44 protein-coding genes, 1 tRNA gene and 1 other RNA gene (1 of these 46 running past the window's edge) are annotated in these 57,671 nt (G+C 59.0%); 23 read left to right on the forward strand and 23 right to left on the reverse strand.

Annotation, left to right across the window (positions count from 1 at the left end):
• Positions 1–160: 160 nt before the first annotated feature.
• The 6 genes from ABD112_RS05465 to aceE all read right to left on the reverse strand — a co-directional run bounded on the left by ABD112_RS05465 (position 161) and on the right by aceE (position 7,772).
• A complete protein-coding gene (locus ABD112_RS05465; RefSeq protein ID WP_343923909.1) occupies positions 161–1,396 on the reverse strand; it encodes a beta-ketoacyl-[acyl-carrier-protein] synthase family protein in 1,236 nt (411 codons plus the stop codon).
• A 116-nt stretch (positions 1,397–1,512) separates the two neighbouring features.
• A complete protein-coding gene (locus tag ABD112_RS05470) occupies positions 1,513–1,761 on the reverse strand; it encodes an acyl carrier protein (RefSeq protein ID WP_343923913.1) in 249 nt (82 codons plus the stop codon).
• A 68-nt stretch (positions 1,762–1,829) separates the two neighbouring features.
• Positions 1,830–2,834, reverse strand: a complete 1,005-nt coding sequence (locus tag ABD112_RS05475) for a beta-ketoacyl-ACP synthase III (protein WP_343923915.1) — start codon at positions 2,832–2,834, stop codon at positions 1,830–1,832.
• Entirely contained in the window at positions 2,831–3,751 is a 921-nt protein-coding gene (locus tag ABD112_RS05480; protein WP_343923917.1) for an ACP S-malonyltransferase, read from the reverse strand. Before ABD112_RS05480 ends, ABD112_RS05475 begins: the two co-directional genes overlap by 4 nt.
• Positions 3,752–3,845: 94 nt before the next feature.
• A complete protein-coding gene (locus tag ABD112_RS05485) occupies positions 3,846–4,994 on the reverse strand; it encodes a PucR family transcriptional regulator (RefSeq protein WP_343923919.1) in 1,149 nt (382 codons plus the stop codon).
• A 51-nt stretch (positions 4,995–5,045) separates the two neighbouring features.
• On the reverse strand, positions 5,046–7,772 hold the full coding sequence (gene aceE / locus ABD112_RS05490) for a pyruvate dehydrogenase (acetyl-transferring), homodimeric type (RefSeq protein WP_343923921.1): 2,727 nt from the start codon (positions 7,770–7,772) through the stop codon (positions 5,046–5,048).
• A gap of 178 nt (positions 7,773–7,950) precedes the next feature.
• Between aceE and ABD112_RS05495 the strand changes: the two genes are divergently transcribed.
• The 7 genes from ABD112_RS05495 (at position 7,951) to rnpB (ending at position 16,981) form a co-directional block, all read left to right on the forward strand.
• Positions 7,951–8,427 carry a redoxin domain-containing protein gene (locus ABD112_RS05495; protein ID WP_343923923.1) on the forward strand — a complete coding sequence of 159 codons (477 nt, stop codon included), beginning with the start codon at positions 7,951–7,953 and terminating at the stop codon, positions 8,425–8,427.
• A 74-nt stretch (positions 8,428–8,501) separates the two neighbouring features.
• Positions 8,502–8,574 (forward strand) — tRNA-Val (locus ABD112_RS05500).
• A 127-nt stretch (positions 8,575–8,701) separates the two neighbouring features.
• Positions 8,702–10,096, forward strand: coding sequence for a pyridoxal phosphate-dependent decarboxylase family protein (locus ABD112_RS05505; protein WP_343923925.1), 1,395 nt, complete (start codon positions 8,702–8,704; stop codon positions 10,094–10,096).
• A 180-nt stretch (positions 10,097–10,276) separates the two neighbouring features.
• The gene (locus ABD112_RS05510; protein ID WP_343923927.1) at positions 10,277–14,953 is read left to right on the forward strand and encodes a cytosine permease; all 4,677 of its coding nucleotides are present in this window, start codon (positions 10,277–10,279) and stop codon (positions 14,951–14,953) included.
• A gap of 9 nt (positions 14,954–14,962) precedes the next feature.
• Positions 14,963–15,781 (forward strand): Nif3-like dinuclear metal center hexameric protein, encoded by an 819-nt coding sequence (locus ABD112_RS05515; protein ID WP_343923929.1) that lies wholly within the window; start codon positions 14,963–14,965, stop codon positions 15,779–15,781.
• Between the two features lie 29 nt (positions 15,782–15,810).
• The gene (locus ABD112_RS05520; RefSeq protein ID WP_343923931.1) at positions 15,811–16,551 is read left to right on the forward strand and encodes a zinc ribbon domain-containing protein; all 741 of its coding nucleotides are present in this window, start codon (positions 15,811–15,813) and stop codon (positions 16,549–16,551) included.
• A gap of 59 nt (positions 16,552–16,610) precedes the next feature.
• Positions 16,611–16,981: RNase P RNA component class A (gene rnpB, locus ABD112_RS05525), an RNA gene on the forward strand.
• A gap of 9 nt (positions 16,982–16,990) precedes the next feature.
• Here the strand turns inward: rnpB and ABD112_RS05530 are convergent.
• The 3 genes from ABD112_RS05530 to map are packed head-to-tail and all read right to left on the reverse strand — an operon-like array spanning position 16,991 to position 19,357.
• A complete protein-coding gene (locus ABD112_RS05530; RefSeq protein WP_343923933.1) occupies positions 16,991–17,701 on the reverse strand; it encodes a VIT1/CCC1 transporter family protein in 711 nt (236 codons plus the stop codon).
• Positions 17,702–17,704: 3 nt separating this feature from the next.
• Positions 17,705–18,451 (reverse strand): polyphosphate--glucose phosphotransferase, encoded by a 747-nt coding sequence (ppgK, locus tag ABD112_RS05535; RefSeq protein ID WP_343923935.1) that lies wholly within the window; start codon positions 18,449–18,451, stop codon positions 17,705–17,707.
• Positions 18,452–18,490: 39 nt separating this feature from the next.
• Entirely contained in the window at positions 18,491–19,357 is an 867-nt protein-coding gene (gene map, locus ABD112_RS05540; protein ID WP_343923937.1) for a type I methionyl aminopeptidase, read from the reverse strand.
• 47 nt (positions 19,358–19,404) lie between these two features.
• Here map and ABD112_RS05545 point away from each other — a divergent pair, with 47 nt between their 5' ends.
• Positions 19,405–19,638: a methionine aminopeptidase gene (locus tag ABD112_RS05545; RefSeq protein WP_343923939.1), complete on the forward strand. Its 234-nt coding sequence runs from the start codon at positions 19,405–19,407 to the stop codon at positions 19,636–19,638.
• Here the strand turns inward: ABD112_RS05545 and gdhA are convergent.
• Positions 19,631–20,980, reverse strand: a complete 1,350-nt coding sequence (gdhA, locus tag ABD112_RS05550) for an NADP-specific glutamate dehydrogenase (RefSeq protein ID WP_343923941.1) — start codon at positions 20,978–20,980, stop codon at positions 19,631–19,633. The genes ABD112_RS05545 and gdhA overlap by 8 nt on opposite strands.
• A gap of 41 nt (positions 20,981–21,021) precedes the next feature.
• Complete coding sequence (panB, locus tag ABD112_RS05555) at positions 21,022–21,858, reverse strand: 3-methyl-2-oxobutanoate hydroxymethyltransferase (RefSeq protein WP_343923943.1); 837 nt, start codon at positions 21,856–21,858, stop codon at positions 21,022–21,024.
• A 151-nt stretch (positions 21,859–22,009) separates the two neighbouring features.
• Here panB and ABD112_RS05560 point away from each other — a divergent pair, with 151 nt between their 5' ends.
• The gene (locus ABD112_RS05560; RefSeq protein WP_343924015.1) at positions 22,010–23,347 is read left to right on the forward strand and encodes a glutamine synthetase family protein; all 1,338 of its coding nucleotides are present in this window, start codon (positions 22,010–22,012) and stop codon (positions 23,345–23,347) included.
• 16 nt (positions 23,348–23,363) lie between these two features.
• Entirely contained in the window at positions 23,364–26,294 is a 2,931-nt protein-coding gene (locus ABD112_RS05565) for a bifunctional [glutamine synthetase] adenylyltransferase/[glutamine synthetase]-adenylyl-L-tyrosine phosphorylase (protein WP_343923945.1), read from the forward strand.
• Positions 26,295–26,419: 125 nt separating this feature from the next.
• On the opposite strand, the gene glnA is transcribed toward ABD112_RS05565, so the two are convergent.
• A complete protein-coding gene (gene glnA / locus ABD112_RS05570) occupies positions 26,420–27,856 on the reverse strand; it encodes a type I glutamate--ammonia ligase (RefSeq protein WP_343923947.1) in 1,437 nt (478 codons plus the stop codon).
• Positions 27,857–27,992: 136 nt separating this feature from the next.
• Here glnA and ABD112_RS05575 point away from each other — a divergent pair, with 136 nt between their 5' ends.
• Positions 27,993–28,397 (forward strand): RDD family protein, encoded by a 405-nt coding sequence (locus ABD112_RS05575; RefSeq protein WP_343923949.1) that lies wholly within the window; start codon positions 27,993–27,995, stop codon positions 28,395–28,397.
• 48 nt (positions 28,398–28,445) lie between these two features.
• Here ABD112_RS05575 and ABD112_RS05580 read toward each other — a convergent pair whose 3' ends face one another.
• Entirely contained in the window at positions 28,446–29,162 is a 717-nt protein-coding gene (locus tag ABD112_RS05580; protein WP_343923951.1) for a DUF4191 domain-containing protein, read from the reverse strand.
• A 180-nt stretch (positions 29,163–29,342) separates the two neighbouring features.
• On the opposite strand from ABD112_RS05580, the gene ABD112_RS05585 reads away from it, so the two are divergent.
• Positions 29,343–30,824 carry a serine/threonine-protein kinase gene (locus ABD112_RS05585; RefSeq protein ID WP_343923953.1) on the forward strand — a complete coding sequence of 494 codons (1,482 nt, stop codon included), beginning with the start codon at positions 29,343–29,345 and terminating at the stop codon, positions 30,822–30,824.
• Positions 30,825–30,835: 11 nt separating this feature from the next.
• Here ABD112_RS05585 and ABD112_RS05590 read toward each other — a convergent pair whose 3' ends face one another.
• From ABD112_RS05590 to ABD112_RS05600, 3 genes are all read right to left on the reverse strand, one after another.
• Positions 30,836–32,401 carry a 2-oxo acid dehydrogenase subunit E2 gene (locus ABD112_RS05590; protein ID WP_343923955.1) on the reverse strand — a complete coding sequence of 522 codons (1,566 nt, stop codon included), beginning with the start codon at positions 32,399–32,401 and terminating at the stop codon, positions 30,836–30,838.
• Positions 32,402–32,461: 60 nt separating this feature from the next.
• On the reverse strand, positions 32,462–33,835 hold the full coding sequence (gene lpdA / locus ABD112_RS05595; protein WP_343923957.1) for a dihydrolipoyl dehydrogenase: 1,374 nt from the start codon (positions 33,833–33,835) through the stop codon (positions 32,462–32,464).
• Positions 33,836–33,932: 97 nt separating this feature from the next.
• A complete protein-coding gene (locus ABD112_RS05600) occupies positions 33,933–35,420 on the reverse strand; it encodes a leucyl aminopeptidase (protein ID WP_343923959.1) in 1,488 nt (495 codons plus the stop codon).
• 101 nt (positions 35,421–35,521) lie between these two features.
• Here ABD112_RS05600 and ABD112_RS05605 point away from each other — a divergent pair, with 101 nt between their 5' ends.
• The 3 genes from ABD112_RS05605 to ABD112_RS05615 all read left to right on the forward strand — a co-directional run bounded on the left by ABD112_RS05605 (position 35,522) and on the right by ABD112_RS05615 (position 38,684).
• Entirely contained in the window at positions 35,522–36,457 is a 936-nt protein-coding gene (locus tag ABD112_RS05605) for a proteasome assembly chaperone family protein (protein WP_343923961.1), read from the forward strand.
• A 141-nt stretch (positions 36,458–36,598) separates the two neighbouring features.
• A complete protein-coding gene (locus ABD112_RS05610; protein WP_425563803.1) occupies positions 36,599–37,972 on the forward strand; it encodes an RNA polymerase sigma factor in 1,374 nt (457 codons plus the stop codon).
• 7 nt (positions 37,973–37,979) lie between these two features.
• Positions 37,980–38,684: a coenzyme F420-0:L-glutamate ligase gene (locus tag ABD112_RS05615; RefSeq protein ID WP_343923964.1), complete on the forward strand. Its 705-nt coding sequence runs from the start codon at positions 37,980–37,982 to the stop codon at positions 38,682–38,684.
• Positions 38,685–38,773: 89 nt separating this feature from the next.
• Here ABD112_RS05615 and ABD112_RS05620 read toward each other — a convergent pair whose 3' ends face one another.
• Together ABD112_RS05620 and ABD112_RS05625 are read right to left on the reverse strand one after the other, a co-directional pair.
• Entirely contained in the window at positions 38,774–39,775 is a 1,002-nt protein-coding gene (locus tag ABD112_RS05620) for a sugar-transfer associated ATP-grasp domain-containing protein (RefSeq protein WP_343923966.1), read from the reverse strand.
• Between the two features lie 61 nt (positions 39,776–39,836).
• Positions 39,837–40,067 (reverse strand): DUF7455 domain-containing protein, encoded by a 231-nt coding sequence (locus tag ABD112_RS05625; RefSeq protein ID WP_343923968.1) that lies wholly within the window; start codon positions 40,065–40,067, stop codon positions 39,837–39,839.
• Between the two features lie 215 nt (positions 40,068–40,282).
• On the opposite strand from ABD112_RS05625, the gene ABD112_RS05630 reads away from it, so the two are divergent.
• A complete protein-coding gene (locus ABD112_RS05630) occupies positions 40,283–42,361 on the forward strand; it encodes a DNA gyrase/topoisomerase IV subunit B (protein ID WP_343923970.1) in 2,079 nt (692 codons plus the stop codon).
• Positions 42,362–42,461: 100 nt separating this feature from the next.
• On the opposite strand, the gene ABD112_RS05635 is transcribed toward ABD112_RS05630, so the two are convergent.
• Positions 42,462–44,921: a DNA gyrase/topoisomerase IV subunit A gene (locus ABD112_RS05635; protein WP_343923972.1), complete on the reverse strand. Its 2,460-nt coding sequence runs from the start codon at positions 44,919–44,921 to the stop codon at positions 42,462–42,464.
• Between the two features lie 12 nt (positions 44,922–44,933).
• Here ABD112_RS05635 and ABD112_RS05640 point away from each other — a divergent pair, with 12 nt between their 5' ends.
• Positions 44,934–46,073 carry an alkaline phosphatase family protein gene (locus tag ABD112_RS05640; RefSeq protein WP_343923974.1) on the forward strand — a complete coding sequence of 380 codons (1,140 nt, stop codon included), beginning with the start codon at positions 44,934–44,936 and terminating at the stop codon, positions 46,071–46,073.
• 45 nt (positions 46,074–46,118) lie between these two features.
• On the opposite strand, the gene sepH is transcribed toward ABD112_RS05640, so the two are convergent.
• Positions 46,119–47,129: a septation protein SepH gene (gene sepH / locus ABD112_RS05645; RefSeq protein ID WP_343923976.1), complete on the reverse strand. Its 1,011-nt coding sequence runs from the start codon at positions 47,127–47,129 to the stop codon at positions 46,119–46,121.
• Positions 47,130–47,329: 200 nt separating this feature from the next.
• Between sepH and ABD112_RS05650 the strand changes: the two genes are divergently transcribed.
• Positions 47,330–47,623, forward strand: a complete 294-nt coding sequence (locus tag ABD112_RS05650; RefSeq protein WP_040800223.1) for a DUF4193 family protein — start codon at positions 47,330–47,332, stop codon at positions 47,621–47,623.
• Here the strand turns inward: ABD112_RS05650 and ABD112_RS05655 are convergent.
• Positions 47,598–48,053 (reverse strand): DUF3093 domain-containing protein, encoded by a 456-nt coding sequence (locus ABD112_RS05655; RefSeq protein ID WP_343923979.1) that lies wholly within the window; start codon positions 48,051–48,053, stop codon positions 47,598–47,600. The genes ABD112_RS05650 and ABD112_RS05655 overlap by 26 nt on opposite strands.
• Before the next feature lie 69 nt (positions 48,054–48,122).
• On the opposite strand from ABD112_RS05655, the gene dut reads away from it, so the two are divergent.
• The 5 genes from dut (at position 48,123) to dxs (ending at position 55,010) form a co-directional block, all read left to right on the forward strand.
• Positions 48,123–48,587 carry a dUTP diphosphatase gene (gene dut, locus ABD112_RS05660; protein ID WP_343923981.1) on the forward strand — a complete coding sequence of 155 codons (465 nt, stop codon included), beginning with the start codon at positions 48,123–48,125 and terminating at the stop codon, positions 48,585–48,587.
• Entirely contained in the window at positions 48,584–49,195 is a 612-nt protein-coding gene (locus tag ABD112_RS05665; protein WP_343923983.1) for a DUF3710 domain-containing protein, read from the forward strand. Before dut ends, ABD112_RS05665 begins: the two co-directional genes overlap by 4 nt.
• The gene (locus ABD112_RS05670; RefSeq protein ID WP_343923985.1) at positions 49,192–49,923 is read left to right on the forward strand and encodes a DUF3159 domain-containing protein; all 732 of its coding nucleotides are present in this window, start codon (positions 49,192–49,194) and stop codon (positions 49,921–49,923) included. The genes ABD112_RS05665 and ABD112_RS05670 overlap by 4 nt, the downstream gene beginning before the upstream one ends.
• Positions 49,924–50,104: 181 nt before the next feature.
• A complete protein-coding gene (gene acnA / locus ABD112_RS05675) occupies positions 50,105–52,921 on the forward strand; it encodes an aconitate hydratase AcnA (RefSeq protein ID WP_343923987.1) in 2,817 nt (938 codons plus the stop codon).
• Between the two features lie 142 nt (positions 52,922–53,063).
• Positions 53,064–55,010, forward strand: a complete 1,947-nt coding sequence (dxs, locus tag ABD112_RS05680) for a 1-deoxy-D-xylulose-5-phosphate synthase (protein ID WP_343923988.1) — start codon at positions 53,064–53,066, stop codon at positions 55,008–55,010.
• A gap of 102 nt (positions 55,011–55,112) precedes the next feature.
• Here dxs and ABD112_RS05685 read toward each other — a convergent pair whose 3' ends face one another.
• The gene (locus ABD112_RS05685; protein WP_343923989.1) at positions 55,113–57,236 is read right to left on the reverse strand and encodes a 3-hydroxyacyl-CoA dehydrogenase NAD-binding domain-containing protein; all 2,124 of its coding nucleotides are present in this window, start codon (positions 57,234–57,236) and stop codon (positions 55,113–55,115) included.
• 2 nt (positions 57,237–57,238) lie between these two features.
• Positions 57,239–57,671: the final stretch of a thiolase family protein gene (locus ABD112_RS05690; RefSeq protein WP_343923990.1), read on the reverse strand. It continues 764 nt past the right edge of the window; the window shows 433 of its 1,197 coding nt (coding positions 765–1,197); the start codon falls outside the window, past its right edge; it ends in the stop codon at positions 57,239–57,241.

The raw sequence follows: 57,671 nt of genomic DNA on the forward strand, positions 1-57,671 counted from the left end.
ATCATCAAATGTCGGTATTGTGCGGTCAAGGAAGTGCAACCCTTCTCGGAGTGATCTCAATAACCACAACTTAGAAGGTGTTGCACTTCCGCTTAGAACCCGGGGCGGGCGATAGTCATTTAGCGCCTAAACTCACTCCGCGGTCGAGGAACGTGTCTGACTAAACCGAACGGAAAGCCGCAACAGCGTTGTGTCCACCGAAGCCGAACGAGTTGCTGATTGCGAGCTGCGGGCCTGAGCCGAGGTCGCGGGGCGACGTGACGACATCCAGCGGGATCGCGGGATCCTGTTCGGTGAGGTTGATCGTCGGGGGAGCTGTGCGATGGTGGAGAGCCAGCACCGTAAAGATCGCCTCGAGTGCGCCCGTGCCGCCCAGCAGGTGGCCTGTAGCGCCCTTTGTGGCCGAGACGGGAATGTTCGGCAGGTGATCGCCAAAAGTGCGCAAGAGCGCCTTGTACTCGGCGATATCGCCAACGGGCGTGCTCGTGGCGTGAGCATTGATGTGGGTGACCTGGTCAGGAGTTGCCCCCGCGACCTCAAGAGCGTCGAGAACGGCACGAGCCGCGCCGGTTCCCTCTGGGTCGGGTGCAGTGAGGTGGAACGAGTCACTCGTTACAGCGCCACCGGCCAGCTCAGCGTAGATACGTGCGCCGCGGGCAAGAGCGTGCTCCTCAGTCTCGAGGATGAGCGTTGCGGCACCTTCACCGAGCACGAAGCCGTCGCGAGAAATGTCATAGGGGCGAGAAGCGGATGCCGGATCGTCGTTGCGCTTCGACAGCGCCTGCATTGACGCGAAGGCAGCGATCGGAAGCGGGTGGACCACAGCTTCAGTACCACCGGCGATGACGACATCCGCGAGTCCTGCTTGCAAGTGGGCGTAGGCGTTGGCGAGTGCTTCGGTGCTGGATGCGCACGCGGAAACATCGGTGCGAGCGTAGGCACGCGACGGGATAGCCATGCTGATTGCGGCAGCGGCAGCGTTCGGCATGAGCATGGGGATCGTCATCGGCAAAACGCGACGCGGCCCCTTTTCACGCAGGGTGTCCCAGGCGTCGAGCAGAGTCCAGAGGCCACCGATACCAGTGGAGTAGTCAACACCAATGCGCTCGGGGTCGATGTCGGGCGAACCCGCATCAGCCCAAGCTTCACGGGCGGAAATCAGTGCGAATTGGCTTGAGGGGTCGAGTCGCTTGTACTCAACACGCTCCAAAACCTCTTCGGGGCGAACCTTTGCCTGTGCGGCAAAGGTCACGGGGAGAGAGTGCTCGGCAACCCAGTCTTGTTCAAGCGATCGAGCACCAGATTCGCCGGCAAGGAGGGCGTTCCACGACTCAGTCGCGGTTCCGCCGAGCGGCGTGGTGGCACCGATGCCAGTTACTACGATCTTCTTGGTCATTTCACGTTCCTTTTGAATACACGGCTAACGGAGTCCACGTGGTGATGCGCATCAACGTGGTGCTGCGCGGAGGGCAGCCGCTGTGGTGGCGGCTGGCCGTCCGCGTGTAGCTAGTACTAGCCCTGAGCGTTGGTGATGAAGCTCACAGCGTCACCGACGGTCTTGAGGTTCTTTACCTCTTCGTCGGGGATTTTTACGTCGAACTTCTCTTCGGCGTTAACGACAATCGTCATCATCGAAATCGAGTCGATGTCGAGGTCGTCGGTGAACGACTTGCCCATCTCAACAGTGTCGGTCGCAATGCCGGTCTCGTCGTTGATGAGCTCAGCCAGTCCGGCCATTACTTCTTCGGTGGACAGTGCCATATTTTTCTCCTTGGGATGTGAATTGACCGTTAGCCAGTGTAGGCCAGCGGCCACGTTTCGCGGTGGTACTAAGGCAGAACGATTACTTGCGCGCCGAATACGAGACCAGCGCCGAAGCCAATCTGCAGTGCGAGGCCGCCGCTAAGCTCGGGGTTTTCTTCGAGCAAACGGTGAGTTGCCAGTGGGATCGACGCGGCCGACGTGTTGCCGGTGTCGGCAATGTCGCGCGCAATAACGACTGACTCGGGGAGCTTCAGTTGCTTAGCGAATTCGTCGATAATGCGCATGTTGGCCTGGTGGGGGATGAAGGCGGCGAGGTCCTCTGCGGTGATGCCTGCGACATCCAAGGCTTCTTTCGCAACCTTTGCCATGTCCCAGACAGCCCAACGAAACACTGTCTGGCCCTCTTGACGCAAGGTGGGCCAGGCGGCGTCACCCTCGCGGAAATCAACGAGAGTCGCGTTCATCTTGATCGCGTCAGCTTTGGAACCATCTGAGCCCCATACCGGTGCCGAAATACCGGGAGTATCGCTTGGACCAATGATTACCGCACCGGCGCCATCGCCAAGCAGGAATGAAATGCTGCGATCCGTGGGGTCGACGACGTCGGAAAGCTTTTCGGCACCGATCACGAGCGCGTACTTTGCTGCACCGCTGCGGATGAGGGCGTCAGCCTGAGTAACGGCGTAGCTGAATCCGGCGCAGGCAGCGTTCATGTCATAAGCGGCAGCGGGGTTCGCGCCAACGCGGTCAGCGACGACCGCAGAAATTGAGGGCGACTGCTGCACGTTGCTAATGGTCGCAACGATGACGACGCCGATCTCAGCCGGGTCGATGCCCGCCTTTTCGATGGCTTCGCGGGCAGCATCAGTTGCCAGGTCGAGCGCGAGGATGCCCGGCGATGCGCGACGGCGAGTGATCATGCCGGTGCGCTGCTGAATCCACTCATCGCTCGAGTCGATTGCTTCGACGAGCTGATTATTGTCAACGATCAAGTCGCCGCGAGCCGCCCCGTAGCTGTAAATCTTGGTGAACTGTGACCCGACAGACTGGGTGAGGGTGGGTGCGGTCATGCGTTGGCCTCCATCAGGTCAAATGCTGCTGATAAGTCTTCTGGTGTCTTGACCGCGACCGCCGGGATGCCCCGGAGTCCACGCTTCGCGAGACCAACTAACGCGCCTGCAGGCGCAAGTTCAATAATTCCAGTGACGCCGGCATCCGCCAAGGAATTCATGGTGCGATCCCAGCGAACCGGCGACGACACTTGGCCGACGAGGAGGTCAACGAAGTGTGATCCGCTTTCAATCAACGAACCGTCGCGGTTTGTGTAAATAGGCAGCGTTGGATCGTTCGTTGTGAGGCCGGCAGCAACAGTTTCGAGGTGCGCAACAGCGGGCTGCATGTAGCGGGTGTGGAATGCGCCAGCGACCTGCAACGGAATGACGCGAGTGCCCTTGAGCGGCTCTTCTGAGAGCTTTGCGAGCGCGTCTAGAGCTCCAGCGACCACAATTTGTCCGCCGCCGTTGAAGTTTGCTGGCTGCAAACCGAGTTCTGCGAGCCGTTCGAGCAGCGCGACCTCATCGCCACCGATGACTGCGGACATGCCTGTCGACTCCAACGCAGCCGCAGAAGCCATTGCGGAGCCACGCTCAACCACAAAACGCATCGCGTCGCTCTCCGAGAGGATCCCGGATGCTGCGGCAGCAGTGATCTCTCCGACAGAGTGGCCGGCGACCGCACCGATGTGCTTGCGTCGGTCACCCGCAGTAAGCGCACTCAACGTGAGCAGACCCGCGGCGACAATCAATGGTTGGGCCACTGCGGTGTCGCGAATCGTGTCAGCGTCCGACGTCGTGCCGTGGGCGATCAGGTCGATGCCTGCCGCCTCAGAAATCGCACCGAGCTGATCGCGCAGTGCAGGGTCCTCAAGCCATGGCTCGAGAAATCCGGGGGTCTGCGAGCCCTGACCGGGCGCTACTACAACAATCACTTAGCTAGTCTGCCAATCTTTTATCGGAACCGCTTGGATGACCCCGCCAAACTTTCGGGGGATCGTTGTGTGCCTTCGCCAAAAGTGGGGAATCCTAAGCGGAGCGGCCGGACTCTGGATCAGCAATTGAGCCGACGATGAGAGCAGCTTGCAAGATAAGCGCCTCGCGAGCGCCAGTGGCATCCCATCCGATGACCTCGCTGACACGCTTCAAGCGATACCGCACCGTGTTCGGGTGCACGAAAAGCTCACGAGCAGTCGCCTCGAGCGAACGCCCATTGTCGAGGTAGCACCAGAGCGTGGTCAGAAGATCGGTGGAATGGGCTTGCAACGGCTTATAGATTTTGTTGATGAGAGTTGAGCGTGCAAGCGGGTCGCCCGCGAAGGCGCGCTCCGGCAGCAGATCGTTGGCCATCGTTGGTCGTGGTGCATTGCGCCACGAGCGCGCAACAGCGAATCCCGCTAGCGCAGCCTTGGCGCTCTTCGACGCATCAACCAAACTAGGCACCTCTGGCCCCAGCACAAGATGACCGCTGCCAAACCCCGGCTCAAGCTGTTCCGCGATCGTAATGAACGGGAGAGGCTCAGACCCTTCAGCTTTCTCAGAACGGGGAGCTGCACGACCGATTACCAAAACAAGGCGACTGCCCTGCACGCCAATGAGCACGTCGGCGTCGAGGTGACGGGCAGTACGCCGTAATTGGTCGACATCGAGCTGCCGTGGGGCAGTGCCCACCAACACACAGACCTCACCATGGCCGTTCCAGCCGAGGGCCGCAATGCGACTGGGGAGTTCGTTGTCGTACTCGCCGCTCAGAATCGAGTCGACCACGAGAGCTTCCAGACGGGCATCCCACAGTCCGCGAGCCTCAGCGGCGCGAGCGTACACATCTGCTGAAGCAAAGGCGATTTCGCGTGAGTACAACAGAATTGCTTCTCGCAAGACATCGTCGTCGGCTTTAACGCGAGCCTCAACCACTTCAACAGTGATTCGAATTAGTTGAAGGGTTTGCTGCAGCGAGACGGATCGCAGCAACTCGCGGGGAGCTGCGCCAAACACATCCGCAGCAATCCACGGTGTAGTCGTGGGGTCCTCGAACCAGCTAATGAAGCTCGTGATTCCAGCCTGAGCCACCAGGCCCACTGCGGAACGCCGCCCTGGTGGCATTTCGCCATACCAGGGCAGCGTGTCCTCAAGCTGTTTCAGGGTTGCTGTCGCAAGTTCGCCCGTAATGACACGCAACCAAGCGAGCGTCTGTGCCTTGGTTTTCTGTACCGGGGGAATGGTTGCGCCCTAGCTTTCGCCGCCGGCAGAACCGGTGGTGCCTTCATTGACGTCATGGAGGCTGTACTTCTCAATTGCCTGAGCAGGAACAGCTGGATCCATTTCGCCGCGCTTGACGAGCGACTCCAAAGTGCGAACGACGAGCGAGTGGCTGTCGATCTTGAAGAAGCGGCGAGCTGCGGCGCGGGTGTCTGAGAAGCCGAAATCGTCGGCCCCGAGCGTTGCGAAGTCGCCGGGGACAAACGCACGGATCTGATCCGGAACTGCGTGCATGAAGTCGGTGAGCGCAACAAACGGGCCCTTAGCGTCCGCAAGCTTCGCAGTGACGTATGGCACACGGGCTTCCTCGTTGGGGTTGAGGAAGTTGTACTCCTCAGCAGCGAGTCCGTCGCGGCGCAACTCGGTCCACGATGTTACCGACCAAACATCAGCCGCGACACCCCAATCTGAAGCCAGCAACCGCTGGGCTTCCAGAGTCCACGGAACTGCGACACCGGATGCCAACAACTGCGCCTTAGGGCCAGTGATGGTCGGAGCAGACAAGTGGTAAATACCCTTGAGTGCACCCTCAACATCGAAGTTTTCGGGCTCAGCGGGCTGAACAAGAGGCTCGTTGTACAACGTCAGGTAGTACATAACGTTGGGGTCTTCGTGCTTGCCGCCGTACATGCGCTCGATACCCGCGCGAACGATGTGGCCAAGCTCGTAGCCATACGCCGCGTCGTAGCTGACCACGGCAGGGTTCGTGGATGCCAACAGCAGCGAGTGGCCGTCAGCGTGCTGCAGACCTTCACCGGTTAGCGTCGTGCGACCCGCGGTGGCGCCCATGATGAAGCCGCGCGCCATCTGGTCACCGGCAGCCCACATGGCATCACCGGTGCGCTGGAACCCGAACATCGAGTAGAAGACGTAGACCGGAATCAACGGTTCGCCGTTGGTCGCATACGAGGTGCCGACAGCGGTGAACGCAGCAAACGCTCCTGCTTCGTTGATGCCGACGTGCACGATCTGACCCTGAGGGCTTTCCTTGTAGGCCAGCAATTGCTCGCGGTCTACCGAGGTGTACTGCTGCCCTGCGGGGTTGTAGATCTTGGCGGTCGGGAAGTAGGCGTCCATTCCGAAGGTTCGCGCCTCATCCGGGATGATCGGCACAATGCGGTTACCGATCGACTTGTCGCGCAGCAGATCTTTGAGCAGTCGTGCGAAGGCCATCGTCGTGGCGATCTCCTGCTTGCCCGAACCCTTTTTGACAATGTCGTAGGTCTTGGCTTCAGGAAGGTCGATATGCGTGTGCTTGGTGCGACGCTCGGGCACGTAGCCGCCCAGTTCGCGACGACGCTCCTGCATGTACTGAATTGCCTCGTCATCTTCACCGGGGTGATAGAACGGGGGCTGGTATGGATCTGCTTCGAGTGCGGCATCCGTAATCGGGATGTGCATTTCGTCACGGAACTTCTTGAGGTTGTCGAGGGTGAGCTTCTTCATCTGGTGGGTCGCGTTGCGGCCCTCGAAGCTCGGGCCGAGGCCGTAGCCCTTGACAGTCTTCGCGAGGATGACGGTCGGCTGGCCCTTGTGCTCGCTGGCAGCCTTGAACGCCGCGTACACCTTGCGGTAGTCGTGGCCACCGCGTTTGAGATTCCACACTTGATCGTCTGAGAGGTGTTCGACCATCTTGAGCGTGCGGGGGTCGCGACCAAAGAAGTTCTCACGAACGTAAGCGCCAGACTCTGCCTTGTAGGTCTGGTAGTCACCATCAGGCGTGCGGTTCATGAGGTCGCGCAGGGCACCCTCATGATCGTTGGCGAGCAGGTCATCCCACTCGCGGCCCCAAATGACCTTGATGACGTTCCAGCCGGCACCGCGGAAGAAGCTCTCGAGCTCTTGAATGATCTTGCCGTTGCCGCGAACCGGACCGTCGAGGCGCTGGAGGTTGCAGTTGATGACGAAGTTGAGGTTGTCGAGCTTCTCATTCGTGGCCCACTGAAGGGCTCCACGGCTCTCGACCTCATCCATTTCGCCGTCACCGAGGAACGCCCAGACTTGCTTCTCTGAGACGTCGCGGATGCCGCGGTTGGTGAGGTATTTGTTGTTCTGTGCCTGGTAGATGGCGTTGATCGGGCCGAGCCCCATCGACACGGTGGGGAATTGCCAGAACTCGGGCATAAGGCGCGGGTGCGGGTAGCTCGAAATACCGTTGGGTGCCTGTGACTTCTCCTGGCGGAATCCCTTGAGCTGGTCTTCGCTCATGCGGCCTTCGAGGAAGGCGCGAGCATACATGCCGGGGGAGGCGTGACCCTGGTAGAAGATCTGATCTCCACCAGATTCGTGGTCTGCACCACGGAAGAAGTGGTTGTGCCCTACTTCGTAGAGAGCAGCGGATGATGCGTAAGTTGCGATGTGACCGCCGACGCCAATACCGGGGCGCTGTGCGCGGTGCACGGTAATTGCGGCGTTCCACCGGATCCAAGCACGGTAGCGACGCTCGAGTTCCTCATTGCCAGGGAAGTCGGGTTCGTCCTCTTTAGCGATGGTGTTGATGTAGTCGGTGGTGGGAACCATCGGCACACCAAGGTGCAAATCTTTAGAACGCTTGAGAAGGCTGAGCATGATCTCGCGACCGCGCTCGTGTCCTTGTGCTGCAACGAGGGAGTCGAGTGATTCGTTCCACTCGGCGGTCTCCTCCGGGTCCTTATCGGTGTTGGTTACCGAGTATGGGTCCTGGTCGTTTACCGTCACCGTTGACCTCTTTCGTGTAGAGAACAGAGTCGTGCGAGTCGAGTCACAACCGGGTTGCAGGTGTGATGGGATCGACTACGCCCAACGATTCTAGTTGTCGGATGCGGCAACATTCGAACTGAGCGCGAATGCGACCGCAACTTCGGGTCGTGCATCCGCAAATGAAAGGTCTGTAGTCATGGCGATTGCCGCAGGGGATCACGCACCGGGTTTCGAGTTGAAGAATCAGCACGGACAGAGCGTGCAGTTGAGCGGGTTACTCGAGCGCGAACCCGTAATGGTGGTCTTTCTCCCGCTCGCTTTCTCTGCGAACTGCACCAGTGAGATTGAGGTTCTGCAGCACGAACGACAGCGTTTCATTGACGCAGGCCTCACTGTTGTGGTGATGTCAGTTGACTCCACAGCGACGTTGCGAGCTTGGGCGGATGCCGGGAGCTACGACTTTTCGTTTCTTTCAGACTTCTGGCCGCACGGCGGTGTCGCGCGCAGTTTCGGGGTGCTTCGTGAAGACCGAGGGTTCGCCGAACGTGCAAGTTTTCTGATCGATCGATCGGGAATTGTCCGCTGTGTCATTGAGGCTCCCCTCGATGGCATCCGTGAGTTTTCTCAGTACGAAGACGCCATTTCTTTGATGGAAATCGCCGAGTGGTCGTGAGCCAGAACGCGGTGTTCAACGCCGTGCAAAAAACCTGTAACATTATCTCGCGCTGCTTCGCATTGCGACGCTGCGGGCCTTTAGCTCAGCTGGTAGAGCGCCACGTTTACACCGTGGATGTCATCGGTTCGATCCCGGTAGGGCCCACATCCAGAGAAAACCCCCGCAATTGCAGGGGTTTTCTTGGTTTCTGGTTCGTTCTCGGCGGTATGCTCCCTTCAAGATCGACGGCGATCCGGTCGGGTCAGCCATAGCCTCGCGAGGGTGGAGAATAATGTCGAATGATTTGCCAGATCCTGTACTTGAGACGGCCCACAATCACGCCAAGGACTATCTCGATGGTCTAGCTACTCGCCATGTCGGGTCACAGCACGGGCGCGACGAACTGTTCGCGAAGTTGCACTCTCCACTTGCGGCACACGGGGAAGATCCCTCAGCGGTCATTGATCTTCTCGCGAGCCAGGCAGAGGTTGGCATGACCTCCTGCAGTTCGCCACGCTATTTCGGATTCGTAATCGGCGGCACACAACCCGTTGCACTCGCCGCAGACTGGCTGGTTTCGACCTGGGATCAGAATGCGGGCATCCATGCGATTTCACCGTTTTCGGCTGTTGTAGAAGAAGTAGCCGTCGAATGGATGCTGGACCTCTTCGACCTGCCTCGCGAGTCCTCTGTCGGCTTCGTCACCGGCGGCCAGATGGCGAACTTCACATGCTTGGCCGCGGCCAGGCACAACGTGCTGAGACGCGTTGGTTGGGATGTTGAGTTGGATGGTCTCGCCGGGGCACCTCGCGTGAACATTGTGGTGAGCGCCGGGGCGCATGTCACGATCGATGTTGCTCTGCGATACCTCGGCTTCGGCACACGATCACTACAGATAGTCGACGCCGACGACCAAGGACGAATGCGCGCCGAAAGTTTGCGTGATCTGATGACGACGCTGGATGGCCCTACCATCATCTGTGCGCAGGCAGGCAACGTGAATAGCGGTTCGTTCGACCCGCTGCGAGAGATCGCAGTGATTGCGCACGAGGCCGACGCCTGGTTGCACGTCGATGGTGCGTTCGGTCTCTGGGCGCGCGCAAGTATGTCGCTCTCGGAACTCGCCGATGGAATCGAGCTAGCGGATTCCTGGTCCACCGATGCCCACAAGTGGTTGAACGTTCCCTATGACAGCGGTGTGGCCATCGTGAAGCACTCTGCTGACCATCGGGCGGCGATGAGGTCATCGGCGTCGTACCTCATCCAGACACAGGGGGCAGAGCGCGACTCGATCGACTGGGTGCCCGAGCTCTCACGGCGGGCACGAGCGATTCCTATTTACGCGACTCTGCGCGCGTTGGGTCGGGACGGCGTCGAAAAGCTGATCAACCGTGGTTGTGCGCGGGCACGACAAATGGCAGACCTGTTAGGGGCAGAGAAGGGCGTGCAGATACTCAACGACGTCGTCCTCAACCAGGCTCTCGTTCGCTTCGGTGACGACGACGAGACTACGCGTGCCGTGGTGTCGGGAGTTCAGGATGAAGGAACCTGCTGGGCAAGTGGCACGATCTGGAATGGACAGGCCGCGATGCGTGTATCGGTCACCAACTGGGCTACCTCAGAAGAGGACATTTCACAGAGTGCTACTGCCATCCTTAGGGTTTACCAGAGTCTTCAGACGCGCTGAAGTGGGCGTGGCACTAGGGACGGGCCTCTCGCCATCATCGGGGCACACCCTTGTAGGGCACTAGAGGAGATGCTTGGGCCGGTCTCGTGGGCCGGTCTTGCCCTTATATTTGTTGCGGGATCTGCACTAAGCACGGCTCGTCATCCCCGCAAAACACTGGACTCGCCTTAGTATCTGTGCATGGCATTCCACGATGACGTTGACGACGCGAACGACGCGAACGACAAAACGTCTTCAGAGCATGAGTTCAAGCTACCTTTTCCTCGGCGCGCAGCGTCGAATTCCCCCGCTGCCAATTCGGCGAATGACAGCGATGAATCAGACCTGGTCGATCTGAGCGAAGCGTCCAATGACGGCGTATATGACTTGGATGCGGATCTTGGAGTCCCCGCTAGTTCTCAAGCGGCAGCCCCCAGAGATTTGCCACCGCCGCCTCGTGGCGCATCATCGTTCGAGCCGATCGACTTGAACGATGAGTTCCAACGTTCTGACCTGTCTGAAGGGCTCGATCAGGGAAAGCGGCCCTGGTCAATGGCACCCGCTCCTGATCCCACTCAAGCAGTGCCCGAACTCGACGCACCTGACGGACTTTCGGATGAACAGCATTCAGCAGTATTTGAGATTGACGGAGCCGACGACGAAACCGAAACCGATGCCGCCGGTAGTTATGGCGACGCTGGCGCTTCCGACGGCGTTGCGCCTCCGGTAGATGATTTTGCATCGAAACCTGCCGTTGCCGCGAATGACGATCCCTACCAAATCCCCGTCGACTACACGACGCCGGATTTCTTTGCTTCACGCATTTCTCCTCGCCGCATACTTCCTGACCAGATAGATCGCGAGGAGCAGTTGGCGCAGGTCGACGAGTCGACAGAGCACGTCGACGACCGTCCACAGCCGGTCGATGACTTCGCAGAGTCTGCGGAGGTAGAAGACGAGAGCGACTTCAATTTCGATTCGCTTTTCGCTACCCAGGATCTTGCCGTGAGTGCTGACGAATCCGCGCTTGCAGGCGACACGTCATGGCCGGAAGTGTCCTCAGCAGTCGATACTCCACAAGCCGCGCCTGCCGAAGAAAGCCCCACGACTAATAACATCTGGAAGCTCGGACCGCTCGAGCCAAACGCGGCGACTGAAGACACGTCGTCGCCCGCCGAGCCAACGACTACAGCAGATGATGCACTAGACAGCGTTAGTGAGATGACGAGCGCTGGTGAGACCGGTGACGACGACGAGTCAGCGTTTAGCGAACTCCCGCTCGCCGTTGAAGATGTCATCGAGGGTGCGCCAATCTGGAACCTCGACGACGTAGTCGCTCCTGAGGTTTCGAATGACGCTGGCCTGGGTGATGCAGCGTTGGGCGACGCAGCTCTGGGCGACGCGCTGAGCGCCGAAGCCGAGGTGGTGCCCGACTCACCCGAGCTCGTGGATCTTGCGGCCGACACCGATGCCGACGCCCCCGTTGTTGCTGACGTTTCGGAGTCCGCTGAACCTCTCGTTGCGGAACCGGGTGAGTCTCCTGTCGAGGAACTCGCCGAGCCTTCCTTCGTGCAACCCACTGAGTCGGCTTTCTCTCAGCCGGCTGTCCCGGGGGGTGACGAGCGAGCGCCATCCGACGAATGGGCGCGGGTTGAGGCCGCGGCCATCGAAACAGAAGCACCGGCCGAAACCCCTGGGTCAGTTGTCACTCCCGATGAGGTTGAGCACACCGCAACTCCAGAATCCGTCGACGAGGCCGAGATCGCTATACCTCCAGTTCGGCGTTCAATGGCCGACGACGAACTGCTCAACTGGGCCGATAAGCCCGAAAATCAATCAACCGGAACTCTCAGCGTCATCGAGGTGCTCGAGGCCCAGCTTCGACTACGCGAAGAAGATGCTCGCGAATTCCGCGAATGGGAAACGACCATTCGGTCCAAGGTTGCCCCGGTTGCCGACGAGGTTGTCGAACAGGTACCCCCAGAGCGCGTACCTCTTGAGAGTTCTGCCGCTGCTCCCACGCCGCCTGCTGCGCAATTGCCAAGCTGGAATGTGCCGCCACCAAGCGATACGTGGGCTCCCGGCGATGACTTCGACGATGAGATCCCATTCGCCGCGCACGCGGATCCCACCGGCTCAATCACCCTCCCGGCGCTTCACGAAGAAACCTTGAACGAGGTTCAGGTCGAGGACGAGTCAGTCTCCGACGCTATCCCGGCGGAACTCCCCTCAGGCGAGGGTGAAACTGGTGACGCCGAAACAGACCGCGCTCCTGAATTCGTAGATTCTGCGCCCGCAGCGCCCGAACCCGAACCCGAGTCCGAGTCCGAGTCCGAGTCCGAGCAAATCGTGCCAAACTTTGACGTTGAAGTTGGCCCAGTGAGCTTGGGCGGCGTCCAGCCGCCGCCGGAATCCGTCACCCCGTCCGCAGATGATGCTTCCAGCGCACCTACGGCTAATCAGTTCGAACATTCTCCAGAGCTTCCCGCCGACGAAGATGGCGACTACCACGAGATTCCCTTCACACCGCCGCCTCTTGTCGAGCCAATCACGGCACCGTCGACGCCCCGGTCAAACCTTGACGAGCATGTGTCGTTCGGTGACTTCGGTTTCACGCCTCCCGTTTCCGGGGAGACAGAGTCCGGGGAGCCAGAGGCCGGGGCGGAGCCCACAACGGATGCGACAGCCGCTGCGCCTGCGAGCGATGCTGACAACGAGCCCGCGTTTGCTTTCGATCTCGACTCGCCCTCGGGATCCGCTGCAGCGACCAAACCTGATCTTCAGGCAACCGAGACTGACGCACTCGACGATGACATCGATGCGCAAGCACCGGTCGTCGAAGACTCGACCGCAGCACCGGAGGCCGATAGTGAGGCAGCTCCGGCCCCATTCAGCTTCGCTTCGCAAGAAACCCCGCGCTACGTTCCGACGGCGCCTTTGAATTTTGACGACCTGCTGAACACCGTTGACCTCGACGATTCTGACGAAGAAAGTGAATCCGACGAAGCCAACCCCCTTGATGCCTTCCTTTCGGCGCCAGACACCGAACTTTTCCCGCAGGCGGATCCACTCGCAGCGGTAGAAACCGATTCGATTCCGATCAGCGGCGCAAGTCCTGAAGCAGAATTGGATGACGCAGTTGACGAAAGCGATCGTCTGACGTACCCAGCAGACCTTGCTGCCCCGCACGCCGAGGATGACAGCAACCCCATCCCATTTGCGGCGGCCCCTGCAGGCACGTCCGATGTGTGGGCCGTAAGTTCCGCAGCAACGCCAGCACCTGGAATCGCTGCTGCCGCGACATCCGGAACCCCGCCACTCGCGACCGACGCGTCGGCCGTGCCCCAACCCATGCCGCTGTCGGCTGCGCGCGTGAGCCAGCAGCCTCTTGGCCTCGATGATGTAGCGCCTACCGCTCAGCGAGTGTTCAGCCTCGAAGAGAGCGGGCTCGAGCCCACTCCAGTTGATCGCCGTATTGGCCATGCCGCGCGGTTGTTCTGGCTATGGTTTGCCGCGAACTCCTCGATTGTGAGTATCGGTCTCGGTGCCGCAGTATTTGCTGTCGGAATGAGCCTTCGCCAATCTGTTGTGGCGATCCTGGCCGGTGTCGCGCTCTCATTTATCCCTTTGGGGCTCACCACCCTCGCGGGCAAGCGAAGTGGTCAGCCAACGATGGTGATCTCACGATCTGCATTCGGCTTGGTCGGCAACATTGTTCCGTCTCTCGTAGCGTTAGTCGGCCGACTATTCTGGGGTGCAGTACTGCTGTGGGTTTTGGCCTCATCGGTTGCTATTGTGCTGATCGGCTCCGATCTCAACGTTGGATTGGGCGATCGCCAACTGCTGCTCATTGCTCTTGCGCTGTCCTTCCTCGTGGCGCTCGTGATTGCGTTTGCAGGGTACCCACTGTTTGCCCGCATCCAACTGATCTTGAGCATCATCTCGGGCATCTTGGTTATCGGGCTCATCGCGTTCACCGCCCAGTACGTCGACGTGTCAGAGGCACTCACCACTCCAGACGGGTCGTGGCTCCTCACTCTCACCGGAGCGGTACTGGTCTTTAGTTTCTTAGGGTTGGTGTGGGCCTACAGCGGTGCCGATATCGCTCGTTACCAACGCGTCTCGTCGAGCGGACCGGCTTCGGCTCTCTCGGCTTCCTTCGGCGCTGCTCTGCCCGCGTTCGTACTGATCGCCTATGGTGCGCTACTGGCGGCATCCGATCCCGCACTCGCACGTGGTTTCCTCGCCTCGCCGCTCGATACCCTGCTGCCTCTGCTGCCGGGCTGGTACCCGATACCGCTGCTGCTGGCCGCGGCGCTGAGCCTACTCTCGGGCATCACGCTGAGCCTCTACTCCGGTGGCTTCGCGCTCCAAGCTATTGGGGTTCGCCTTCCGCGTCAGTGGTCAATCGTGATCGTCGGCGTGCTGTTGGGTGCCTTGTCTGTCTTGTTCGCATTCGGCGTCAATGGCGGAATCAATGAGCTCTTCCGCGACGTAGCGACCACCCTGGCTGTCCCGACTGCAGCCTGGGTGGGAATTTTTGCCGCAGAAACCATGATCCGAACCCGTCGACTCGACAGCGCTGCACTGACCAAGCGTGGCGGAATCTACGCGGATGTTCGCTGGGTGAACCTCAGCGCGTTCATCCTGATTTCGGCAATCGGATTCGCACTCACGAGCGCAACGATCGGATGGCTCTCCTGGCAGGGCTACGGCTTCGCGGCACTAGGTATCGACCTCAGCTCTGAACTGGCTGCATCCGACCTCGGTGTACTTGTCGCGCTGGTCCTAGGAATGCTCACACCGATTGTTGCAGGCATCCCCGCTATCAAGCGCCAAGAGGCAGGCAGCTCCGATCGGGCTGTCCGCCCCGCCTAGACTGAAAGCGTGTCTACTACTGTCGCCGATGTAATCGCCGCAACCGAACAACTCTGGCCGTCTTCGGGCGCCGAATCATGGGATGCCGTTGGGCTTGTCGCCGGTGACCTCGATGCGCCAGTGTCGCGCATTTCACTCGCAGTCGATGCTGTGCTCGATACTGTGCAGGAAGCGATTGATGATGATGCAGACATGCTCATCACTCATCACCCGCTACTGCTGCGCGGCGTCACCTCAATTGCGAGTGACCGCTACAAAGGTGCTGTGCTGACCAGGCTTGTCAGGGCAGAATGCGCTCTCCTCGCTGCGCACACCAACGCGGATGTCGTAGAGACTGGCACCTCAGGTCGTTTCGCCGCGAAGCTAGGCCTCTCTGATGTCGCTCCTATCGTTGCTGGCGAGACTCCCGATCGCGGCATCGGTCGCACCGGAAAGCTGCCGGAGGCGATGACGCTCGGCCGGCTAGCTCGCCTCATTGCTGAGATTTTGCCGCCAACGGCGACCGGTATCCGAGTCGCTGGCGATTTTGACCAGGTCGTGCAGTCGGTGGCATTGTGCGGGGGAGCAGGTGACGCATACTTGAATGACCCTGCGGTGCTTGCTGCCGATGTTTACATCACGAGCGACCTGCGACACCATCCGGCCTCTGAGGCGCGCGAGAACGCTCGTCTCATGCGGGGCCCTGCGCTGATCGATGTTTCGCATTGGGCCAGTGAATGGTTGTGGCTGGAGGCTGCAGCCGACGAGTTGCGGGCACTGCTGCCAGAAGTAACGATTACGGTGAGCGAATTGCGAACCGATCCTTGGGATTTTGCGGTTGTGCAGTAGCGCACCGGTATACAGAAAGAAGCATCACTATGGCGTTAACCGCTAGCCCCGCCGACCAGGCGTTACTCCTCGACTTGCAGGCGTTTGACACAAAGATTTCGCAGCTTGAGCACCGCGTCAAGAAGCTGCCACAACACGTGAGCCTCACCGAACTGCAGCAGCACCGCGACAAGCTTCAGCTGACGCTGCTTGAAGAGCGCGGTATCAAAGAAGATATTGAGCTTGAACTCAGTCGCATTGACTCCGACGTGAAGGTTGTCGACGCTCGGATCGCTCGCGACAGTGCTCGTCTCGATGCAACGTCGTCGGCAAAAGATGCGGCGGCGTTCGAGCACGAGCTTGTTGCTTTGCGAACACGACTGAGCAACCTTGAAGACATTGAGCTGGCTGTGATGGAGCGCCTTGAGGGTCAGCAGAAAGTTGTCGACAACCTCATCGAACAGGCCGGTAATCTCAGCGTCGAAACCGCTGACCTTGAGGCAAGCCGCGACGAAGCTCTTCGCGATATTGAGGCCGAGCTCGGCACCGTGCGCACGGGGCGCGCCGCACTCCAGAACACGCTCCCGAAAGACCTGCTTGCACTCTATGAACGCCAGCGCTCCCGCTACGGCACGGGTGCATCTCTCCTGCGCGGCGGCGTCTCGCAGGCATCCGGAGTCAAGCTTCTTGAGAACGAGATGCAAGAGATTCGGGCAGCAGCACCGGATGCCATCATCATGTGTGCCAGCAGCGAAGCAATCCTGGTGCGCACCGATCAGTCGGGCCTCTAAACCCCGCATCGCACTCTGGTGGGCTGCCAGTGGCGCGAACGATAAGCTTGGCAACTGAATGGGTCGGCAAGACGGTCGCGTTATCCGAAAGGGTGCCGAGGAACGTCCGGGCTCCGCAGAGCAGGATGGTGGGTAACACCCACCCGGGGTAACCCGCGAGAACAGTGCAACAGAAAGCAGACCGCCACGGATTCCGATTCGGGGTAAGGGTGAAACGGTGGTGTAAGAGACCACCAGCGGTTGGGGTGACTCAGTCGGCTAGGTAAACCTCGTCCGGAGCAAGATCAGACAGAAGACGCTAAGGCTGCTCGCCGAGTCTTCGGGTAGATCGCTAGAGGTGTGCGGCAACGTACATCGTAGATAGATGACCGTCCAGCATGTGGTTTCGGCCTCGTGTGAACAGAACCCGGCGTACTAGCCGGCCCATTCTCTCAGGCGTTTAGACGATTCCTGAGGTGTCGAGCAACGTTCCGATGAGGAAGGTCGTAGCTAGTGCCAGTGCTCCACCGATGACGATTCTCAGTGTCGGACGCAGCCAATGGTTTCCTCCAACGCGTGCGGAAAGTGCGCCCGTGATGACGAGCGCGGTCAGCACGGCGACAAAGGTCGCAAGCACGCGCACAGGCTCGGGCGCGAGCAGGATTGCCGCCAAGGGGAGTACACCGCCGATCGTGAAGGCCAGCGCGGATGCTCCGGCAGCTTGCCACGGGCTCACGACGTCGTGCTCGGTGATCCCGAGCTCTGCTTCGAGGTGTGCAGCTAGTGCGTCGTGCTCAGTGAGCTCTTCAGCTACCTGTCGTGCAGTGGCGGGGCTGATTCCCTTCAATTCATAAATTGCCGTCAGCTCTGCGAGTTCCTCTTCGGGCATTTCGGCAAGCTCGCGGCGCTCCTTTTCGATGAGTGCGCGCTGACTGTCACTTTGGCTACTAACTGAGACGTACTCGCCCAATGCCATCGAGATCGCGCCACCGACGAGCCCTGCGACTCCAGCGGTGAGGATCGGCCCAATGGCTGTGGTTGCACCAGCAACACCGACGACGATTGCCGCAACTGACACGATTCCATCGTTGGCGCCGAGAACCCCAGCGCGAAGCCAGTTGAGCCGACCGGCAAGATCACCGGAGTGGGGCTCATTCGGGTGCAGACTCATCAACTATTCCTTCACGGCCAGGCCCGCAGCCCCAAGAATGCCGGCGTTGTTGCGCAGTGTAGCGGGGATGATGGGCGCGTTGAGCTTCAGCAGTGGCAGAAATTTCTCGTGACTTTTCGAAACACCACCGCCGACAAGGATCAGGTCAGGAGAGAAGAGCAACTCGAGGTGCGAGTAGTAACGCTGCAGTCGTTTCGCCCACGACTTCCAGCTGAGTCGACGACGTTCCTTCGCCGAGAAAGACGCACCCTTTTCGGCATCACGGCCGCCGATCTGCAAATGGCCGAGCTCCGAGTTCGGTACAAGCGTTCCGTTGTAGATCAGCGCGCTGCCGATGCCGGTGCCGAGGGTGGTGAGCAGAACCAGACCAGGCACACCTTTTGCTGCTCCATAGCGGACTTCGGCGACACCAGCGGCATCCGCATCATTAACAAAATGGATGTCGCGGCCAAGCGCCTTCTCGAAGAGTTTCTCGGCCTCAAGCCCGATCCACTCGTCGGAGATGTTTGCGGCCGACATTGTCTTGCCGTTGTGAACGATGGCGGGAAAGCAGACGCCTACAGGCATGTTGGGCGAGATGCCACCGAGTTGGGCAATGAGCTCGACGACAACTTTCACAATGGCGTCAGGTTTGCCGGATTTGGGTGTCGCGATCTTTTTGCGTTCGCTCACCAATTCGCCGGTGGCTGTATCAACGACAGCACCCTTAATTCCGGTGCCGCCTATGTCGATTCCTAGAGCGTGGGTCATAGCGTGCCTCTTTCGCGTGGTTGGGGAAGCGTCAGATAGTTAGGGAAGCGTCAGAATTTCGGTGCCGCGTTCAGTGACAACCATGGTGTGCTCGAATTGCGCGGTCAGGCTCTTATCGCGGGTTGTGACTGTCCAGTCATCTGCCCACTGATCCCAGTCGTGAGTTCCTAGAGTGAGCATCGGCTCGATCGTGAAGACCATGCCGACCTCGATGACGTCATCGAACTGGGGGGCTGAGTCGTAGTGGGGGATTATGAGGCCAGAATGAAAAGCTTCGCCAACGCCGTGACCGGTGAAGTCCCGCACAACGCCGTAGCCGAAACGTTTTGCATAGGATTCGATGGCGCGACCGATCACATTGACCTGACGGCCTGGAGCGACAGCCTTGATGCCGCGATTCAGCGCCTCCTGTGTGCGTTCCACGAGGTTGCGTGCGTCCTCGGACACTGTGCCGACGAGGAAAGTTTTATTGAGGTCGCCGTGCATTCCGTTTTTGAAGGCGGTGATATCGATGTTGATGATATCGCCATCTTCGAGCACTGTGTCGTCGGGGATCCCGTGGCAAATAACCTCGTTGATGCTTGTGCAGCACGACTTCGGAAAGCCTCGGTAGCCCAACGTTGAGGGGTAGGCGCCGCGCGAAACCATGTACTCGTGGGCAATGTGGTCGAGCTGTGCCGTCGTCACGCCTGGTGCGACTGCTGCGCCAACAGCCTCGACAGCACCGGCAGCGATCTTTCCAGACTCACGGATGCGGTCAACAGCTTCAGCGCTATAGATGTCAGAACCGGTAAATGGCCGTGGCGCGGCCTTGCCGACATACTCCGGCCGAGTGATTCCGGGCGGAACGGCCAGAGCGGGTGGGATTACTCCCGGAACGAGGTGACCAGAAGTATTCCGAGGCATCACACCAGTCTACCGGCGTAACCTTGCAGTCAACGAAGGGACGAACCATGACGCAATGGTGGTACAACCATAAGACCGGTGAAGTCGAAGAGGGCCCACAGTCGCTCGGGGTAGATCGTGACGGTCCATTCGAAAGTCGTGAACTCGCCGAGCGGGCGCCACAAATTATTGCGGAGCGAGCTCGCAAATGGGCAGACGAAGACGCCAATTATGATGCAGTCGACGCGGCGAACGAAAGAGCTAACGACAAAGCGAACGACGACGAAAAAAACCCTAGATAACACCCTGCGCCAACATTGCATCAGCGACTCTTTTGAAGCCCGCGGCATTCGCACCTACGACATAATCGCCAGGGTGGCCGTAGAGTTCCGCGGCTTCGTACGCAGATGCGTGCACGCCATGCATTATTTCGCGCAGTTTGTCTTCGCTGGAGAGAAAATCCCAGCGTTGGCGTGACGCGTTTTGGCTCATCTCGAGCGCAGAAGTTGCGACGCCTCCCGCGTTGGCCGCCTTACCCGGAGCAAAAAGCACATCTGCGTTTTGAAATGCCTCGACAGCGTCAGGAGTGCACGGCATATTTGCTCCCTCAGCGACCAGGGTGAGACCGTTTTTCAGGAGGCTTAAGGCGTCGTTGAGGTTGAGTTCATTCTGAGTTGCGCAGGGGAACGCGAGCTCCACGGGGACGTCCCAGACAGAACCCCCAGAGATATAGCGGGCGTCGTGTCGCCGTTCAGCGTAGTCAGAAATGCGTCCGCGCTCGACCTCTTTGATTTGCTTCAGCAGAGAAAGGTCGATTCCTGCTGCGTCGACAATGTAGCCCCCTGAGTCCGAGGCCGTAATAGGGATAGCTCCCAATTGCTGAAGCTTCTCGATAGCATAGATCGCGACATTTCCCGAGCCTGAGACGGCAGCCGTTTTGCCGTCCAGGCCGTCATCCCGAACGGCGAGCATTTCTTGAGCGAAGAATACCGTGCCATAGCCTGTTGCCTCAGTGCGAACCTCGGCGCCACCCCACTGGATTCCCTTTCCCGTGAACATGCCAGACTCGTGCCGGTTTGTGAGGCGACGATACTGGCCGAATAGGAATCCGATTTCGCGGGCGCCGACACCAATGTCTCCAGCCGGAACATCGGTGTGCTCACCCAAGTGGCGATACAGCTCGCTCATGAAGCTCTGCGAGAACCGCATCACTTCGGCATCAGACTTTCCGTGCGGATCGAAATCTGACCCGCCCTTTGCTCCACCAATACCTTGACCGGTGAGAGCGTTCTTGAAGATCTGCTCGAATCCAAGAAACTTGACGATTCCCAGATTCACGCTCGGGTGGAATCGCAGACCACCTTTGTACGGCCCGAGCGCAGAGTTAAACTGCACGCGAAATCCACGGTTTACGCGCACGGTTCCTGAGTCATCGTGCCACGGAACACGAAACATTATTTGGCGTTCCGGCTCTACCAGACGATCAAGAATTCCTGCCTCGATGAACTCGGGATGTCTGTCGAGCACGGGAACGATCGATTCGAGTACCTCGAGTAAAGCCTGGTGAAACTCTGGCTCTCCGGTATTCCGGTGGAGCGCTTCTGCGTGAACACGATTTATGGCAGGGGAGAACTGTAGTGACATTCGAAACTTTCGCAATAGTGGTGGTGGGGTTGCGCGACTAATTACTCGTGATAAGAGTGCGCTTCCGTGGGATACGTCCCGGCTTCAACATCGGCTCTGTAGGCCGTTACTGCTCCAGCAAGCGTGGAGCGAAGATCTGCGTACTGTTTGACGAACTTGGGGATCCGTCCCTTGGTGAGTCCAGCCCAGTCTGTCCACACAAGCAACTGGCCATCGACGTGTGGGCCAGCACCGACACCAATTGTCGGAATTTTTAGGGCTTTCGTGACCTGTTCCGCGGCATCCGCAGGAACCATCTCGAGTACCACGGCAAAAGCGCCGGCATCTTCAACAGCGTGTGCATCGGCAAGGAGTTGCTCGATATTGTCCCCACGACCCTGGATCACGTGGCCACCCAAGCCGTGTTCGCTTTGAGGCGTGAAACCGATGTGTGCCATCAGGGGGATTCCAGCATCCACGATTCGTCGAATTTGTTCAGAGCTACGGACGCCCCCCTCAAGCTTCACAGCGTGGGCGCCCGTCTCTTTCATGAAGCGGAACGCTGTGTGGAGGGCCTCATCTGGCCCCGTTTCATAAGAACCGAAGGGAAGGTCGGCCACCACAAATGCGCGAGTAACGGCGCCAGCTACAGCGCGAGTTAAAGGGATGAGGTCATCGATACTGACGGGCAATGTCGTGTCGTAGCCGTAAACATTGTTTCCAGCGGAGTCACCGACAAGCAGGAAGTCGATGCCTGACTCGTCAAAGATGCCAGCAGTGAGCTGGTCATAGCTGGTGAGCCCAACGATCTTGATCCCATTCTCTTTGGCAGTCTGAAAATGGCGAGTGCGGACACGTTTGAGGTTTGCTTGCGCGGCAGCTGCGGCTGGGTCAGTCATAGCGGTCAGTCTAACGACACTGTTACGCCCAGCGATCGGTGGACCGCGACGGCGAGTGCGCTGCATTGCCGCTTCAGAGCAAGTAGCCTAAGGAAGGCACAATTGACGTCGCGCATTCGCGACACGGCACGGATCGAGGGACTCAATGTCAATGGACAAGCAGCGCGACTTCGTTCTTCGTACGATCGAAGAGCGCGGTATCAAGTTCGTTCGACTCTGGTTTACGGATGTCGTAGGAACCCTCAAGAGCGTTGCCGTCGCTCCAGCCGAGATTGAGGGCGCTTTCGCTGAGGGCCTGGGTTTTGACGGTTCAGCCATTGAAGGCTTTACTCGTGCATACGAGGCTGACATGCTCGCGCATCCTGACCCCACAACTTTCCAGATCTTGCCCTGGCGGGGAGAGATTGATCCCACCGCTCGCATGTTCTGTGACATCACGACGCCAGACGGCCATCCAGCATCATCCGACCCTCGCAACGTGCTCAAGCGCACGCTGGAAAAGGCTGCCGATCACGGCTTCACTTTCTACACGCACCCCGAAATCGAGTTCTACCTGCTCAAGTCGAGCAAGCTCAAGAATGGCAGCCCCCAGCCGGTTGACTCCGCAGGTTTCTTCGACAACGTTCCTGGAGGCACCGCGCACGATTTCCGCCGTCGTTCGGTTCGGATGCTCGAAGATCTGGGAATTTCGGTGGAGTTCAGCCACCACGAGTCAGGCCCGGGCCAGAACGAGATTGATCTGCGTTACGCCGATGCGCTGACCACAGCAGACAACATCATGACGTTCCGCACCGTGATCAAAGAGGTCGCAATCGAGCAGGGTGTCTACGCAACCTTTATGCCGAAGCCGATGTCTGGCCAGCCAGGTTCAGGAATGCATACCCACATGTCGCTCTTCGAAGGTGACCAGAATGCTTTCTACGACGCGAGCGGTCACTACCAGCTCTCCAATGTTGGTCGCCAGTTCATGGCAGGAATTCTCAAGCATGCACCGGAAATCACGGCAGTTACGAACCAGTTCGTGAACTCCTACAAGCGACTCTGGGGCGGTGACGAAGCGCCTAGTTTCGTCACGTGGGGCCACAACAATCGTTCGGCTCTCGTGCGGGTTCCGCTGTACAAGCCTGGCAAGGGCCAAAGCGCGCGCATCGAATACCGAGCGCTCGATTCCGCGGCGAACCCCTACTTGGCGTACTCACTTTTGCTCGCAGCAGGGCTCAAGGGCATCGAGGAGGGCTATGAACTGCCCCTTGAGGCAGAAGATGCTGTTGGCGAACTCTCGGAGCACGAGCGCCGCGCACTCGGCTACGAGCAGTTGCCATCGAACCTTAACGACGCTCTCAGCATCATGGAAAGTTCGGAGCTCGTTGCCGAAACGCTGGGGGAGCAGGTCTTCAACTTCGTTCTGCTCAACAAGCGGCGCGAATGGAAGGCATATGGCGCGCAAGTCACTCCATATGAGCTGGAGAGCAACCTAGAGATTCTCTAGAGGTTGCTGGCTCGTCATGTCTAGGTCTCCGTATACTCTGACCGAACTCGCCAAGCTCGGCTTCGTGGAGCTGAGCGAAGCGCGCGCGCAACTCGTCGCCCTCGATCGTCCCGAAGTTCCGCGCCTCTTTGCGCGAGCGGCAGACCCCGACCAAGCCTTGCGGCTGCTTCTGGCGCTATCGGAGTCCGCGCCAGAAAAGCTTGAGCCCATTCTCGAAAATGACGATGCTGCTGTACGACTCGTGCAGATTTTGGGTGCGTCATCGGGTTTAGGCGACTATTTTGTGCGGCATCCTCAAGAACTAGACGCTTTGTGTGCGCCAATCACGGGCCCGCCGACGCCTGAGGAGTACGTGGTCGTGCTCGCCGAGGCAACTGATGGCCTTGATAGCGAGGATGCGTGGGTGGCCTTGCGCATCCGCTATAGACGAGAACTTGCCAAGCTCACCGGCTGGGATCTCGCACAAGCGGATCCGCTTGGCGCAGTAGACCGAGTTGCGATGGCGCTGGCAGATCTCGCCGGTGCAGCCCTCGAGGAGTCGTTGAACATCGCGCGGCGCACAGTTAATTTTCCCGAGTCAGACATTGCCGGAACCCGAGTCGCGATCATCGGAATGGGCAAGGCTGGCGCGCGCGAGCTGAACTATGTTTCGGACGTCGATGTCATCTTTGTCACCGAGCCGGATGGCATCGAAGCCAACCGTGCGGTGGACATCGCAACGAGCCTTGCCGTTCAGACCATGCGCGGTATCAATGACCTCACGCTTGAGCCCGGATTGTGGGAAGTCGACGCAAACCTTCGCCCCGAGGGCAAAGACGGTGCCCTGGTTCGTACGCTTGAGTCCCACCTTGCGTACTACGAACGTTGGGCCGACAGTTGGGAGTTTCAGGCACTCCTCAAAGCGCGGCCGATCGCTGGCGATCAAGATCTGGGTGAACGCTATGTCGCCGGCGTGGCACCCATGATCTGGTCGAGCGCATCCCGCGAGAACTTTGTCGCGTCAGTTCAGCGGATGCGTGAACGCGTTACCGAGAACATTCCTCCCGAAGAGCGCGATGTGCAGCTCAAACTGGGTCGCGGGGGGCTTCGCGATATCGAATTTACGGTGCAATTGCTGCAACTCGTGCACGGACAAAGCGACGAAAAGGTGCGGCAGACCTCAAGCCTGCGAGCACTGATCGCACTAGCGGAGCACGGCTACATCGGGCGCACGGAAGCGGGAGAGTTCGCGCGCGATTACCGGTTCTTGCGGCTACTTGAGCATCGCATCCAGTTGTCGCGCCTGCGGAGAACCCACTTGATGCCGCGAGATCCTGATGATCTTCGCGTGCTCGCGCGCGCGAGCGGAATTGCCAAGAGTGCGAGCGACCTGACGGAACAGTGGCAGCGCACAAAAGTCGCGGTTCGTCGTTTACACGAGCGTTTGTTCTATCGCCCATTACTTTCAGCGGTTGCAGCGCTTCCTGACGAGGGGATCGCTCTGTCGAGTGATCAGGCTGCTGCGCGTCTTGCGGCCATCGGATTCCTCGACCCCAAGGGTGCATTAGCCCACATCGCTGCGCTCACGGGCGGCCTCACTCGTCGCGCCACTGTGCAGAAAACACTCTTGCCCGTCATGCTGCAGTGGTTCGCCGATGGGGCGGACCCTGACTATGGACTACTGGCATTCCGACGCCTCAGCGAAGCACTGGGGGAGGCGTACTGGTTCTTGAGGATGCTGCGCGATTCCTCTGGGGCGGCAGAGCGGCTGACCCATGTTCTGTCAGCGTCCAAATATGTTGGTTCACTTTTTGAGCGGATACCCGAAGCCGCAGCGTGGCTAGAACATGAGAAAGAGCTTCGCCCACGGTCGATTGAGGTGCTGCGCGAAGAGTCTCGCGCGATTGTCGCTCGTCACCGCGGAGACGAGAATGCTGCGGCGGTTGCGCTGCGCACTGCTCGTCGTCGCGAAGTGCTTCGTCTCGCTCTCGGGTCAATCCTCGGCGTCACCACGATCCAAGAGTTGGGCCGGGGGCTCAGCGATGTGACGACCACTATTCTTGGGGGCGCTCTAGCGGTGCTTCGGCCCGATCCTGATGGCATCGAATTTGGCGTCATCGCGATGGGGCGTTACGGCGGAGCGGAGTCAGGCTTCGGTTCGGACACCGATGTCATGTATGTCTATCGTGCGACGGATGCCGCGAGTGAAGATGCCGCTAAACGTGCTGAAGCTATCGCCAAAGGACTGAAACGCATCACTGAAGATGTGAAACTTCCCTTGGATCTCGATCTGGACCTGCGCCCCGAGGGTAAGAATGGCGCTATTGTGCGCTCACTGGACTCCTACGAGGCCTATTACGAGCGTTGGTCGCTCACTTGGGAAGCGCAGGCGCTACTGCGTGCTCGCGGCGTAGCGGGCGACCTGGGGCTGCTGAACGACTTTGAGACGCTTGCAAACGGTGTGAGATATCCACAGTCGATTTCTCCCCAAGACGTCAGAGAAGTGAAGCGGATCAAGGCGCGTGTGGAGTCCGAACGACTCCCGCAGGCCGCAGACCCATCGCGACACCTCAAACTGGGGCGCGGTTCGCTCAGCGACGTCGAGTGGTTTGTTCAGTTGTTGCAGTTGCAGCACGGCGCTCGAGTAGAGGGGCTGCGTACAACCTCGACTCTGGATGCGCTTGATGCCGCTGTGGCAGAAAAACTTGTCACTGCGTCCGACGCTGCACGCTTGCGTGAAGCTTGGATCTTGGCCTCCCGCGCTCGTTCCGCGATCACGCTCTGGACATCAAAGGCTGCAGACGTTCTGCCGAATGACCGGCTACAACTTGAAGGAATCGCTCGGATGCTCGAGTATCCACCAGGGTCGGCGACCAAGCTCGAAGAAGATTACCTTCGCGCCACGCGTCGTTCTCGACGAGTGTTTGAACGACGCTTCTATGGCGTCGCGAGCACAGTGCGCTCCTAGAAACCGCACTGCATGAGCGGGGGCCGTTCCCTTGCTGGATCGTCGTTTGTTCTCAGCCACACCGTTTAACGCAGATTCGGGCCGCACCCCGAAGGGTGCCGCCCGAATCTATGCGGTGCTAGCGCTTAGACGCCGAAGTACAGTTCGTACTCGTACGGGTGCGGACGCTGCGCGAACGGAAGCAGCTCGTTCGTACGCTTGTAGTCGATCCAGGTCTCGATGAGGTCCTTGGTGAAGACGTTGCCTTCCATGAGGAAGTCGTGGTCAGCTTCGAGAGCCACGAGTGCTTCTTCGAGCGAAGCAGGAACCTGAGGAATCAGGCGTGCTTCTTCGGGGGGCAACTCGTAAAGGTCTTTGTCAACGGGCTCGTGCGGCTCAATTTTGTTCTTGATGCCGTCGAGGCCTGCCATGAGCTGGGCCGCAAACGCGAGGTAAGGGTTACCCGATGCATCGGGTGCGCGGAACTCGATGCGCTTCGCCTTGGGGTTCGTTCCCGTGATTGGGATACGGATGGAAGCCGAACGGTTTCCCGCCGAGTACACGAGGTTCACGGGTGCTTCGAATCCGGGGATCAAGCGACGGTATGAGTTCACGGTCGGGTTGGTGAATGCGAGCACAGCAGGTGCGTGCTTGAGCAGCCCACCGATATACCAGCGAGCGGTGTCGCTGAGTCCGCCGTAGCCCTTTTCGTCGTAAAACAGCGGGGTGCCGTCGTTCCAGAGTGACTGGTGGGTGTGCATTCCCGAGCCGTTGTCACCGAAGATCGGCTTCGGCATGAACGTTGCGGTCTTGCCCCACTCGCTTGCGGTGTTCTTGACGATGTACTTGAACTTCAGGATGTCGTCGCCGGCGTGCACGAGGGTGTCGAACTTGTAGTTGATCTCGCCCTGTCCTGCGGTGCCTACTTCGTGGTGGCTGCGCTCGACCTCGAGTCCAACATCGATGAGCTTCATGACAATGTCGTCACGCAGGTCGGCGTGCTGGTCAACGGGGGAGACCGGGAAGTAGCCGCCCTTCATCGGAGTCTTGTTGGCGAGGTTTCCGCCTTCTTCGATGCGACCGCTGTTCCAGGCGCCTTCGCTGGAATCGACTTCGTAGAAGCTCTTGTTGGCCGTCACTTCGTAGCGAACGTCGTCGAAGATGTAGAACTCGGCTTCCGACGCGAAGAAAGCTGTGTCAGCGATTCCGGTCGAGGTGAGGTACTTCTCAGCCTTCTTGGCAACCTGGCGCGGGTCGCGAGCATAAATCTCACCGTTACGCGGGTTGTAGATGTCAAAAATGATGATCAGGGTGCGCTCGATACGGAACGGGTCAACGTAGGCGGTCGTCACATCAGGAATGAGCTGGAGGTCCGACTCGTGGATCGACTGGAAGCCTCGCATTGATGAACCATCAAAGAGTTGGCCGACCGAGAAGAAGTCTTCATCAACGGAGGCGGCGGGGATGTTGAAGTGTTGCTGAATTCCGGGCAGATCGGTAAATCGGATGTCGAGAAACTTCACGTCTGTGTCCTTGATAAAGGCAAGAACCTCAGACGAATTTGCAAACTTCGGATGAGACATTGAGTGGAACTCCAAGGGGTTCATTGGCGATCGGCTGTCGTTACAACCATCTCTTAGGGTACAGAACCCGAGTTTCGCGAGCATCACCGAATTGTTTCGGGGATGTTACATGCGTGAGATTCGTTAGGCTGAGTCAGTGAATCAGCAGCAAAACTCAAACGATCAGTGGCCGGGCAAGCACATCGGACTTCCGGCTGAGGGCCCGCGTTCGATAGCGAGGCTTGGTCGTCGTCTTGCTGCGCTGGCGGTTGACTGGGGTTTTGCCGTTGTGGTGTCGATCGCGTTCTTCAATTATGACGCTCTCGCGACCCTGGGCGTGTTCGTCACCGCACAGATCGTCCTACTCATCACGGCGAATGGGAGCTTTGGTCATCTCATTATGGGGCTGCGCGTTGTTCCACTCGCCGGCGGCTACCTAGGGTTGTGGCGGCCAATCGTGAGGACGCTCCTCATGGCTTTCGTTATTCCCGCCGTGATTTGGGATTCCGATCAGCGGGGCATGCACGATCGGCTCGCAGGAACACTGCTCGTTCGCCGTTAGTGGCCTTCGCCTGAGAGATGCCGGCCCTAAGCGCACGCTCACACAGGCTTAGGCGCGCTGTGAACGCTGCGCACGTGCTTTCATCGGGTCAATGCCCTTAGGAATAGGGAGCCCGTTCTTATCGAGGGAGGTGAGGCGGTTCGAGATTGCGAGAATTTCCGGCTTGCGGAGCACATTCTTGAGACGACCGAGGGTAGGCGCGAGCTTGTGCAGCGCTACCGAATCAGCGTCAGGGCCTACGTAGATGAAGTGCACCGGAACGTTGGGCAAGAATCGAACCAGTTTGCGGCGTTCGTCTTCGAGCATCTTCTGAGTGCGGCTGCGGGGGCCCTCGCCAATCAGGGCGACTCCGCCCTTGCCCACGGCACGGTACACCGCATCCTGGGTCTTCGGGCTGATGGCGACAGGCATTTCGCTCGCGGTCCAGCCGCGACGCAGTGAGCTCTTTAAGACGGCGCCAACTGCACCGGGCTCTCCTGCGATCTGCGAGTAGGCAGCACGCTCTGCCCGACGACCAAGAACGATGAGGAACGCGAGAAGACCGGCCATGACTCCTGCAACGATGTAGAGCACAAAGCCCAAGACGTTGCCCGCCGATATCAGGAACGCAAGCGCAAGCCCGATAAGAACGGGGAGCAAAAATGCGAGCAAGAAGAACCAAATCGCGAGGTTGTCGTACCGCCTCGTCATCTGGAAAACTTGGTACATCTGCTTGATGCGGCCTGGTTCTTTCGGAGCCTTCGTCTTCTTTTCTCTGCGTGCCATGCTTCTAGGATACGGCCTACAACGCGTTGCTGAATTCCCGATTTGAGCTGTTGCCCAAATCGTGACGCTCTCGGCGGTGCGCTGCTCTCACCTCGCCTCTACTGCATGATGAGTTTGGGACTTCTCCACAGCTCCTTCGTCATGCCGATAGCGTTCGAACAGCCCGCCGAGAATGGGGCTGTGACTGATGACACCGTGGCTGGCTATAGGACCGTTCGTGCCCTCGGCGAGAGTGCGCGCGCAAGGGTTTTTCTTGTGCGCACGCGACAGCTAGAGCAACGAAGCTCTGTAACGGCGCCGTCGGCGCAGGGGCAGGTGATCGGAGAAACACCACTGGTCACACGAGCCCTTAAGCAGTTTCATGCCGGCACTACAAGCGCACAAGTTCTTACCGAAGTCGAGTGCCTGTCACGCGCAACCGGCGCGCATACCGTTGCTCTTGACGATCTAGCTGCTTCCGCGGACGACCAACCGATTGTTGTTGTGCGCTGGATCGGAGCGGGCTCGCTCCGGAGGCTACTGCGTGATCGGAGTTCGTTGCGGCCCGGCGAAGCGATCACTGTCATCGCGCCACTGATTGGTGCGCTCACCCGCGTCCATCAGTCGGGAGTCGCAATCGGCGCTGTAAGTCTGGATGCTGTTCGATTTGATGATTCTGGGTGCCCATTCTTCACAGAGTTTGGGTTCGCCCAGTTGACCGACACGAGCCCAACTCCCGCCGAGCTCCAGTTGAACCAGAAGTTTCGAGAGGACCGACGTCAATTGGCAACCTTGGCAAGCAGTGTGCTTGCTGCGGTGAATGCTGGCACGGAAGGTTCGCGTTCAGTGTGTGAGCTCAGTGAGTGGCTCAGCGACGACGCAAACACTGGCTCGCCAGACTGGGGTCAACAGCTCGAGCAGAAGTTGTTTTGCATTGGCGCACCAGAGCCCCTCCGGCTTGCGAGCGATGCATCGGATGCGGCGACCACGGTATCAAGTTCGGTGCGCTTGGTCGCTGCGGCCGACCCCGCTCGCGCGGTTCCAGCATTGAGTGAGGCGAGTTCTCTACTCGCTTTACCTCCGTGGCTAGATGGCCATATTGCTGAGGGGGTGCAGCAGGTACAGCACCGATGCGCGAGTGCCCTCAGTGCGTTGGCGGCGTGGTGTCGCCCTGTACGGGTGCGCACGTGGGTGCTCGCCGCAATCGGTCTAATCTGTGTGCTCGCGGCCGGTGTGCTGTTCGCTGTTGAGGCCGTGGACGCCGAGGACGTAAGCGAACAGGCGAACGAGGCGTCGGGATTCGGCGAGACATTGGTGCTGGAGACGCCGATTGCGACGGACGTGGTCGACGAGCTTCCTGTCGACGCGGCGCATGCACTGCCGTTGTTGCTCAAAACGAGGTCCGAGTGCCTTCGGGATCTCTCTGTGGTGTGTCTCGAGTCCGTTTCTCCGCGTGGAACACCGGCCTATACCAACGATGTCGCACTTGTGGAGGCTGTGCTGGACGGCGGCGAGTTGCCGACCGCAGCACTGCTCGATGCAGATACCAGAGTCGAGACACAACAGCTCGGGGACAGCGTGCTCTTTGAGTTCGTGGGCGGGGATACAAGCCAATCGGCCTCGGTCCTTCTAGTGAAGGGCGAGGCCGGTTGGCGAATCAGGAGCTACACGCTGCCTGAGTGATTCGAGTTGAGCTAGATGCCGAGCTTGTCGGCGAAGTCGCCGCCTTCAAGACGGTTCTTCATGTCGACGAGGAAGCGAGCTGCGTCAGCGCCGTCCACAATGCGGTGGTCGTAGCTGAGTGCCAAGTACACCATCGAACGGATTCCGATCGAGTCACCATGGGCATCGCTGATAACAACGGGTTTCTTAGTGACGATTCCGGTGCCCAAAATCGCAGACTGCGGGAGGAACACAATCGGAGTGTCGAACAGGGCGCCGCGCGAACCGGTGTTGGTCAGCGTGAACGTTCCGCCCGAAAGCTCGTCTGGCGTGAGCTTGTTGTCGCGAGTGCGCTGTGCGAGATCGGCGATCTCTCCAGCAAGACCCGCAAGGTCAAGCGATGCGGCATCGCGGATGACCGGCGTAAGAAGTCCACGCTCGGTGTCTACAGCGATGCTGATGTTCTCCTGCGCTGGGTACACGATCGAATTGTCTTCGATTGTCGCGTTGATAATCGGGTTCGACGTGAGTGCCTCGGCCGCAGCAAGTGCGAAGAACGGCAGGAACGAAAGCTTCGTTCCTGTTTTCTCGTGAAACTTGTCTTTGACCGAATTGCGGAAGTTCGCAACGGCCGTGACATCGACCTCGACGACAGAGGTGAGCTGCGCAGAAGACTGCATCGAGATAACGGCACGCTCGGCAATGACCTTGCGCAGTCGAGACATCGGAACTGTTGTGCCACGAAGCGGTGAAACCTCGCGAACGGCGGGCGCGGCTGGAGCAGCTGCAGGAGTTTCAGTGCTTGACGCCTTTTCGCTAGCCTCAAGAACATCCTGCTTGCGAATCCGACCGCCGACACCGGTACCGGTGAGCGTGCTCACGTCGACACCACGCTCGTTGGCAAGCTTGCGAACGAGCGGAGTGAGGTATCCGGCCTGCGAGTCGTCAGCATCTGAGTCGTCATCATCGGACTCGTCGCTGCTCTCCGAAACTTCCTCTGCAGCAGGTGCAGCAGGTGCAGCAGGTGCAGCAGGTGCATCTTCAGTGGGCGTGGCCTCTTCAGCGGGTGGGGCTTCAGTAGCGGGAGCTTGCTCAGCTGGTGCGGCCTCTTGCTGAGTTTCCTCAGCAGCTGCGGCCGGAGTTTCAGCTGCGGCCGGAGTTTCAACAACAGGGGCAGCGGGCTCGGCGGCGGCAGGCGCAGCTTCTTCTGCTGGTGCTTCGGCTGGCTCTTCAGCGGCCGGTGCAGCAGCTTCGGCGGCGGGTTCAGCCTCTGCCTCAGCGGCTGGTGCAGAGGGCGCTGTCTCGGCTTCTGCAGCAGCAGGCTCAGACTCGGCGGCGGGAGCGGCGTTTGAGCTACCCGAACCGTCACCGATTCGTACCAGCGCGGTGCCTACTTCAACTGTCTCGTCTTCGGCAACCAAAATCTCTTCGATGACACCGGCAACGGGAGAAGGAATCTCCGTGTCTACCTTGTCGGTCGAGACTTCGAGCAGGGGCTCGTCAACCTCTACGCTCTCGCCGACTTGCTTAAGCCAGCGGGTCACCGTGCCCTCGGTGACACTCTCGCCGAGTGCCGGAAGGTTAACGGATTCGCTCATCAGTACTGCTCCTTTGTGATGCTTGTAGTCAATAGCTTAGTTCCGTGGTTGAGGCGGAGGCTATACCGCGTGAAGCGGCTTGCCTGCCAGAGCGAGAAATGCCTCGCCGAGGGCCTCGTTTTGAGTGGGGTGTGCGTGTAGCAACGGCGTTATGTCTTCTGGATGTGCTTCCCAGTTGACGATGAGCTGTGCTTCACCGATCAGTTCGCCTACGCGTGCGCCGATCATGTGCACGCCAATGACGGGGCCATCAACGACGCGAACGACCTTGATAGATCCGGTAGTGCCGATGATGGCGCTCTTGCCGTTTCCGCCCAGGTTGTAGTCGTAGGCCTTGACGTTGTCAGCGCCGTGCAGCTCGACTGCCTTGGCTTCGGTCAGACCAATGGAGGCAACCTCAGGGTCGCTGTAGGTGACCTTGGGGATGTTGAGATCATCGATCACGATCGGCTTGAGGCCGGCGATTTCTTCGACTACGAAGATTCCCTGCTGGAACCCGCGGTGTGCGAGTTGGAGGCCGGGAACAATGTCGCCAACCGCGAATACGCCGGCAACGTTTGTTGCGAGTCGATCGTTCGTCAAGACGAAGCCGCGATCCATTTCAATGCCGACTTCTTCGAATCCGAGACCCGCAGTTGACGGGCCACGACCGACAGCAACGAGAAGAAGCTCTGCCTCAACGATTTCGCCGTTCTCGAGAGTGACAACCACTCCATCGTCGTTCTGTTCAACGCTCTTGAATCGCACGCCGGTGTGGAAGTTGATGCCACGACGGCGGAAAGCGCGCTCGAACTGCTTGCTTACTGATTCGTCCTCGTTCGGAACAAGGTTGGGGAGACCCTCGATGATCGTCACCTCGGAGCCCCAGCTCTTCCAGACGCTGGAGAACTCGACACCGATTACGCCGCCGCCGAGAACAGCAACCTTCTTGGGCACGAAATCGAGCTCAAGAGCCTGTTCGGAGGTGATTACGCGGCCACCGATTTCGAGACCGGGGAGCGATCGCGAGTACGAACCCGTAGCAAGAATCACGTTCTTGCCCACAACGGTTTCTTCGCCAACTTGAACTGTGTTGGGCGCAACCAGCTTGCCTTCACCCTCGATGACGGTGATTCCGCGCATCTTGATGAGGCCTTGGAGGCCCTTGTACTTGCTGGCAACGATGTCCTGGCGGTATTTAGTGACGCCAGCAATATCAATGCCCTCGAGCGTGGTGTTTACGCCGTACTTGGCGGCTTCTCGGGTCACGTCAGCAACTTCTGCCGAGTGCAGAAGCGCCTTGGTGGGGATGCAACCCACGTGCAGACAGGTGCCGCCGAGCTTGTCCTTCTCGATCAAGCCAACGGTCATGCCTAGTTCGGAGGCGCGCAACGCAGCTGCGTAACCACCACTTCCTCCACCTAGAACGACAAGGTCAAAATTGTGCTCAGCCAATACAGCAGCTCCTCTGTAAGGAAATTGATCGCCGGCCCGCAGGGTTGTTTACGGTGCGACCGGATGGTGCGGTTAGAACCCGCATGAAAAAACCTTACTACGGACGAGAAAATTCCTCGGCCAGTTCGATGAGTGTTCTCACACCGATTCCGGTGGCACCCTTGCCGACATAACCCCAGCCACTAGCGCGATTATCGGAAGGACCGGCAATATCAATGTGCGCCCAGGGGATGGTCTCGGTGCTGTCAGCGCGCTTGCCGACAAAGTCCTTGAGGAAAGCAGCGGCGATCAGCATGCCACCGGCAGAGTTGCCGGCCTTGATGTTCGCGATGTCGGCAATATCAGACGCGAGCATGGGGCGCAGTTCCGGGCTGATGGGCATCGGCCAGAATGGCTCACCCACCCGATCTGCAACCGCGACTACCTGATTGACGAGATCCTTATCGCCCATAGCGCCGGCGTAGCGGTTTCCGAGAGCGACCACGGCGGCACCGGTAAGCGTGGCGATATCCACAATGGCATCAGGGTTCTCTTCGCTGGCAACGACAAGGCCATCCGCCATGACGAGGCGACCCTCAGCATCCGTATTGAGCACTTCGACAGTCTTGCCGCCACGAATAGTCAATACATCGTTGGGACGTATGGCGGTCCCGGATGGCATGTTCTCGGCTAGGCACAGCCACGCCGTGAGCCGCACGTTGGTGCCGAGCTTCGCGCAAGCCTCAACAACGGCCATGACGGTTGCCGCGCCACTCATATCGAACTTCATGCCGATCATGCCGAGGCCTGGCTTCAGCGAAAGCCCTCCCGAATCGAAGGTGATTCCCTTGCCGACTAGCGCAAGGTGTTTGGTAGCGCCGTCGGGGTTGTAGCTGAGCTTGACGAGACGCGGGCCTCGGCTCGAGCCCTGACCAACGCCGAGGATGCCGCCAAAGCCGCCCTCTTCGAGTTCTTTCTCTGCAAGAACTTCGACCTCTACATTGTCGAGTGCGGCAAGTTCACTGGCGCGATCCGCGAAAGTTGCGGGGTAAAGCTCACGAGGTGCTTCATTCACGAGGTCACGAGTCACATGAGTCGCGTAGGCAATGATCGTTGCTCGTTCGATCAAGGCTGCATCGTCTATCGGGCTCACGACGGTAATGGCCGTGGCGAGGCTTTTGGATGCCTCGGGCTTGCTAGAGCGGTACGTGTCGTAGGAGTAGGCGCCGATCGCTGCGCCTTCGAGTGCGGCGAGTGTGTCGTCAGCCGACTCCGTCCCCAAGGCAAGCGCGATGTGCGCGGCTCCACGCAACTGGCGCGCCGCCGACCCTGCGGCGTACCGTAAGATTTCTGGGGTGACTGCCGTGTCGCCGAGGCCGATAAAGGCAACCGCAGGCGCGGCGATACCGGATGCCGGAATGCGGTGAAGTTCGTCTTGCGCACCAGTGGCGCCGATGATGTTCAGAGCCTCAGCAAAAGGCGCGAGAGCGGCCGAGGTGTCGACCAGCTGCGGTCCAGAATCGGTCTTCACCACCCCGATAACGAGTACATCGGTTTCGATCTCGGAGGCGGGCGCGGTGGACAAATGCAACGTAGCAACGGTCATGCCCCCATGATATCCAGCATCCACCTGCATGTTCGCTAGCAGCATGACGCTGTGGGCCGTAATCCTCAGGATGCGGGCGTGCACGCGATTAGAGTTGAATTATGCGAGATCCAGCCGGCCTATATGACATCGCGACAGATGTTGCTGGGGTGCCGCGCGGTCTCCCGCTCGTCGCCGGCCTTACAGGGTTCGCCGACGCGGGTGGAGCGGTAAGCCAGCTCAGCCAGTATCTTCTCGATACTCTCGAACGCACTGTGGTCGCGTCATTCGACAACGATGCGCTTCTCGATTATCGTGCCCGTCGCCCCACGATTTACTTTGATCAAGATCACTTGAGCGATTACCGTCCGGCCAAGCTTGAGCTGTACCTAGCGAAGGACGAGTTGGGGCAGCCCTTCTTGCTCCTCACCGGTTACGAGCCGGACTTTCAATGGGAGCGTTTTTCTGCCGCTGTTCTGAGACTCGTCGAAAAGTTTGGTGTGAAATCGACGACGTGGGTGCACGCGATCCCGATGCCGGTTCCGCACACGAGAAGCATTGGCGTCACTGTGAGCGGAAATCGCACTGAGCTGATTGATTCGCTGTCAGTGTGGAAGCCGCACACTCAAGTGCCGGCCAATGCGATGCATTTGATCGAGTTCCGATTACAGGAGCTCGGGCATCCCACTGCCGGCTTTGTTTTGCTCATTCCCCACTACCTGGCTGACACCGAATGGCCAACTGCTGCGGTTACCGCGCTGGAAAGCGTAAGCGCGGCTACTGGACTGATCTTCCCCACAGACAGGCTTCGCGAGGACGGCCGAGAGTTTGTGGCCAAGATCGACACCCAAGTCGAAAGCAATCAAGAACTTGCGCGTCTTGTCGGAACTCTTGAGGAGCGGCACGACAACTACATGGAAGAAAACCCCATGCGGTCGCCGTTGACAGATGAAGACGGCGAATTGCCATCTGCAGACGAGATTGCTGCCGAACTGCAAAAGTTCCTAGCGATTAAGCGTGCCGGCGACGACGACAGTAACCCTAGGTTGCCTCTCTAGCTCTGGTGTTCGGCACCAGAAAAGCGTGGCATACTAGAAGTAAGACCCGTTCTTGTTCTAGAACCGTTTTGCAGTGCGCAGAACTTTCAGATACTTGACATGGGTCTTAGTACTGCCCGAAAACCTCGGAAAGGTGTTCACATGGCGACCCGAACTAAGGTTGCGGAGTCCGCAACCGCAACAAAGAAGGCTCCTGCTAAGGCAGCAGCACGCACGAAAGCCGCCGACGCGGTAGACGAGGCGACCACAGCGGCCGACGGCGCGGAGAGCACCGCCACAAAGCCTGCGACCAAGAAACCAGCAGCCAAGAAGGCAACGACGACGAAGTCGACCGCCGAATCGGCAACGGCAACGAAAGCAGCGGCAGTCAAGAAGCCCGCTGCGGCTAAGGCGCCCGCCAAGGCGAAAGCGCCGGCCAAGTCCAGGAAGGCCGCCGCAGCCGCCGTTGAAATCGTTGAGGCTGACGGCAACGAAGAGTCCAAAGACGACGAAGAAGAAAAGTCAACAAGCAAAGACGAAGCACTGCCCACTGGCGCGCTCGTATTGTCGCTCGTAGATGACGAAGATGACGTTCCGGTTTACTCGGCTGCGATCACTGGCGCTACCGCTGACCCCGTCAAGGACTACCTGAAGCAGATCGGTAAAGTCGCACTGCTCAACGCAGCTCAAGAGGTTGAGCTCGCGATGCGCATCGAAGCCGGACTGTTTGCAGAAGACAAGCTTGCAGCGATGGCGCCAGCCGAAGTTCGCTCGACCCTCGGTCGTGAACTTCAGTGGGTTGCTAAAGACGGTCAGCGCGCCAAGAGTCACTTGCTCGGTGCAAACCTTCGACTGGTGGTTTCGCTCGCAAAGCGCTACACCGGCCGTGGAATGCAGTTCCTTGACCTCATCCAAGAGGGAAACTTGGGCCTTATCCGTGCCGTCGAGAAGTTCGACTACACGAAGGGCTTCAAGTTCTCCACTTACGCCACGTGGTGGATCCGCCAGGCAATTACCCGTGCCATGGCCGACCAGGCTCGCACGATTCGTATTCCCGTGCACATGGTCGAAGTCATCAACAAGCTTGCTCGTGTTCAACGCCAGATGCTTCAGGACTTAGGCCGCGAGCCCACTCCAGAAGAGCTGTCGCGCGAACTAGATATGACGCCCGAGAAGGTCGTCGAGGTTCAGAAGTACGGCCGCGAACCCATATCGCTTCACACCCCACTTGGTGAAGACGGCGACAGCGAATTTGGTGACCTCATTGAGGACACCGAGGCGGTCGTACCGGCGGATGCGGTTGGTTTCACGATGCTGCAGAAGCAGTTGGAGAGCTTGCTCGACTCGCTCTCGGAGCGTGAAGCCGGAGTAATCCGCATGCGCTTCGGGCTCGGCGATGGCATGCCTAAGACGCTTGACCAGATCGGCGATACGTTCGGTGTAACTCGCGAACGTATCCGTCAGATCGAGTCCAAGACGATGGCCAAGCTGCGCCACCCGTCACGCTCGCAGTCACTGCGCGACTACCTCGAATAGGCCAACAATGGGTGCTGAAGCGAACGCTGGAAAAAGTCTCACCGTCGAGGTCGATGGGGTCGTATACGAACGCCTACCCATCAAGACTCGATTGGTGATTCGTGACGACGACATCGTTCAGGTGGTGTCGGAGTACGCAACGGATGTCGTGCGCGATGGGGACATTCTCTTCGTGACCGAGAAAATCGTTGGCATCACACAGGGGCGGGCGTATCCGATCTCCGAGGTCACCCCACGCAAGCTAGCGACAACTCTCTCGAAGTACGTCACGAAGACGTCGCACGGTATCGGACTCGGCATGCCCGAGACTATGGAGATGGCGCTGCGCGAGTGTGGCACGCCTCGTATCCTTTTTGCAGCCGCAGTGGCTGCGGTCACCAAGACCGTGGGCCGACGTGGCGACTTCTACCGAATCGCTGGTCCTAAGGCTCGCGCGATTGATGGGCCGACGAAGAACACAATCCCGCCATACGACTCCCATGTGGTCCTTGGTCCAGCGCGACCCAACGGCGTCGCCAGCGACATCGCTCAGGCGCTAGGCGGCTCGATCACGGTCGCTGTCGTAGACATCAATGACTTCGGCGGCAACATTCTTGGGTCGACTGACAAATCCACCAATGCGTTGGTTCTGCAGGTTCTGCAAGACAACCCTCTGGGTCAGGATCACCAGAGCACACCTCTAGGCGTCATCCGTCGCGCAGCACAGGCCTAGTCAGGCCTGCGGGCTTACACAGCCCATCGCAATCGTCACTAGCGATGGAGATGAAAGCGCTAGCACCGGCACCCGCGTCGCGAGCGCTGTTAGAAGTCGATGACTTCGCGGAACTTGGGCAGTAGCCCAGTCTTGATTCCGGTGAGGCTCGGCTTCATCTGAAATACGCCGGTGTTGTAATTGCCCTCGATAATGGCAGGCCCAGTGGTCGAGATTGCGATGTCCCATCCGACGTAAGGAATCTGCGGGATTACTCGAGAGACGGTGTCGAGAGTGCTCAGTACCTCGTCGTAGAGCGGAACCTGAAAGCCGACAATAGGTATTCCCGTTTGCGGGTGATCGGTGAAGGTGTTCGCGTACTTATCGAAGGCGCCATAGGGAGCGATGCCGGTCTTCTCGTTGAGCACCGTGTACATTCCGCCGCGGCCGTAATTGTCGACGTCGGCGCCGTTGCCCATTCGCAAAACAGCCTCCAGAACATGCACGTCGCTGCCGTCGAAGAAAGTGATCATGCGCAGTGAGTTCACACTCGTTGGGCACAGCGCTGACATGCCTGGATGCTGCTCGATGAATGCTTCTACGAGAAACTGGCGGTTATTCATGAGCTCGCGATACAGAGCGTGCGGGTCGCTCAATTCTTCGCCGGAATGTTTCTCGATTCCTGCGCCACTCATGCTGTCTACAACCTTGACCATGATGGGGTCGTGGGAACTGACGAACTCCACAAAATCTGATTCGCTGGCAGTTCTCAGATCGAGCCAGTCGCGGCCAAGCCACTCGTCGAACGTTGCGTTGAATGTTGGCTTGTCATAGAAGCGTTCGCGGAAGTCGCGCTGGTTGTACTTGACCACGATCGAGTTAGCGTTTCCGCTAGTAATCCAGGTGCGTCGCTCAGCACGACTGAGCACGTTGAACTCGAACTCCTCGTAGTCGAGGTAGCCGGCTTGATAAACAAGGGAGCACCACACCATGTCGAGCAAGATCAGAATCAAGGGTGTGCGATCGCGCGCGCTGATAGCCCTCGCTACCGCCAGCATGTTCTTGACATCCAGCGATTTGAGACGCGACACGTAGTGTCGGATGCGCTTCACAGTTCTCCTACGAAGGTCACACCGACACGCGTGCCGGTGACGAGCTAACTAACTGACGAAACTAAACAGTGCGTCCAGCAGTCAGACGGCTCGACTCGTCGATCCAGTTCAGCGCGGTCGGGAACAGCTTTTCCTTGAACTTGGCTCCATGGTGAGCGCAGAAGAGAAGATCGCCACTGGCGAGTGTCGCGCGAATGTATGCCTGCGCGCCACAACTGTCACAGCGATCGAGCGCCGTGAGGGTGTAGTCCATCTCATCGACTGTGGTGTCTTCTGTTGCAATGTTCGACATGGCCTACTCCTTGCTCTCTTGCGGTTGTTAATCCGTACGCCTATACAAGCATGAGGACCTGCGGATTGTTCCTATATCGGGGGCATTTCGCTCAGCGCGTATCAGAATTGATCGGCATCAGTGTCCCCGGGCGGTGGGTGTCGATGAGCGGCAATGTCGTGCGAAGAACGTAGTCTTAACGCTGGTCTTCCGTCGTCAAACCCTAGGAGCACATCATGGCGAGCTCTGACTATTCAGCCCGTCACCTCTCAGTACTTGAGGGGCTCGAAGCAGTTCGCAAGCGTCCCGGTATGTACATCGGTTCAACCGACTCACGTGGGCTTATGCACTGCCTGTGGGAGATCATCGACAACTCGGTAGACGAGGCACTCGATGGGCATGGTTCAGAGATCAGTGTGATTCTGCACGCCGACGAGAGCGTTGAAGTTCGTGACCAGGCACGTGGAATCCCCGTCGACATTGAACCCAAAACAGGACTCTCGGGCGTCGAGGTCGTCTTCACGAAGCTGCACGCAGGCGGAAAGTTCGGTTCTGGGTCGTATGCGGCATCCGGTGGACTCCACGGCGTTGGCGCTTCAGTGGTCAACGCACTGTCTGAACGACTCGACGTCGAGGTCGACCGTGATGGCAAGACCTGGGCTATGTCGTTTCATCGCGGGGAGCCAGGAACGTTTGCGGATTCCGGCGCACCGACACCAGACGCGCCATTTAGTCCCTTTGTTTCGGGTAGTGAGCTGCGAGTAGTCGGCAAGGTTCCCAAGGGCCGAACCGGAACACGCGTTCGCTACTGGGCTGACCACCAAATTTTCACCAAGGGTGCAGCATTCCAGTCTGATGGTCTGATTGATCGACTGCGTCAAACTGCTTTTCTCGTGCCTAATCTCACGCTGAACGTTACGGATGAGCGAGGGGATGAGCCACGTCGCGAGAGCTTTGCGTTTGAAGGTGGAATCTCTGAGTTCGTCGAACACCTCGCCGTTGACCCGCCGATTACCGACACGTGGCGACTCACCGGCTCCGGGGGATTCACCGAGAGTGTTCCGGTGTTGCAAGAGAACGGCCACATGGTTTCGACCGAGGTCTCCCGAGATTGTGTTGTAGATGTCGCGTTGCGCTGGGGCACCGGCTACGAAACGGTAGTCAAAAGCTTTGTCAATATAATCGCGACGCCCAAGGGGGGAACGCACCTTGCGGGCTTCGAGCAGAGTCTGCTCAAGTTCTTGCGCTCCGAGACGGAAAAGAATGCACGCCGCCTCAAGCTCGGCAACGACAAGCTCGACAAAGACGATGTGCTCGCGGGGCTCACCGTCGTGTTGACCGTGCGTTTGCCTGAGCCTCAGTTCGAGGGCCAGACCAAGGAAGTCTTGGGAACACCAGCGGTTCGTGCAATTGTCGCCAAGGTTGTTGCCGCAGCTCTCGCCGAGAAGTTCTCGTCAACGAAGCGTGACGATAAGGCGCAGTCTTCGCTTGTGCTCGACAAGGTCGTTGCCGAGATGAAGTCGCGCATTTCTGCTCGCGCGCATAAAGAAACTCAGCGCCGCAAGAATGCTCTTGAGAGCTCAAGCCTGCCGGCGAAACTCGTCGACTGTCGCTCCAACGATGTCGCGAACAGTGAACTCTTCATCGTGGAGGGTGACTCTGCGCTCGGTACAGCCAAACTGGGCCGCGATAGCGAATATCAGGCGCTCTTGCCGATTCGAGGCAAAATCCTCAACGTTCAAAAGGCATCCATCAGCGACATGCTCTCAAACGCTGAGTGCGCGTCGATCATTCAGGTGATCGGTGGAGGTTCTGGGCGCAGCTTCGATCTCTCAACGGCTCGCTACGGCAAAGTCATCATCATGGCGGATGCAGACGTCGACGGTGCCCACATCCGCACGCTGCTGTTGACGCTCTTCTTCCGCTACATGCCCGACATGATCCGGGATGGTCGGGTTTACGCCGCGGTTCCGCCGCTGCACCGGGTCGTCGTCATTAACCCCGGTTCGAAGCCCAACGAAACTATTTACACGTACTCCGAGAAAGAGCTCAACGGTGTTCTGGCTGGGCTCAAGAAGTCGGGTAAGCGCTACCAGGATCCAATCCAGCGCTACAAGGGTCTGGGGGAGATGGACGCCGACCAACTGGCGACGACAACCATGGACCGCAACAACCGCGTGCTGCGCCGCGTGAATATTTCGGATGCCGAACAGGCTGGTTCAGTCTTCGAACTGCTCATGGGCAACGAGGTTGCCCCGCGCAAGGAATTCATTATTCAGGGCCAGGGTCTCGACCGCGACCGCATCGACATCTAGCGACGTTGCGGCACGAGCCTGCCGCGCCCGCAGTCTTGCCGTGCGCAACGCGAGCACCCGATCCGTGAGATATTCAGAGTGGGCGCTCCGCGAAGCGTTGCTACGGAGCCGTGCCGATCGAGCCAATCACGCTCTCTAATGGCGTTCCTGAGGCGTCACGCTTGGTCAGCTCAGTTGGTAGCTGGCGCACGACCCCGTCGGGCGCCACAGCGGTGGCAGGGGCCGTTCCGACCCATCCCAGCGTCAGCACGTCTTCACCTTTGAGCAGCGAGTGTGCACGCACGCCGCCCGTGCCTCGGCCCTTCGCCGGGAACTGGTCGAATTCGCTGACCTTCGCGCGTCCCGGGTCGGTTCCGGCAATTGTTGAGCTCGAACCGGAGACGGTGACCGCGACAGGATCTGACCCGGGGTCGACGGAGTCGAAGAAGATCACACCGGCACCGGGATCCACTCGAATTCCCGCCATTCCACCGGCGGTGAGTCCTTGAGGGCGCACCGATGACGCAGCAAAATGAAGCAGTTGCGCGTGTGACGTGATGAATGTGAGCTCGTCACCCTCGCTGCTGTGTGCGGCGCCGACTAGTTCGTCGCCGTCCTTGAGCGCGATGACCTCAAAGTCGGGCTTTGACGGCCACGCGCCGGGAGCAACGCGCTTAACGGTGCCCTGTCGTGTGCCCAACGCGATTGGCTGTTCGCTGTCGAGAGAGACGAGCGCCAACACCTTCTCTTTGCCGTCGATGGCCAGGTACTCATTGATTTTGGCGCCCGCACCAAGCTGTACCGAACTCGAGGGCACGCTCGGCAGATCCATTGCGGTGAAGCGGATGAGGCGGCCGCGATTGGTGATTGCGCCAATTTCGGAGCGACTCGTCGTCGTCACTCGCGATCGGATCGCATCGTGTTTCGAGCGGCGAGGGGCCGCAAGCGCGGTTTCACCTTCGGCGATGCCCACACGAATTACTCGACCCGTTGTCGAAAGCAACACGACGCACGGCTCATCAGCGATCTCAAGGACAGGTAAGTTCTTGCGCGCAGCCGCACGAGAAGTTGTTGCAATGGAGGCGGGGGCCTCGGTTAGCAAGGTGCGGCGCGGAGTCCCGAATTTCTCTGATACCTCTTCCAGCTCGTCGGAGACGAGCGCACGGATCAGATTGTCGTCTGCGAGCAATGTTTCGAGTCGCGCGATCTCTGCGCGCAGTTTTTCGGCCTCGGCCTCGAGCTCGATCCTGCTGAATTTGGTGAGACGACGCAGTCGGAGTTCAAGAATGTACTCAGCCTGCAGCTCGCTCAGGTCAAAGACGTCGCGCAGTCGAGTGCGAGCTTGATCGCTGTCATCGCTCTGGCGAATGACCTGAATGACCTCATCGATGTCGACGATGGCAACGAGTAGCCCTTCGACTAGGTGCAACCGCTCGCGGTGCTTGGTGAGACGGAATGTGCTGCGTCGGGTCACAACCTGAAGGCGGTGCTTGAGGAACACTTCGAGCAGAGCCTTGAGTCCAAGCGTCTGCGGACGCCCATCAACGAGGGTGACCGCGTTGATGCTGAAGTTGTCTTCTAGGGGAGTGAGGCGGTAGAGCTGTTCGAGTACGGCATCCGGGCTAAAGCCAGTCTTGATGCCGATGACGAGTCGCAAGCCATGGTTACGGTCGGTCAGGTCGGTCACATCAGAGATGCCAACGATCTTCTTGGCGTTGACGCCGTCTTTGATCTTCTCGATGACGCGCTCTGGGCCGACGAGGTAGGGGAGCTCCGTGACGACGAGTCCCATCTTGCGTGCCGTGATCGATTCGACGGACACCTTTGCTCGTGTCTTGAAAGCACCGCGACCATTCGCATAGGCATCTTTGACTCCGTCAAGGCCGATGATTTTTCCACCTGTCGGAAGATCGGGCCCCGGGACGAACTGCATAAGAGCTTCGAGCGAGGCATCAGGATTCGCCAGCAAGTGGCGCGCGGCACCGACTACTTCGATGAGGTTATGCGGCGCCATGTTTGTGGCCATTCCAACAGCAATTCCACTTGCCCCGTTGACGAGCAAATTGGGGAACGCGGCGGGAAGAACCTCAGGTTGGGTGGTGGAGTTGTCGTAATTGGGAACAAAATTGACGACGTCTTCGTCGAGGTTGTCGGTCATTGCGATCGCTGACGCCTGCAGGCGTGCCTCGGTATAACGGGGAGCTGCTGGGCCGTCATCCAACGAACCAAAGTTGCCGTGACCGTCGATGAGCGGCACGCGCAAAATGAAGCTTTGGGTTAGGCGCACCATCGCGTCGTAGATCGAGGCATCACCGTGAGGGTGCAGCTTTCCCATGACATCGCCGACGACTCGAGACGACTTGACGTGGCCTTTCTCTGGACGAAGGCCCATCTCGCTCATCTGGTACAGAATGCGGCGTTGCACCGGCTTCAGGCCGTCGCGTGCGTCGGGAAGTGCGCGCGAATAAATTACGGAGTACGCGTACTCCAAGAACGACCCCTGCATTTCAGTGGTTACATCGATGTCTTCGATGCGTTCGCCGGCAGGGGAGTCTGGGGTGGGTTTTGTGGGAGTAGCCATAGGATTGCCCTAATGTTACCGGCGCTCAACCCAGACTCAGCGAACCTTACCGATGTGTTGTCAAGTTCACTCCAGGCAATCGAAGGTGAGGCCAATCGCTTTAGCTTGCCGTCGGTCAGACACGCGGTGGTCTTGCTTGTCGACGGCCTTGGTGCACACAGCCTCAAAGCTAGATCCGGTCACGCTCGAACTCTCAGTGCGGCATTCTCTAAGCACTCGGTAATTCAGTCTGGATTTCCCACCACGACGGCAGCGGCGATCGCGAGTCTCACCACCGGCGCGCGCGCGGGCCAGCATGGTCTGGTCGGCTATAGCGCCCTCGATACCGTCAATGACCGCGTGCTCAACCAGCTTTCGGGATGGGATGCTCGGCTAGACCCGGCAACTTGGCAACGGGTGCCGACACTCTTCGAGCGCGCTAGCGAGCGGGGTCACACCGCGGTGGCTGTCGGGGCAGCCCGCTACCGCGATTCCGGGTTTACGCGAGCGGTCCTCCGCGGAGCCAAGTACATTGCGGCTGGATCACTGGCTGAGCGACTGCGCGCAGCCGTTGCTGTTGCGGATACCAGCGACGCGGCATCCATCACTTACGTTTATGCGCCCGAACTTGACATGGCTGGACACGCTCACGGCTGGCAGTCATCCCAGTGGACCCATGCCCTTGAGGCTCTCGATGGGGCATTGGCAGGGGTTGTCGGCCGCCTCGCTAACGACCAGGGAATGCTGGTCACCGCCGATCACGGAATGGTCGACGTTCCGACTCACGCACACGTGCTCTTCGATACTGCCCCTGAACTGCTTGTGGGGGTCCGACACATCGCTGGTGAACCGCGGTGTCTCCAACTTCATCTCGAGCCTGGAGTTAGCGCAGAAGAAAGCAAGCGCGTACTCGATCGTTGGCAAGAAGCTGAAGGGCACCGCTCGTGGGTCGTCAGTCGTGATGAGGCGATCGCTGCGGGCTGGTTTGGTGATGTTGACCCGGATGTTGCACCGCGCATCGGAGATGTCATCGTCGCCGCGCGCAAGGCGATTGCGTACTACGACTCGCGCATACCGAACGATCATGGGCGGCTCATGGTCGGCCAGCACGGTTCGTGGTCAGACGATGAGCTGCGTGTTCCTCTGCTGCGGTTTGGAGCGTTCGCGCACTAGCGCGTGGCGAGCCGGCGTCGACTGTGCCCGCTGCACGTGAATTGTTTAGGCGGGATCGTCGTCCGGCTTAGTGCCGAAGACGATGTCGTCCCAACTGGGCATTGCTACCCGGCGTCTGCGCGCCTTCGCTGTCGGCTGGGGCGCTGTCGCGTGAGGAGGTGCGGGGGTGTCATGCCTCTGCTCAACAACGGGAGGATCGAGAAGCCGCATTGATGGCTCAGGGCTAGTGGATGGCGCTTCATCCTCGTCTTCAGCGTCGAAGCTCGCGGGCTCGCGCTCGCCACGGCGTCGGCGTAGAGCGTCGAGGAGGTCGGCAGTTTGGTTGCCAACTCCCGCTTCCGCTGTGCGGTCACGCATGACCGGAAGCTCTGCCGGCCGAATGGGTGCTGGCTCTTCGTCGAGGTCGTTGACGTCGAACGCGCCGCTGTCGAAGCGCGCTGCATCCGCTGTGCTGTCTGCCGGAGCCACTGCGCGGAGTCGCGGAATGAGCGCACCGGCAGCTTCGCCCTGTTGTGACAAGGTTTTCGCTTCGTTGTTGAGAGGTGACAGCGATTGACGTTTCGGGTCAAACTGCCAGCGGGCGTCATGGTCAATTTCGCTGGCGGTGAAAGCCAGCTTCACGATCCAGCCTGTTTCGGGATCTTTCCAGCTCGCCCAACGCTCGTCGGCGGCTCGGAGCTCAAGCAAGCGTTCTTGAATAGCGGATCCGAAGGTGCGTGAGGACGTGAGCGAGTCTGTCTCGCCCGCAACGTGAACGGGAACGCCGAGCGCGGACTCGATGACGAATTCGCGTTCGGCCATCACTGGGCCTTCGAAGCGAAGAATGTATTCCAGATCTGCACCGGACACGCTTGCAACGTCTTGTGCTGACATGCCGGCACGGATGTGTGCCTGAATTTCGCGGGGCGCGAGCTTAGGGCTGGCCCCGACTTGACTTCGACTCTGCCGGAGGCGTGACTGAAGCACGCTGTCTACAGCGAGACGGTACTGCGTTCCATCAGTGCCTGAAACGATCAGTGCACCGTCTTGTACTTCGACTACCCGAAGGTCTTCCATAGTGAACTTCTCCAGCCCTGACGATTCCGCTTTAGGATTGCACGGAGTTGCCCCAAAACGTGGGAATAACACGCCTCGGATAACAGTTGTCACAGGCGCTGCACAGTGATGCAGATTCGGCGGTTTGCAATTCGGCTAGCTTTCATGCAAACTGTGGCCGCCGATTCCGGTGATTCAACGTAAAACAGAAGTGGATGGGCATGGCCACCGACTACGACGCACCTCGTAAGACCGACGACGACTCCGAGTCGATCGAGGCTCTTAAAGAGCGTGTTCCTGACAAGATGTCGGGCTCGGTTGATGTCGAGGATTCAGACAACCCGGCGAACTTTGAACTCGCAGGGGCAGACCTTTCTGACCTTGACCTCGACGTGGTTGTTCTGCCTCCTCAGGCTGACGAATTCACTTGCGTGAGCTGCTTCCTCGTGAAGCACCGCTCGCAGGTAGACCACAACACCAAGCTCGGCGCTATTTGCTTGGAGTGCGCAGCTTAGACTGCGCGATTGCTTCAGCAAGCAACTCGGGAGTGCGACTCGACAACAACCAATATGGCGTCGGGTCGCCCTCATCGTTGACCTCCAGTTTTGCAACCGGTGCAACCCAGCCTCGAATCATTAGCCAGGCACGCGCATCAAGGCGCTGGCCTCGTTCGAGAGTCGCTTCTGCGCCGTCGAAAGTTGCTACTGCACCGATGATTGTTATCGGCAATCGCGCTTTTCCGGCACGAAGCTCAGCTTCATCTACTTCGATAGTTGGCGCTGACGACAGCAGGAACAAGACGATGCCGCCGTACAACACTGCAGCGGTGATGTAGCCCGCGACGATGTTTATGGGCATGAAGACCAAAATGCTGGCGGGTATAACGAGTGCGGTGCTGATGTAGAGCCAGGCTGTTGGCCATAGGCGTTCACGATAGATAGTCACTCATCCATTACACACTGCTTTTCGGGTCAGTGTTTCGGGGTCGCGACTGATCTGCACTAACCTCGACTCGTGATCGACAACGTAGAGGTGCTTATCTCCGGAGGGCAAGTGCCCACCTATGCGCATCCAGGTGATGCCGGAGCCGACTTGTATTCGGCTGGCCACTACACGCTGGCTCCCGGTGAACGAGACACAGTTGCTACTGGCGTTTCTGTTGCGCTTCCCGATGGATACGTCGCTTTTGTCGTACCCAGGAGCGGTTTGGCGGCACGACATGGCATCACTGTCGTCAATAGTCCGGGAACAGTGGATGCGGGCTATCGCGGAGAAATCTGCGTTACCTTGCTCAATACTGACGCGGCATCCACGTTCGAGATCGAGCCGGGGGATAGAATCGCGCAATTGATCGTTATGCCGGTGTCCCGTGCTCGTTTCATTCCGGTTTCGACACTTCCCGGTAGTCATCGCGGTGAGTCGGGCTTTGGCTCGACTGGATTCCGCGCAGATTCAACCCAACAAGGAGCTACTTCGTGAGCGACAACACCGAATCTCTTGAACCTCAAGATCAGCCTAAGTCCGCACCAGAAAACCGTGCGAGCGAGGGTCCGCTCGATGAGAGCGAAGCCAACGCGGTTCGCCCGTATGTAGATCTCGGTGGAGTGAAGATTCTGCCGCGTCAAGAGCTCCACTTGCGTCTCGAAGTTGAAGAGGCGAGCAAGCGCGTTGTTGCCGTCGGACTCGACTATTCGGGTTCTACATTGCAGATTCAGCCGTTCGCGGCACCACGTTCGAGTGGGCTCTGGCATGAGATCCGTCAGCAGATTATCGAGCAGGTGCACACTCAGGGGGGAACCACCAAGGTCTCTGAGGGTCCTTTCGGTCCCGAAGTCTTTGCTGAGATCCCCGTTGCCGGTGCAAAGTCTGACGAGAAGCGCATGGCTCGTTTCGTTGGCGTCGATGGCCCACGCTGGTTCTTGCGAGGCGTTATTGCTGGCGAGGCACTTACCGACGCGGATGCCGCGACCAAGATCGAAGATTTGTTCCGTTCCATTGTGGTTGTTCGGGGTAACACGCCGATGCCGCCGCGCGATCTGATTCCGCTTCACATGCCCGCAACGGGTGAGAAGGAATCTCAGGCGTGAGTTCTATCGACGATCCCTCGAATTCCGTGGGTGACGACCAGCCGCCGATAGACCCTTCTGTTCGCGAGGCGTTAGTCTCAGCTGCTCGCCGGTCAGCGGTTGGTCAGGTGGCACCGGGGGAGACCCCGACTGCTGGGGCACTGCTGACAGCAATGGGCGGCATCCGAGGTCTCGTCGAATCAATCCTGCCGGGGTTGAGCTTCTTGGTCATTTTCACTCTGACTCAGCAGCTTGTGGTCTCAGTCGTGATTCCTGTGATTGTGGCCCTGGCGTTCGTCGTTGTCCGGCTGGTATCCCGCACTCCGGTTTCCTCGGCTCTCGTTGGTGTGCTCGGTGTTGCGCTCTCGGCCGGTTTGGCCCTGATCACTGGCCGTGCTGAAGACAACTTTTTGCTCGGTTTCGTCATCAACGCGGTGTTCTTGACCGCGATCATCATCAGCTTGATCGCCCGCAGACCACTGGTTGGCGTTGTCGCCACTCTCTTGGTGCCTGACGCCAGTGATTGGCGCGAAGACAAGGCAAAGTTTTACGTAGCGCTGATCGCGACGTTCGTCTGGGCAGGCATGTTTGCATTGCGGCTCGCGATCGAGCTTCCGTTGTACTTCGCTCAGGCAACACAGGCTCTCGCCACGATGAAACTGCTTCTGGGCGTTCCGCTCTATGCGGGTGTGCTCTGGGTTACGTGGTTGCTGATGCGTGCCGCTTACGGCCGACGGGCATCCGACTAGTTCGTGCTCTTCGCCGTGGCGGCTTAGCCATCGGGTGGCGATAGTGTATATTTATCTTGACATCAAGATACTTTTGGCCTCGCTCGCAGTCCACAAACTGCGATTCAGCCTTAGGCTTACCTTGCTGGATGCAGCGCACGCTCCGCGCAAGGATTGAAGAACCGTAGCAAGGGAGATGACAGTGTCGACAGTCAATAGTTTTGGGTCGAAAGACACACTCACAGTCGGATCAACCGACTACGAGGTGTTCCGCATCGACAAGGTGGCGGGATACGAAAAACTGCCGTTCAGCCTCAAGGTTTTGCTAGAAAACCTGCTGCGCACGGAAGATGGCAAGAACGTCACCGAGGCGCACATCAGGTCGTTGAGCTCTTGGGTTCCCAACGCTGAACCGGACACCGAGATTCAGTTCACCCCCGCACGTGTTGTTATGCAGGACTTCACCGGAGTTCCCTGCATCGTTGACCTCGCCACCATGCGTGAAGCCGTTGCCGAACTTGGTGGAGACCCCACCAAGATCAACCCGCTCGCTCCAGCAGAGCTCGTCATCGACCACTCGGTCATCGCAGACCTCTTCGGCTCCGAGGATGCGCTTGAGCGCAACGTTGAGCTCGAATACCAGCGCAACGGTGAGCGTTACCAGTTCCTCCGCTGGGGACAGACTGCCTTCGATGATTTCAAGGTTGTTCCTCCCGGAACCGGAATCGTTCACCAGGTGAACATCGAGCACCTCGCTCGTGTCACCTACACCCGTGAAGTAGACGGCAAGACCCGCGCTTTCCCTGACACTCTCGTGGGCACCGACTCGCACACCACGATGGTTAACGGCCTCGGTGTTCTCGGATGGGGCGTCGGCGGAATTGAAGCCGAAGCAGCGATGCTTGGCCAGCCTGTCTCGATGCTCATCCCCAAGGTTGTCGGTTTCAAGCTGAGCGGATCAATCCCGGCTGGCGTAACGGCAACCGACGTAGTTCTGACGATCACTCAGATGCTGCGTCAGCATGGCGTCGTCGGCAAATTCGTCGAGTTCTACGGTGAGGGCGTCGGTGCCGTACCGCTCGCCAACCGCGCGACCATCGGAAACATGAGCCCCGAATTCGGTTCGACGGCTGCAATGTTCCCCATCGACGACGTAACGCTCGATTACCTGCGCCTCACGGGCCGAAGCGAAGAGCAAGTCAACCTCGTCGAAGCGTATTCGAAGCTTCAGTCGCTCTGGCACGACCCCAGTGTCGAGCCCAACTACAGCGAGTACCTCGAACTCGACCTCGCAACGGTTGTTCCCTCCATCGCGGGACCAAAGCGTCCGCAAGACCGCGTTGAGCTGACGAATGCGAAGAATCAGTTCGAGATTGACCTCAACAATTACGCGTCGACGGATCACTCCAAGGTCGACGCCGCGATTGAAGGCACGTTCCCCGCATCTGACCCTGTAGGGCTCACTCCCCAGGACGAAAATTCTGCGCACGAGCGTTCGCACAGTCACGCCAGCTACGCGCCATCCACCGCGTCAAAGCCCACCTCGGTGAGCGTCGACGGGGGAGACCCGTTTACGCTCGACCACGGTGCTGTGGCGATTGCAGCTATTACCTCGTGCACCAACACGTCGAACCCGTCTGTCATGCTCGCTGCCGGTCTTCTCGCCCGCAATGCTGCTGCAAAGGGATTGAAGTCAAAGCCGTGGGTCAAGACCACGCTGGCTCCCGGCTCGAAAGTTGTCACTGACTACTACGCGAAGTCTGGCTTGGATGTCTCGCTCGAAGCCCTCGGGTTCTACACCGTCGGCTATGGCTGCACGACCTGTATCGGCAACTCTGGTCCGCTGCAGGACGAAATCTCCAGCGCGATCAACGAGAATGACTTGGCCGTCACCGCAGTTCTTTCGGGTAACCGAAACTTCGAAGGTCGCATCAACCCCGACGTGAAGATGAACTACCTCGCTAGCCCGCCGCTGGTTATCGCCTACGCTCTTGCCGGATCGATGAACTTCGACTTCGACCACGATGCGCTCGGTCAAGACCAGGACGGCAACGATGTCTTCTTGAAGGACATCTGGCCCGACGCATCCGAAGTTCAGGCCACAATCGACTCGTCGATTGACCGTGAAATGTTCATCCACGAGTACGAGGGTGTCTTTGACGGTGACGAGCGTTGGCAGAACCTGCCAACGCCGACGGGCTCCACCTTCGAGTGGGATGAAGAGTCGACCTACGTGCGCAAGCCTCCGTATTTTGAGGGCATGACCATGGAGATTACTCCGGTCAGCTCGATCTCGGGAGCCCGCGTTCTCGCAAAGCTCGGCGACTCCGTCACGACTGACCACATCAGCCCCGCTGGCTCGATCAAGGGCGACAGCCCGGCCGGTCTGTACCTGGCTGAGCATGGCATTGACCGTAAGGATTTCAACTCCTACGGTTCGCGTCGCGGAAACCACGAGGTAATGATTCGTGGAACCTTCGCGAACATTCGCCTCAGGAATCAACTCCTCGATGGTGTCGAGGGTGGATACACGCGTGACTTTACGACCGCGGATGCCGAACAGTCGTTCATCTACGACGCAGCTCAGAACTACGCAGCCCAGGACACTCCGCTCGTCGTCCTCGGTGGCAAAGAGTATGGATCGGGTTCCTCTCGCGACTGGGCAGCAAAGGGCACGAGCTTGCTGGGCGTCAAGGCTGTCATTTGCGAGAGCTTCGAGCGTATCCATCGCTCAAACCTCATCGGTATGGGTGTTCTTCCTCTGCAGTTCCCTGTGGGAGAGTCCTGGGAGTCGCTGGGTCTCGATGGCACTGAAAGCATCAGCATCTCGGGCGTCGAAGAGCTCAATGACGATCGCATCCCGAGCACACTGCACGTAGTGGCGGAGCCGACGGCGCACTCGCCTGAGGGCAAGTCGACCGTGGAGTTCGACGCGAAACTGCGCATCGACACCCCCGGCGAAGCGGACTACTACCGCAACGGCGGAATCTTGCAGTACGTTTTGCGTTCGCTGGTCTAACGAGCAACAGATACAGAAGGCGTGTGGCTAAAGTTTTCACTTTTGCCATGCGCCTTCTGCGTTGTGCGAGCGCGCAATTGCCGTACCTCAGAACCTCATGCGCAATCCTTCATAGGCAGGGCAAGAAGCCTAGAATGAAGGAATGAACTTACTCGAGGGAATAAACGGTCCCCGAGATCTTGACGGTCTCTCCACTGCCCAGCTTGCCGAGTTAGCTCAAGAGATCCGTGAATTTCTGGTTGAGAACGTGTCCCGCACCGGTGGACATTTGGGCCCGAACCTGGGAGTCGTCGAGCTGACGACCGCGATCCACCGCGTCTTCGACTCTCCTCGGGATGCCATCGTCTTCGACACTGGCCACCAAAGCTATGTTCACAAAATTCTTACCGGGCGCAAAGACTTCACACAATTGCGCAGTCAAGGTGGACTTGCAGGGTACCCGCAGCGCTCAGAGTCAGAGCACGACATTGTCGAGAGTTCTCACGCGTCGAGTTCGCTGTCGTGGGCTGACGGAATATCTCGAGCATTCGAGATGACGGGCCAGAGTGACCGTCACGTTGTTGCCGTCGTTGGTGATGGCGCTCTCACGGGAGGCATGACGTGGGAGGCACTCAACAACATTAGCGATGACAACAGTCGCAACCTCGTTATCGTGGTCAACGACAATGGTCGTTCATATGCGCCGACGATCGGTGGTATGGCGCACTTTTTGAATAGCGTGCGCACACGTCGCTCGTATCGCTCGCTGTACAGCTCTAGTCAACGAGTCTTTGGAGCATTTGGTGGACCCGGGCGCGCACTTTATCGCGGCATCCGGGGCGGCGCGCATGGGTTCCTCTCGCGTTTCAGCAACAACGAGGCACTGTATTCCAACCTCGACATTAAGTACTTGGGTCCTGTGCACGGCCATGATATTGCTGCGCTGATAGAAGTGCTTGAGCAAGCAAAGTCCTATGGCGCACCAGTAATCGTGCACGCCATCACTGAGAAGGGCCGGGGCTATGAGCCTGCGCTGCTTGATGTTGCCGATCAATTTCACGCGGTTGGCCAGATTGATCCCGCAACGGGAGAGCCCGTTCAGTCGGGAGGTGCTGCGTCGTGGACGTCGGTATTCTCTGAAGAAATCGTCGCCCTCGCTGACGTCAACCCCCGACTGGTCGGCATCACTGCCGCCATGCTGCGCCCAACCGGACTTCACCTTTTCGCTGAGAAGTACCCGGAACGCGTCCACGATGTCGGCATCGCGGAACAACACGCAGTCACGTCGGCGGCAGGTCTCGCCTATGGCGGACTTCACCCCGTAGTCGCGCTCTACGCGACGTTTATGAATCGTGCCTTCGATCAGGTGCTTATGGATGTCGCGCTGCACCGCGCTGGCGTCACTTTCGTTCTTGACCGGGCAGGTGTCACCGGGCCTGATGGCGCTAGTCACCACGGCATGTGGGATCTCGCCCTGCTTCAGGTCGTACCCAATATTCGAATTGCTGCACCTCGTGACGCTGAGCGACTGCGAGAAGAGCTCGGCGAAGCGGTAGCAGTCGATGACGCACCGACCGTGATTCGCTTCGCTAAGGGCACCGTTGGCACCTCGTACGACGCTGTTCGTCGCACAGACGATGGCGTGGATGTTCTCCGGGAAGACGAGCAGCATGATGTGCTGATCGTGGCTGTGGGCTCGATGGCAAAAACTGGCCTTCAAGTTGCCGAACTTCTGGCAGCTCAGGGAATTGGTGCGACCGTGATTGACCCGCGGTGGGTAGTCCCCGTTGCGCAGAGCGTCATCGACTTCTCGGCGCAGTACCGAATCGTGATCACGATCGAAGACGGAATTCGTGTCGGCGGAATTGGCACCCGAATTCGACAAGATATGCGAGCACAAGGCGTGGACACTGCCGTGAATGAACTGGGGTTGCCCGCCGAGTTCCTCGATCACGGCAGCCGCGACTACATCCTCGACCAGGTAGGCCTCACGCCCCAACACATTGCCCGCGATGTGGTCGCTCAAGTGCTGGGGAGCAAGATTCCGATCGCGCGACCATTGACCGATACCGACTCGCAGCCAGTTTCGCTTCCTGCCGAACGCAGCTAGACGAAAGCGGGCACGCTCAACACTGAGCAACGAAAGAGGACCGATCCAGATTCAGCCTGGATCGATCCTCTTTCGTTGCTGCGCGGCGCTACCGCTGAATACTTACTGCACTCCGCAGATCTGCGGGTCGTGGAACGTTCCGCCGAAGGCACGCTCGGAGGCCCCAGCACGATCGAGATACGGAGTGACACCACCCATCTGGAAGGGGTAACCGGCACCGAGAATGAGGCACAGGTCGATGTCTTCGGCAGCGGCGACGACGTTGTCTTCCAACATCCGATGAATCTCGTCTGCAAGCCCGTCTTCGATACGGATCTGAAGCTCTTCAGCAGTCATGGGCGAGTTGCCGCCCTTGACAATCTTGACAGCCTTCTTCGACACCCCCTTTGACTTACCCTTGCTGTCTCGGTCGAAGATGAAACCGAGTTCAGCGAGCTTGTGTAGGTTCTTGCTTTCGAAAAACCGCTCGGGGAATGCCGCGTGATGAGTGTCGAGCACGTGTGCTCCCACCTTGAGCCCAACGAGCTCGAGAAGCTCGAACGGAGTCATCGGCAGTCCGAATGGTCGGGTTGATTCCTCAACGACCTCAAACGGGGTTCCGGTGTCAACAGCGTGCATAGCCTCGCCCAAAACCTTTGCAAGAATGCGGTTCACGACGAAACCCGGAGTGTCGGTCGTGATGACTGCGGTCTTGCGCAGGTTCTTTGCCGTGACCATTGCTGTCGACAGCGTCTCATCGTTGGTGTGAGGAGTCTTGACAACTTCAATGAGTGGCATCACTGCCACAGGGTTGAAGAAGTGGAAACCGACGAGGCGCTCAGGGTGCGTCAATTTCGCACCGATCTGCTCAACCGATAGCGACGAGGTGTTCGTGGCTAGGATTGCCTCTTCGGAGATGTACTGCTCCACCTCGGCAAACACGGACTGCTTGGCGCCCAGTTCCTCATAGATCGCTTCGATGACCCAGTCGCAGTCAGCAAAGTCTTCTTTGTTCGTCGTGCCGGTGACGAGTGCTGTGAGACGGTTCTTGTCATCGGATGACAGCCGGCCCTTCTCATATAGCTTGTCGATCTCCTGATGGATGGCGGCAACTCCAGCATCTGTCGCGGCCTGATCGAGGTCAGTAATGACCACGGGTACCTGCAAGCGACGGACGAAAAGAAGTGCGAATTGGCGAGCCATCAGACCAGCGCCAATTACGCCGACCTTAGTGACCTTGCGTGCGAGCTCCTTGTCAGGGGCCCCAGCAGGTCGCTTGGCGCGTTTCTGCACGAGATTGAATGCATAGATGCTTGCCTGGAACTGATCTCCAGAGATCATGTCTGCCAGAGCCTCATCTTCGGCTTCGAACCCGGTCTTCTTGTCGGTGTTCTTTGCTGCCTTGAGCAGTGCAAGCGCAGCATACGGCGACTTGGCAACGCGGCCGATGCGGTTGGCGAGCATCTTCTCTGCAATGCCGATCGCAACATCCCACTTGACGGTGCGCTCGATTTTGCCTGGCTCGTTCTTGCGCTTGACCTTCGTGGTGCCGGCGATGACACCGTCGGCCCAGCGGATTGAATCCTCGAGGAAGTTTGCTGGCCCGAACATTGCGTCAGCAATACCGAGCTCGAAGGCCTCAGGGCCCTTGAGCATCCGGTTGTTCTTGAGGGGGTTCTCGATGACAACCTTGAGAGCATTCTCGATGCCGATCAGGTTGGGCAGAAGCCATGCACCACCCCAGCCGGGGATGAGGCCGAGGAACACCTCGGGGAGTGCCAGCGCGGGGACCGAGCTGTCGATTGTGCGGTAATCGGCGTTGAGGGGAACTTCCACACCACCGCCGAGCGCGAGGCCATTGATGAAGACAAAAGACGGAACGCCAAGGTCGCTCAACTTGCCCAGCGCCCAATGGCCAAGCTGGGCCATCTGCTTGCCGGTCTCACGGTCGGGGATCTCGCTGACCTTTGAGAGGTCAGCACCCGCGGCGAAGATGAATGGCTTACCCGTAACGGCTACACCATGGATCTCGCCCGCGGTTGCCCGTTCCTTCTGCTCATCGAGTACGCCCGCAAACTCCAGCAGAGTTGCGGGGCCGAGAGTGTTGGGTCGGGTGTGGTCTTTTCCATTGTCGAGAGTGATTAGCGCAAGTGTGCGCCCCTCTGAGAGCGCCACATCGCGAACGAACGAATGAGTGATGACCTCGTCTTTAGACAGGCCAGCCAGACGTGCAAACTGCTGGGTCATTGTTACTTTGCTCCCTTGTGGTTGGGGTTCTCCCAGATAACTGACCCGCCCTGGCCAAGACCGACGCACATGGCGGTAAGTCCGTAGCGCACCTCGGGGTGCTGCTCGAACTGGGCGGCGAGCTGAATCATGAGACGCACACCAGAGGATGCGAGTGGGTGGCCCATGGCGATGGCGCCGCCCCACTGGTTGACTCGAGGATCTTCGTCGTCGATGCCGTAGTGATCCAACAGCGAGAGAACCTGAACGGCGAAAGCCTCGTTGAGTTCGAAGAGCCCGATGTCATCAATCGAGAGGCCAGCCTTGCGCAGAGCCTTCTCCGTTGACGGAATCGGTCCGATACCCATGATCTCGGGCTCGACTCCGGCATACGCGAAGCTCACCATGCGCATCTTGGGCTTCAATCCAAACTCGCGTGCGGCATCCCCACTAGCG

Source organism: Rhodoglobus aureus, from assembly GCF_039527955.1.
Lineage (GTDB): Bacteria > Actinomycetota > Actinomycetes > Actinomycetales > Microbacteriaceae > Rhodoglobus > Rhodoglobus aureus.

What these genes read in the sequence shown, in the direction of transcription:
- ABD112_RS05520 (WP_343923931.1), top strand. Translation starts at nt 15,811, where the DNA reads ATGGCGTTAACCGCTAGCCCCGCCGACCAGGCGTTACTCCTCGACTTG.
- ABD112_RS05640 (WP_343923974.1), top strand. Translation starts at nt 44,934, where the DNA reads ATGTTACCGGCGCTCAACCCAGACTCAGCGAACCTTACCGATGTGTTG.
- ppgK (WP_343923935.1), bottom strand. Translation starts at nt 18,451, where the DNA reads ATGACCCACGCTCTAGGAATCGACATAGGCGGCACCGGAATTAAGGGT.
- ABD112_RS05625 (WP_343923968.1), bottom strand. Translation starts at nt 40,067, where the DNA reads ATGTCGAACATTGCAACAGAAGACACCACAGTCGATGAGATGGACTAC.
- ABD112_RS05685 (WP_343923989.1), bottom strand. Translation starts at nt 57,236, where the DNA reads ATGACCCAGCAGTTTGCACGTCTGGCTGGCCTGTCTAAAGACGAGGTC.
- ABD112_RS05590 (WP_343923955.1), bottom strand. Translation starts at nt 32,401, where the DNA reads ATGAGCGAATCCGTTAACCTTCCGGCACTCGGCGAGAGTGTCACCGAG.
- ABD112_RS05505 (WP_343923925.1), top strand. Translation starts at nt 8,702, where the DNA reads ATGTCGAATGATTTGCCAGATCCTGTACTTGAGACGGCCCACAATCAC.
- panB (WP_343923943.1), bottom strand. Translation starts at nt 21,858, where the DNA reads ATGACTGACCCAGCCGCAGCTGCCGCGCAAGCAAACCTCAAACGTGTC.
- ABD112_RS05610 (WP_425563803.1), top strand. Translation starts at nt 36,599, where the DNA reads ATGGCGACCCGAACTAAGGTTGCGGAGTCCGCAACCGCAACAAAGAAG.
- glnA (WP_343923947.1), bottom strand. Translation starts at nt 27,856, where the DNA reads ATGTCTCATCCGAAGTTTGCAAATTCGTCTGAGGTTCTTGCCTTTATC.
- ABD112_RS05475 (WP_343923915.1), bottom strand. Translation starts at nt 2,834, where the DNA reads ATGACCGCACCCACCCTCACCCAGTCTGTCGGGTCACAGTTCACCAAG.
- ABD112_RS05510 (WP_343923927.1), top strand. Translation starts at nt 10,277, where the DNA reads ATGGCATTCCACGATGACGTTGACGACGCGAACGACGCGAACGACAAA.
- ABD112_RS05615 (WP_343923964.1), top strand. Translation starts at nt 37,980, where the DNA reads ATGGGTGCTGAAGCGAACGCTGGAAAAAGTCTCACCGTCGAGGTCGAT.
- ABD112_RS05560 (WP_343924015.1), top strand. Translation starts at nt 22,010, where the DNA reads ATGGACAAGCAGCGCGACTTCGTTCTTCGTACGATCGAAGAGCGCGGT.
- ABD112_RS05470 (WP_343923913.1), bottom strand. Translation starts at nt 1,761, where the DNA reads ATGGCACTGTCCACCGAAGAAGTAATGGCCGGACTGGCTGAGCTCATC.
- ABD112_RS05630 (WP_343923970.1), top strand. Translation starts at nt 40,283, where the DNA reads ATGGCGAGCTCTGACTATTCAGCCCGTCACCTCTCAGTACTTGAGGGG.
- ABD112_RS05565 (WP_343923945.1), top strand. Translation starts at nt 23,364, where the DNA reads ATGTCTAGGTCTCCGTATACTCTGACCGAACTCGCCAAGCTCGGCTTC.
- ABD112_RS05635 (WP_343923972.1), bottom strand. Translation starts at nt 44,921, where the DNA reads ATGGCTACTCCCACAAAACCCACCCCAGACTCCCCTGCCGGCGAACGC.
- map (WP_343923937.1), bottom strand. Translation starts at nt 19,357, where the DNA reads ATGCCTCGGAATACTTCTGGTCACCTCGTTCCGGGAGTAATCCCACCC.
- ABD112_RS05465 (WP_343923909.1), bottom strand. Translation starts at nt 1,396, where the DNA reads ATGACCAAGAAGATCGTAGTAACTGGCATCGGTGCCACCACGCCGCTC.
- ABD112_RS05605 (WP_343923961.1), top strand. Translation starts at nt 35,522, where the DNA reads ATGCGAGATCCAGCCGGCCTATATGACATCGCGACAGATGTTGCTGGG.
- ABD112_RS05580 (WP_343923951.1), bottom strand. Translation starts at nt 29,162, where the DNA reads ATGGCACGCAGAGAAAAGAAGACGAAGGCTCCGAAAGAACCAGGCCGC.
- gdhA (WP_343923941.1), bottom strand. Translation starts at nt 20,980, where the DNA reads ATGTCACTACAGTTCTCCCCTGCCATAAATCGTGTTCACGCAGAAGCG.
- ABD112_RS05600 (WP_343923959.1), bottom strand. Translation starts at nt 35,420, where the DNA reads ATGACCGTTGCTACGTTGCATTTGTCCACCGCGCCCGCCTCCGAGATC.
- sepH (WP_343923976.1), bottom strand. Translation starts at nt 47,129, where the DNA reads ATGGAAGACCTTCGGGTAGTCGAAGTACAAGACGGTGCACTGATCGTT.
- ABD112_RS05530 (WP_343923933.1), bottom strand. Translation starts at nt 17,701, where the DNA reads ATGAGTCTGCACCCGAATGAGCCCCACTCCGGTGATCTTGCCGGTCGG.
- dxs (WP_343923988.1), top strand. Translation starts at nt 53,064, where the DNA reads ATGAACTTACTCGAGGGAATAAACGGTCCCCGAGATCTTGACGGTCTC.
- ABD112_RS05495 (WP_343923923.1), top strand. Translation starts at nt 7,951, where the DNA reads ATGGCGATTGCCGCAGGGGATCACGCACCGGGTTTCGAGTTGAAGAAT.
- ABD112_RS05650 (WP_040800223.1), top strand. Translation starts at nt 47,330, where the DNA reads ATGGCCACCGACTACGACGCACCTCGTAAGACCGACGACGACTCCGAG.
- ABD112_RS05545 (WP_343923939.1), top strand. Translation starts at nt 19,405, where the DNA reads ATGACGCAATGGTGGTACAACCATAAGACCGGTGAAGTCGAAGAGGGC.